The organism is Bacillus sp. CH_48 (assembly GCF_038008465.1).
Classification (GTDB): domain Bacteria; phylum Bacillota; class Bacilli; order Bacillales; family Bacillaceae_G; genus Bacillus_A; species Bacillus_A thuringiensis_S.
Map to the genome: position 1 here is coordinate 2,969,531 of NZ_JBBOZF010000001.1, position 57,671 is coordinate 3,027,201.

The following is a 57,671-nucleotide window of genomic DNA, read 5'->3' on the forward strand; positions in this document are numbered from 1 at the left end:
TTCAATGATCCTCAGAATGATGGATTCCAATTGGTAAATTCTTTTATTGGAATTGCTTCAGGAGGGCTAAATGGTCGGGGATTAGGAAATAGTGTGCAAAAATATGGATATTTACCAGAACCGCAAACAGATTTTATTATGGCTATTATATCTGAAGAGTTAGGTTTTATTGGTGTAGCTATTATTTTAATTTGCTTGCTACTTATTATTATTCGTTCATTCAGGATTGCTCAAAAATGTAAAGATCCGTTTGGAAGTTTAATTGCAATCGGAATTGCAAGTTTAATGGGAGTGCAAACTTTTGTTAATGTTGGTGGTATGTCTGGATTAATACCGCTTACGGGAGTACCTTTACCGTTTATTAGTTATGGCGGGAGTTCCTTAATAGCTAATCTACTTGCAATGGGAATACTACTCAATATTGCTAGTCACGTGAAACGACAAGAGAAACAACAGAATGGTCTAATGAAAGAAAGAGAACAAAATGGACCACATCTTGTAGTTGTAAAATAAAAAACACATCGTGCTTTAGAGCAGGATGTGTTTTTTATTTTCAAGTAGTTTTAAATATGATGTATTAATTTCTCTTTCAGTTAAAAGATGTATCACATTTGTTTAAATGTGATATACAATTAAGTTGTTAGAAAAGGAAGAGGTATGCTATACTATTTTTGTGAAACAAATTGCACAGAAAACTTATCATTTGTTAAAAAATAAGGTATGATGGATAAAAATAAAGTGAAGCTTTCTAAGTATAATATAATGTGGAAAGTGAAGAACTTCACGCTTTTTAAGGTGTGTATATATTTTATCTCTAGAGTGGTAGGAAAGTAGAGGGGGAAAATCATGACAAAGCTGCAACGTATTCAAAAAGTATTGGTAGCTAACCGTGGAGAGATTGCAATTCGTGTGTTTCGAGCTTGTTCGGAACTTGGATTAAAAACAGTTGCAATCTATTCTAAAGAGGATAGTGGTTCTTATCATCGCTATAAAGCCGATGAGTCCTATTTAGTTGGGGAAGGAAAAAAACCAATTGATGCTTATCTAGATATTGAAGGCATTATTGAGATTGCAAAAAGTAATCATGTAGATGCAATCCACCCTGGATATGGTTTCTTGTCAGAAAATATTCAATTCGCGAAACGTTGCGAAGAAGAAGGAATTATCTTTATCGGTCCGAAAAGTAAGCATTTAGATATGTTTGGAGATAAAGTGAAAGCAAGAACACAAGCGCAGCTAGCACAAATTCCAGTTATACCTGGTAGTGATGGTCCAGTAGATTCATTAGAAGAAGTCGAAAAATTTGCTGAAAAGTATGATTACCCGATTATTATTAAAGCGTCCCTTGGTGGTGGCGGTCGTGGTATGCGTATTGTGCGTACTAGTGAGGAATTAGGAGAATCATATAATCGAGCAAAATCAGAAGCGAAAGCAGCCTTTGGTAATGATGAAGTTTACGTCGAAAAATTCGTTGAAAAACCTAAACATATAGAAGTACAAATTTTAGCAGATGAAGAAGGCAATGTTGTTCATTTATACGAGCGTGACTGTTCTGTACAACGTCGTCATCAAAAAGTTGTAGAAATAGCACCGAGTGTATCACTTTCAGATGATCTGCGTCAGCGTATTTGTGATGCTGCTGTGAAGTTAACGAAAAATGTAAACTATTTAAATGCAGGAACAGTAGAATTCCTTGTAAAAGATGATGAGTTTTACTTTATTGAAGTAAATCCACGTGTTCAAGTAGAACATACGATTACAGAGATGATCACAGGAGTCGATATCGTTCAATCGCAAATTTTAATAGCTGATGGACATGCATTACATAGTAAAATAGTAGGTGTTCCGAAGCAAGAGGAAGTGGTTGTACACGGATTTGCAATCCAATCTCGTGTAACAACTGAAGACCCACTAAATAATTTTATGCCGGATACAGGAAAAATTATGGCGTATCGATCAGGCGGTGGTTTTGGTGTGCGTCTTGATACAGGAAATAGCTTCCAAGGTGCAGTTATTACACCATACTACGATTCTTTACTTGTAAAAGTTACAACTTGGGCACTTACTTTTGAGCAAGCTGCTGCAAAAATGGAACGTAACTTAAAAGAATTCCGTATTCGTGGTATTAAAACAAATATTCCATTCCTAGAGAATGTAGTAAAACATAAAAACTTCTTATCAGGAGAATATGATACTTCGTTTATTGATGTGTCACCTGAACTATTCTTGTTCCCGAAACGTAAAGACCGCGGAACGAAAATGTTAAATTATATTGGTTCAGTAACAGTAAATGGCTTCCCAGGAGTAGGGAAAAAAGAAAAGCCAATATTCCCAGATGCTCGTATTCCATGTTTAAAACATTCAGAGCCAATCCAAAATGGAACGAAACAAATTTTGGACGAGCGTGGAGCAGATAGATTAGTAAAATGGGTACAGGATCAAAACCGTGTACTTTTAACGGATACAACATTCCGTGATGCACATCAGTCATTACTTGCAACTCGTATTCGTACAAAAGATTTACATCAAATTGCAGAGCCAACAGCGAGAATGTTACCAAACCTATTCTCAGCTGAAATGTGGGGCGGTGCAACGTTTGATGTCGCGTATCGTTTCTTAAAAGAAGATCCATGGGAACGATTACTAGATCTTCGTGAAAAAATGCCGAACGTTTTATTTCAAATGTTACTACGTTCGTCAAACGCAGTTGGCTACAAAAACTATCCAGATAATTTAATTCAAAAATTTGTGGAGTGTTCTGCTCAAGCAGGCATTGATGTGTTCCGTATTTTTGATAGTTTAAACTGGGTAGAAGGTATGAGAGTTGCAATTGATGCTGTACGAGATACTGGTAAAATTGCAGAAGCAACAATGTGCTACACAGGAGATATTCATGATCCATTACGTAGTAAATATGATTTGAATTATTATAAAAACTTAGCAAAAGAGTTGGAAGCATCGGGAGCTCACATTTTAGGTATTAAAGATATGGCTGGCTTACTAAAACCAAACGCAGCATATGATTTAGTTTCAGCATTAAAAGAGACGGTATCGATTCCGATTCACCTGCATACGCACGATACGAGTGGAAATGGTATATTAACGTATACGAAGGCAATTGAAGCAGGTGTTGATATTGTCGATGTAGCAGTGAGTTCTATGGCTGGTCAAACGTCACAACCGAGTGCGAACACATTATTCTATGCACTAGGTGGAAATGAAAGACAACCAGATGTTAATATCGATTCTTTAGAAAAGCTATCTCATTATTGGGAAGATGTACGCAAATACTATGCACCGTTTGAAAGTGGTATGAATGCACCTCACACAGAGGTATATATGCATGAAATGCCAGGTGGACAGTATAGTAATCTTCAGCAACAAGCGAAGGCGGTTGGTTTAGGAGATCGCTTTGATGAAGTGAAAGTAATGTACCGTCGTGTGAATGACATGTTTGGAGATATTGTAAAAGTAACACCATCATCAAAAGTTGTTGGCGATATGGCGTTATTTATGGTTCAAAACCACCTGACAGAACAAGATGTTTTAGAGCGTGGACATGCTTTGGACTTCCCTGGATCTGTTGTTGAAATGTTCTCTGGTGATTTAGGTCAACCGTACGGTGGTTTCCCGAAAGAATTGCAAAAGATTATTTTAAAAGGGAAAGAGCCGTTAACAGTAAGACCAGGTGAACTACTAGAGCCAGTAGATTTCGACGCGTTAAAAGAAGAATTATTCCATAAACTTGGACGCGAAGTAACAATTTTTGATGTAGTTGCATATGCATTATATCCAAAAGTATTTATGGACTATGAAAAAGTTGCTGAGCTTTATGGAAATGTATCTGTACTTGATACACCGACATTCTTCTATGGTATGAGACTAGGTGAAGAAATTGATGTGGAAATTGAACAAGGTAAGACATTGATGGTTAAACTTGTATCAATTGGAGAACCACAGCCGGATGGAAATCGTGTCCTTTACTTGGAATTTAATGGGCAACCACGTGAAATTGTCGTGAAAGACGAGAGTGTGAAAGCAACAGTTGCACAACGTGTGAAAGGAAACCGTGAAAATCCAAATCACATTAGTGCAACAATGCCAGGAACGGTAATTAAAGTAGTTGTAAAAGAAGGCGATGAAGTGAAAAAAGGCGATTCTATGGCAATTACAGAAGCGATGAAAATGGAAACGACAGTTCAAGCGCCGTTCAATGGTAAAGTGAAAAAAGTATATGTTAACGATGGTGATGCAATTCAAACGGGTGATTTACTTATTGAATTAGATCACTAAAATAAAAAAAGAGCTGTGTAAATACAGCTCTTTTCTTTATTGCAAAAAATCCCTTGCCGAATTGGCAAGGGATTTTAGTTTTAAATTATTTTGTTTGTTTAGAAGTTGATCCGGCTTCTTTTGCATTCATTTTACTTCTTGTTCCTAACATAACTAAATAGCATAGTACGGCAAACAAGCAAGAAATGAATAGAGAATGTAACAATGCCATTGCTAAACTAGCGTTTGTAAATACAACTAAAATTCCTACTACAGCTTGAAGTGTAACAAGGATAAATGAAATGATCCATCCCCAATATACTACAGGTTGCTGTTTGTAATGACGAATAGCGAGAATCATCGCGTAAAGTATCCAAGCGAAAATTAACATTGCTGCAACTCTATGGCCCATTTGAACCCATTCATGTAGTTGAGTTGGCATAGGTCTGTTTTTGCTACATAAAGGAAAGTCTGGACAGGCTAAGCTAGCTCGTTCGTGACGTACTAAAGCACCTGTGTAGACGACGATATAACTGTAAATTGTTACACCATAAATATGAAATTTCATTTTTTTGTCCATAATAAGAGAACGTGCATCAAATTTTTGGTCAATTTCAAAGATAAGACACGTTAATAAAATGACAGAAGCAAATGAAATTAAGGAAATACCGAAATGGATAGCAAGTACAGCTGGCATTTGTCCCCAAACAACTGCTGCTGCTCCCATTAATGCTTGTGCAACTAAAAATACGAAGGATAAAATTGCTAACGTTTTTGTTTCACGCACATGTTTATAATATTTCCAGGACAAAATACAAAGGAGAGTGACAAGAATTCCAGCTGATCCTGATGTTAATCGGTGGCTAAGTTCAATAATAGTTTCCATTGATAAATTAGATGGAACAAATTCACCGTTACAAAGTGGCCATGATTTACCACAACCTTGACCAGAACCTGTTTTTGTAACTAAAGCGCCTCCTAATAAAACTATTAATAAATCAAGGCTTGTAATGACTGCTAACCATTTAATAAAGCGTTGCAATCTCTTTCACCATCTTTCTGCTATGAAGTTATTGCGAAATATTTTCATTCCATTATGTATAGAATAAAACGCGCTAGTTCCTATGATATATAAAAAATAATAAAATAGCAAAGAAATGGAGGGGAAAGGAAAGGGGGAGAAAATAGGTGTAAAAACAGGGTTCCTAAGGAAAAATTTAGGTGAAAAATAGGCTGTTTTGAAAAGAAATGGGGAGAATACGTGTTAAATAGGATAAAATAGTTTATTATAGAAGGTAACATCATGTTATGATAAGGACAAGTCAGAATGAAGTTTTTTATATTCGACACAAAAAGTTCATGTTTTCTTCACAAAATGTTCGGGAAATATGATTTAATATATTGGAGTATGGGCGTAGATTAGTAGTAGAATGGGTTAACAATGTTTCTACTGTAATAATATTGCTATATAGAAGCGAATTATTTCATTTGAAATAGGCGCAAAAAGAAAGATGAAAGTTTTAAGAGGGGGTTAGAGTGATGAACCATGCAACAAGTGAGCTGCATGATGAGTCCGCTGTTACAAGTGTACCGGAAACAACTCGGATACAAGATTTAAAAGCACTCGTTAAAATGGGGATTGTAAACTCAAATACACTTACTGTATTTACAGGATTTTGGTTGGCATTACACTTTAATGGATTAAGTGTAATGGACAATCTGGATAAGTTATTCTTTACAATCGTTGGTTCTGGATTAGTTATGGCAGGGGTATGTTGTTTAAACAACTACATTGATCGAGACATCGATCCATTAATGGAAAGAACAAAGACCCGTCCAACGGTTACTGGAAAGTATAAACCAGGATTTGCACTTACATTTGGACTAGTCATATTACTTCTTGGTTTTGTATTTTTATTATTAACAACACCAATGGCAGTCTTAATGGGATTTATTGGTGCTTTCACATATGTTGTTCTATATAGTTTATGGACAAAGAGAAAGTATACACTAAATACTGTTGTAGGTAGTATATCTGGTGCAGTTCCACCTTTAATTGGATGGGCAGCAATCGATCCATCTTTAGGTCATCCAATTGCTTGGATGTTATTTTTAATTATGTTTATTTGGCAAATCCCACATTTCCTTGCATTAGCGATGAAACGTGTTGATGAATATCGAAATGCAGGAATTCCAATGCTTCCTGTAGTTCATGGATTTGAAATTACGAAACGCCAAATTATGATTTGGACAGTATGTTTATTACCACTACCATTTTATATGAGTGGACTAGGGATAACATTTATGGTAATTGCAACACTGCTTAACATCGGATGGATCGCTTTAGGATTTTATGGCTTCCGTAAGAAAGATGACATAAAATGGTCCGTGCAAATGTTTGTTTATTCCCTAAATTATTTAACAATCTTATTTGTATCAATGATTGTAGTTACATTCTTCTAAGACAACGACATAATTGGATTTCTTTACGTTGAGATTTACTTTACTTAACTATAAAGTACAATCTAATTCACAAGGAAAGTGGGGGTTGTTTGTATGAAGAAACAGTGGCGACTGCTTTCGTTCGTTTCACTGCTGGCTTTACTGTTAGGGGGATGCGGTAAAGCCTTTCAATCTACTTTAATTCCGCAAGGAGAAGTAGCAAAAATGCAATATGATTTACTTCTACTGGCGAGTGCAATCATGGTAGGAGTAGTACTAGTAGTTACTATTATTTTCTTGTATGTAATTGTGCGTTTCCGACAAAAGAAAGGTCAGGAAGATTATATTCCAGAGCAAGTTGAAGGAAATCACAAGCTAGAAATTATATGGACAGTTATTCCGATTATTCTTTTACTAATCTTAGCTGTTCCAACGGTTACATATACATTCAAACTTGCTGATGTAAGTGCGATGGAGAAAAAGAATATTGATAAAGATACTATCGTTGTTGATGTAACAGCGAATCTTTATTGGTGGGAATTTTCTTACAAATCAGAAAAGATAGTAACTTCACAAGATTTAGTCATCCCCACAGGTAAGAAAGTGTATTTAAATTTGAAGGGTGCCGATATTAAACACTCATTTTGGGTTCCATCTTTAGCTGGGAAAATGGATACAAATACAGACAATGTGAACAAAATGTGGTTAAAGGCAGATAAATCGGGCACTTATAATGGTTTTTGTACAGAATTTTGCGGCCCATCACATTCTTTAATGCAATTTAAAGTGAAAGCTTTAGATGAAAGCGAGTACAAAAATTGGCTTGCTGATATGAAGAAGATTGATGGGAAGAAAGAAGTAGCTTCAACAAAGGCACAAGAGGGCCAAGAAATATTTAATAAAAGCTGTATTGGTTGTCACGCAGTTGGATCTAATGATAGTAGACCACCTTCCGCTCGTATCGCACCAAACTTAGCAAACTTTGTGGATCGCGATATGGTTGCCGGTATTGCCGAAAACAATGAAGAAAACTTAAAAAAATGGCTGAAAGATCCTGAAAATATGAAGCCAGGAAACAAAATGACTGGCAAATATGGCAACTTAACGGATGATCAAATTGATGCATTAAATGCATACTTACAAACGTTAAAAGTTGAAAAGTAAAGAGGGATTATTCGTGAAGGGGAGGTTGAAAACGTGAGTTCTGTAGCAAAAAAACAGGGGATGGGTGCTGTCATATGGGATTATTTAACGACAGTAGACCATAAAAAGATTGCCATTCTCTATTTAATTGCAGGTGGATTGTTTTTTGTAATAGGCGGAATAGAAGCTCTATTTATTCGCCTTCAATTAGCGATTCCTAACAACGCTTTTCTTGTTGGGGATGCTTATAATCAAGTATTGACGATGCACGGTACAACAATGATTTTCCTCGCAGCTATGCCACTCGTGTTTGCATTTATGAACGCCGCTGTACCACTTCAAATTGGTGCACGTGATGTAGCGTTCCCGTTTTTGAATTCACTCGGATTTTGGTTATTTTTCTTTGGTGGAGTATTTTTAAATTTAAGTTGGTTTTTAGGTGGAGCACCTGATGCAGGATGGACATCTTATGCATCTTTAGCTTTAGCTTCTAAAGGTCATGGTGTTGATTTCTATGTACTCGGTTTGCAAATCTCAGGTATTGGTACATTAATTGGAGGGATTAACTTCCTTGTCACCATTATTAATATGCGTGCGCCAGGAATGACGTATATGCGTATGCCGATGTTTACATGGACGACATTTGTAACATCTTCGCTTATATTATTCGCTTTTCCACCGTTAACTGTAGGATTAGGACTTTTAATGTTAGATCGTTTATTTGGAACAAGTTTCTTTAATCCAGCATTGGGTGGGAATACAATTATATGGGAGCATTTATTCTGGATTTTCGGTCATCCAGAAGTATACATTCTTATACTCCCAGCTTTCGGAATATTCTCAGAAATCTTCGCGACATTTTCGAAAAAACGATTGTTTGGTTATTCATCGATGGTGTTTGCGACTGTATTAATTGGATTTTTAGGATTTATGGTATGGGCCCATCATATGTTTACTGTTGGACTTGGTCCAGTTGCTAATGCTATTTTCTCAGTTGCAACAATGGCGATTGCGGTTCCGACTGGTATCAAAATATTCAACTGGCTCTTTACAATGTGGGGCGGAAGTATTCGTTTTACGACACCAATGATGTGGGCAGTAGCTTTCATTCCATCATTCGTAATGGGTGGAGTTACAGGGGTTATGCTAGCATCTGCACCAGCTGATTATCAATTTCATGATAACTATTTCGTAGTAGCACATTTTCATTATGTAATCGTTGGCGGTGTTGTATTTGGTTTACTTGCAGGAGCTCATTATTATTGGCCACTGATGTTTAATAAAGTATTAAATGAAACATTAGGAAAGATAACGTTTTGGCTATTCTTTATTGGTTTCCATTTAACGTTCTTTATTCAGCATTTCCTTGGCTTGATTGGTATGCCACGCCGTTACTACACATATCTTGAAGGGCAAGGGTTGGAAATGGGGAATATGATTAGTTCTATTGGAGCGGTGTTTATGGCTCTTGGGACTATTGTTCTTCTATTCAATGTAATTAAAACGACAGTATCAAAAGAAAAAGCTGGTCGTGATCCGTGGGATGCACGTACATTAGAATGGACAATGCCAGCACCGACACCAGAATATAACTTTAAACAATTACCATTTGTTCGCGGATTAGATCCGTTTTGGATTGAAAAACGTGAAGGTAATAAAGAGATGACAGCAGCGGAACCAGTTGGTGATATTCATATGCCAAATCCTTCGTTTTCACCATTTGTCATTTCTTTTGGATTGTTTATAGCGGCATTTGGTGCAATGTATATGCAGGGTGGAAAAGATAAGTTCTGGTTATTGGTAGCAATTATTGGTTTAATCATTACATTTGGCGCAATGTTCCTACGTTCAGTAATCGATGATCATGGATATCATATTCATAAAGAAGATTTAGATGATAAGGGGGGCAAGGCATAATGCATGTAGATGAAAAATTAACGAATGAAACATTTCCAGCAGAGCCTGAAAAAGCAACCCTTGAAGGGAAAAATAAGTTTGTCGGTTTTTGGTTATTTCTTGGAGGCGAAACAGTATTGTTCGCTTCCTTATTTGGCACATATTTAGCGTTAAAGAATTCTACAAATGGTGGACCAACATCTCAAGAGATGTTCCAAATGCCACTCGTTTTCATTATGACGATGCTTTTATTAACGAGTAGCTTAACGAGTGTATATGCGATGTATCACATGAAAAACTTTAACTTTAAGAAAATGCAACTTTGGTTACTAGTAACTGTATTGCTAGGTTTAGGGTTTTTAGGGTTTGAGATATATGAGTTTTATCATTATACACATGAATTTAAGCATACTATGAGAAGTAGTGCGTTTGGCTCTGCGTTTTATGCTCTTGTTGGTACACATGGACTCCACGTATTGTTTGGGTTGTGTTGGATTTTAACATTAATCTTTAGAAATGCGAAGAGAGGTCTAAATTTATACAATGCACCAAAGTTTTATGTTGCATCGATTTATTGGCACTTTATTGACGTAGTTTGGGTGTTTATTTTCACTGTAGTATATTTAATGGGAATGGTGGGATAAACAATGGCGATAAAGCAAACGAATAATCCTAAAGTTGATCTTGTTTATCGGAAGAGAAAAAGTGCGGAGGAAATGAAGCATCAAGTTATTACGTTTGCATTAATGATTTTTTTAACATTAGTTGCATTTGTAGCAGTGGCGTATCCAAAAACTTTTAGTCCGACTTTCTCTGTTCCATTTATTTTACTATTAGCAGTGGTACAAGTAATTTTTCAATTGTATTATTTTATGCATATGAGTCATAAAGGACATGAAGCAGCAAGTTTCTTTCTTTACTCTGGTCTGCTAATAGGGTTAATTACAATTTTAGCTTTTATGACAATTGTGTGGATTTGAAAAGTGAAATATAAGGGAGCTTGTGTTGTCACAGCTCCCTCTTCATATTATGGGATAACCTTACGAAGGTAGGTGTGAAAATGAGTAACTTGTGGATATTTGGTTTTCAGGCTTTATGGAGTCCAATTTTTTTATTATTTATGCTTTCGATTCTTATTGGGTACTTCTTAATTATTGGACCTTATAGAATGCGATTTGAAAATGCGACGAAGGTAAGTAAGAAGCAAATTTTTTATTTTACGACTGGTATTGTTCTTTTGTATTTTGTAAAGGGAGGGCCTATTGATTTAATTGGCCATATTATATTTAGTGCTCATATGTTTGAAATGGCAGTCATGTATATTGCAGTTCCACCGTTACTGTTGCTTGGTATACCAACTTGGTTATATCGTTACATTACTTCTTTTAAGTTCGTTCAAATTATATTAAAGGTATTTGCTAAACCACTTATTGCGTTGTTTGTATTTAACGGCCTGTTTTCTTTTTATCATTTACCAGTTGTTTTTGATACGGTAAAACAAAGTCAAATTGCTCATCCTATTTGTCTCGCTATATTGTTTTTTACAGCAATCATGATGTGGTGGCCGATGTTAAATCCATTACCAGAATATCAAACGTTAAGTGATATAAAGAAACTTGGTTACATGTTTGCTAATGGTATATTATTAACGCCAGCTTGTGCGTTAATAATTTTTGCGACAGCCCCGTTATTTGCAACGTATACGGATCCGGCTGCTTGGATGAAAGCGATGGAACTATGTGTACCAGCGGGCACTTTATCAGATTTAAATATAACGGGACCGGAATTTTTGCACTGGATGCCAGTAGTACAAGACCAGCAAACTGGTGGTATCATAATGAAAATTGTCCAGGAAATAGTGTACGGTACAATTATAGGCTATGTATTCTTTAGATGGGCACGTAGAGAACGTGAAAAGGATAAGGAGCAGTTGCAACAATTGCCGCCGTATTTACAAACTAAGTAAAAAAAGTGTATGGGATTCCATACGCTTTTTTTACTTAGTTTTAGTTTTTCACGAAAGATTGAATTTTCTAATTATTTATGTTAAGTTAGTGTAGGCGTGTACTAAAAGTGGATATAAAATTTACTACTAGCTTTCATGCGTAATAATTCCATATGTGGTGCAAGTTTTTTAGAGAGTTACAAAAATATATTGTTATCTTTAATAAACACGAACTATTTTAAGGGGGAATTTTAATGGGTAGTAGTGGAAGTATGGTAAAGCCGATTAGTGGTTTTTTGACAGCACTAATTCAATATCCAGTACCAGTAGTAGAGTCACGTGCGGACATTGATAAACAAATTCAACAAATCATAAAAACAATTCATTCGACCAAATCAGGTTATCCTGGATTAGAATTAATAGTATTTCCTGAATATAGTACACAAGGGCTCAATACAAAAAAATGGACCACAGAAGAATTTTTATGTACAGTGCCTGGGCCAGAAACCGACTTATTTGCTGAGGCATGTAAAGAATCTAAAGTATATGGTGTTTTTTCGATAATGGAAAAAAATCCTGGTGGTGGAGAGCCATATAATACAGCAGTTATTATTGATCCACAAGGTGAAATGATTTTGAAGTATCGTAAGCTAAATCCTTGGGTACCAGTCGAGCCTTGGAAAGCTGGAGATTTAGGCTTACCTGTTTGTGTTGGACCTGGAGGAAGTAAATTAGCTGTTTGTATTTGTCATGATGGCATGTTCCCTGAAGTAGCTCGTGAAGCGGCCTATAAAGGTGCAAATGTCTTGATTCGTATTTCTGGATATAGCACACAAGTTAGTGAACAATGGATGCTAACCAATCGTTCAAATGCATGGCAGAATTTAATGTATACATTGTCGGTAAACTTAGCGGGTTATGATGGTGTATTTTATTACTTTGGTGAAGGACAAGTATGTAATTTTGATGGGACTACTTTAGTACAGGGGCATCGAAATCCTTGGGAGATTGTTACTGCTGAAGTATATCCAGAACTAGCAGATCAGGCTAGATTAGGATGGGGATTAGAAAATAATATATATAATCTAGGTTCAAGAGGATATGTAGCAACTCCTGGTGGGGTGAAAGAAAACCCATATACGTTTATAAAAGATTTAGCTGAAGGTAAATATAAGGTTCCTTGGGAAGATGAGATTAAAGTAAAAGATGGATCTATTTATGGATATCCAGTAAAAAAAACGATTCATTCTTAGGGAAGGGAAATAAAACAAGCGCATCATATTGATGCGCTTGTTTTTGTTAATCAATAATTTGAAGTTCTTTTAACTCTTTTTCGACATTTTGTAGGAGTTGTTCACTTTTTTGAAGTACATTCGTTGGGAAAGTCTCATCATCGCCATATTCAACGCCGTGAGGATAATAATGTTTTCCTAATAAGGGGGGGAGTAGTTTTACTTCAGCGTGTCTACTGCCGATGTCACCTTCAACAGCAACTCCTTGCACTCGTAAATAATAAATATCCTTTAATATTTCAAATTTATAATCGTATGTAACCCGTTCATAATCCCACTGTCCAGCAAGTACGAAGTGGTTGTTTTCCATGATTTCAGTTAAAAGAGTTAATTCAACGACGGCTCCATTAAATTTCGTATTTGTAAATTGCATATAATACCTCCTTTTTTAATGTTACACCATTATTTTTATAATAGTATGAATAATAAGAAAGTGCAATTCATATTGAGAGAAAAGGGATAATCCAGACTTTTTTCACGAAAATATGATATAGTGAAAAGAGTACGGTACACACAAAAAGAAAGAAAAGGATTTGTGTATATCTCAATTTTATGTTTTGTTCAGGAGGTATATCGTTTGAAGAAATTATTGCGTATCGTAATGATTACATTTTTAATTTTAGCTGTTGATTTATACGGAAAATTACTCGTTTCACAATATATATTAACCCCATCTCAATCAAAGCAAGAAAATAAAATTGTGAAAAAGAAAAAGCAAATTAAGGAAGACTCCTCAGACACTGTTTTAAATATGATTGGTGAAGACTCTGAAAATTTATTGGCGAAGTGGGGAGAACCCTCTCGAATAGAGCCGTCTGCATACGGATATGAATGGTGGGTATACAATCAGGATTTAACTCAGTATGCTCAATTTGGAGTTTCTGAACGTAAAGTTGTAACGGCGTATGCTGCTGGTGAACAAGTTAAGGTTCCACCTTATTATATAAATGAAAAATATGAAGAAGTATATAAAAAAAGTCCGCCTTCGCATGAAATTGCGTTAAAAAGAGGGAAAAATAGTTATCAATTTGAACTATCTGATACCGAAGTCATGGAACAACCGTTAATACCTGTAGAAGATGGATGGGCGCAATTGTATTTTGATCAATTTACACATGAGCTTGTGGGTGTTCGTTATATGGATGATGAAACATTATTACGCCAAAGACCGTATCAGCTCGTTTATTCAGGTGAATTAATAGCAGAACAACCATTGACTCCAGAAAAAATAAAACAAGTAGAAAATGGGAATATGCAACAAATTTTTGATTTAACAAATATCATTCGAAGTCGTCATAAATTATCATTATTAACATGGGATCAGGAAACAGCAGATGTTGCTGTTGGTCACAGTAAAGATATGAAAGACAATAATTATTTTTCTCATGACTCACCTACATTAGGTACGCTAGGAGATCGATTGCAGCGCGGGAAAGTAGGATTTCAACTTGCTGGTGAGAACATAGCGGCGCAACATAGTGATGGAATTGCGGCAGTGCAAGGTTGGTTAAATAGTGAGGGGCATAGAAAGAATTTATTAAATGAACAATTTACAGGATTAGGTGTTGGTGTATACGATAAATTTTATACACAAAACTTTATTCGAAAATAAAGCGAAACTGTAAGCGGTGGGGTGTTACATCACCTAATTAGTTACTTCGTATTCACTGAATTGTAGGTGGGAATCTGACCGTATGCAAATAGCAGAAAAAAAGGTGCATGAATCGTCTGAAAATAGGCGAACCATGTGCCTTTTTTTTCTTACTATATAGTAGATATACATGGAGAGGTGAGGATTATGCCAACAACAAAAGGGCCGTTACATCCATCGGTTCAACAGTTTAAAGAATTTGTAAACCATCACCCTAAAATGGTTCATGAGGTTAGAAATGGTCACAAAACTTGGCAACAATTTTATGAAGAATGGTACTTACTTGGTGAAGAAGATCCAATATGGGCAACTTATAGACCGGATGGAGCGCCTGCGTTTTCTTCGGTAAAAGAAAATAAAAAAGAAAAAGATAATCGAACTGAAGAGGAAAAAACTGCTGATGTGATGGGGCAAATGCTTTCTTTTTTTAAAAAGTTGGACGTGGAACAAATGCAGAACCATTTAGCCAATGTGACGAGTGCTATTGGGAGCGTGCAACAAGTTATTCAGCAATTTCAAGGTAACCGTACGCAGCAAGAACAAAGTACTTCAGAAAATAACCCGTTTTTCTTTCAAAAGGATTAGGGGGGAAAGATGATGAGAGCAGAAATTATGGAGTTTATAAAGGCTGATGAGGATTTATCTCGCTATATTAGAGAGCAACCGTACTGGTATAGAAAATTAACACGAAATCCTGAAGAAAAAGAGGCTTTTGAGTTAGCGGCGATGCAACATTTCAAAAAAACAATACCAGATAAAGTGGAAAAATTTCAAAATCAATTGGCTGTTGCTTCGATCATGATTGATATGTTTCAGTATATGAAGCAACAAAATGCAACCTAATTGCAAGTGAAAAATATGTCCGTCATGCAGAACTTTTGTTACAATAGAGATTGATTATTTAAAAAGGAGTTGCAGCATGACGGAAATTTGTTTAGTACGACATGGACAAACTGATTGGAATTTTCAAGAAATTATTCAGGGGCGAGAAGATATTCCGCTTAATGAAGTTGGTAAGAAGCAAGCGAGTCAAAGTGCAGCTGCTTTACAAGAAGAAACGTGGGATATCATTATAAGTAGCCCGTTAATTAGAGCGCAAGAAACGGCTAATGAAATCGCAAAGGCGGCTGGATTACAATCGATTTTATTAGATGATCGATTTGTTGAACGGAATTTTGGAGAAGCTTCAGGGAAGCCAGTTGCGACTGTTAGAGAGTTGATTGCTGAGGGTAAAGTAGAAGGTATGGAGCAAGATGAAGAGATTGTAGCTCGTTGCTTTGCTGCTTTAGAAGATGTTGCAACAACTCATTTTGGCAAACGTATTATTATTGTTGCTCACTCACACGCGATAAAAGCAATTTTACATGCCATTGAACCAGATGAAATTACATTTAAGACACCATTAAAAAATGCGTGTATTAGTTATGTGAAACAAAATAGTGGGAAATGGGATGTTCTTAAATATAATATAGCGGAACATATTAATGTATAAGTGTGTACGGATATAGTGTGAAAATAGTTTCATTATATCTTTCTTTTGAGTAAGTCACTTCAATTAGTAGTTCTAATCTAAATGTGGTATGATGGATACTCGGAGGTGTCTCTCATGATTGTAGCGACGCTAGAAAGCGTATTAATATTAGATAAGGCAGAGCAGCTTGCAAAAGCGATTATCTGTTCAGATATAGCAGAAGATTATCGTAAGTATTATAGAGAATTATATGAAGATATAGAACTTCAGACGTTAATTCAGCAATTTACAGCGATGAAAGAACGGTATGAGGAAGTACAGCGTTTTGGAAAATACCATCCTGACTACACTACCGTATCAATGAAAATGAGAGAATTAAAGCGTTCTGTGGACTTACATGATAAGGTTGCAGCTTTTAAAAGAGCAGAAACTGCTTTGCAGAAGTTATTAGATGAAGTTAGTGTAGCAATCGGTTCGGAAGTGTCTTCTTCCATTAAAGTACCAACAGGAAATCCATTCTTTGATGCTGGTGGCTGTGGTGGAGGTTGTGGTACTGGCGGAGGTTGTGGTTGTAAAAAAACGGGGTGATGTACCCCGTTTTTTAGAAGTTGGAAGAAAACGTATACAGAGTTTGTCCTGTAATGTTATAAATTTCTGATTGGTTTTCATAGAATATAAAATATATGTTTTTAAAAGGAGAAGATGGAGAAGATTATGTTCGGGCAACGACAAAGTATGATTGTTTATTTACATTCATTGAAACATGCCAAGATTTTAAGGAAATATGGTAACATACATTACATATCAAAACGATTAAAATATGCTGTAGTATATTGTGACATGGAACAAATTGAGCATATGATGCATAAGTTGAACAAACTTCCTTTTGTGAAAAAGATAGAACAGTCGTATCGCCCGTATTTAAAAACGGAATTTGAAAATTCCCGTCCTGATCGAGCAAAAGAATACGATTATAGCTAATAGAAAAAATCCCCTGCTAAGTTTAGCGGGGGATTTTTTAATTGAAATAAAGTGTTATTTCATCGGAGGAATGAAATTGTTCATTCGTAAAATGCCAATTAAATGATTAAAAAATAGTTCTTTTTCTGGGAAAGTTGTAGATGGCTTTACAGTAAAAGTAGCCACTTTTTTTCCGAGTTGCTCTGCCGTTTCTTCAAATAAAATGACACGTTTACTTTTTTTATTTTCAAATACAGGAATGCCTTCACGACATATGTATAATGGTTGGAAATCACCAGTAGTAGTTGGTTTTAATATTACAACAAGCGAACACACTTTTTTATCGTTTTTTATCGTTTCAAATTGTAACATATGTGCTATACGTTCTTGATTTGTTTTGGCAATTTCAAGTAATTCATATAAATCAGAGTAGCCTTCTCCGAGTTCTATAAAGCGTTGAATCATATTTTTTCCTCCTCTTTCTTTTACTGTACCATTTCACTTTTTAAATGAAAAGCACACAAAGAAAAAAAAACCTGCATAGCAGGGCCCTTCTTATACTAGCATGTACTAGTAAGAAGGAAAAGGGAGAGGAGAAACCGGAGGAAGAACTTATGGGGAAACGTAAGTCTTCTCCGCGGTTGGCAACAACATCGAAGGTGATGTTGTTATAATTATTTATGTCCAATCTAAATGAAGATATACATAATGAAATTAAATTTTATGTTGGGCTTTTTATTTTTCTTTTTTTTATTTTGTGATAGGATAAAAAAGATAAAGTGGAACTAATATACATATTGGATTCATATTAGTGAATGATGAGATGAATACATAAAAATAATGAGCGGTTATTTGATGGTGAGTTTTCCGATATTTAGGTGAATGTAATTTGTTAACGGTTACCGAAGTGGGAATGGCTTTGTATAATCGCTCGATAGATTGAAATAAAGGTAGTGACAACAGATGAGAGTAGTTTCAGGAAAATGTAAAGGACACCCACTTAAAGCGGTTCCTGGTAATACAACACGTCCAACGACAGATAAAGTAAAAGAATCTATTTTTAATATGATAGGTCCTTATTTTGATGGTGGTATTGCCCTTGATTTATTTGGTGGTAGTGGTGGTCTTGGAATTGAGGCTTTGAGCAGAGGGATCGATAAAGCGATTTTTGTTGATAGGGATAGTAAAGCGATAAAAGTAATTCATCAAAATTTAGAAAGTTGTAGAATACAGGAACAAGCTGAAGTATATCGAAATGATGCGGAACGTGCAGTAAAGGCGCTAATAAAACGTGAAATGTCATTCGATCTTATATTAATAGATCCTCCATATAAAGAGCAAAAAATTGTATCTTTAATTAGTGTAATGGATCAACATGGATTGCTGCATAGTGATGGATTAATTATGGCAGAGCATGGTAATGATGTGGTTTTACCTAATTCAATAGGCAGGCTTGTGAAAGTACGAGCTGAGAATTATGGGATTACTGCAATATCGATTTATAAGTATGAAGGTGAGGGGACAGAATGACAAGTATAGCTATTTCTTCAGGAAGTTTTGATCCAATTACCCTTGGGCATCTGGATATTATTAAAAGGGGAGCAAAAGTATTTGATGAGGTGTACGTAGTCGTTTTAAACAATTCATCAAAAAAACCATTCTTTTCAGTTGAAGAGCGATTAGAACTAATTCGAGAAGCGACAAAGGATATCCCGAATGTAAAAGTAGATTCGCATAGTGGGCTGTTAGTAGAGTATGCAAAAATGCGTAATGCAAATGCAATATTACGTGGTTTACGAGCAGTTTCTGATTTTGAATATGAGATGCAAATTACTTCTATGAATCGAAAATTAGATGAAAATATTGAAACATTTTTTATTATGACAAACAACCAATATTCATTTTTAAGCTCGAGTATTGTGAAAGAAGTTGCGAGGTATGGAGGAAGTGTAGTAGATCTTGTACCTCCTATTGTGGAGCGTGCTTTAAAAGAAAAGTTTCAAACCCCGTTAAAGTGAACGGGGTTTTTCTTTATACGTGCGCAAAAATAATAAAATAATATATAAGTATAGACAAAATAATGTAAAAATTGGTCCGTAATGTATAAAAGATGTCCAAATTTCATGTAGTATAGAAGGATGCTTGGATAAAAATACAGGAATATCTTTTGGTATAGGTGAGAAAGAACTCACTTTCTCATAAAATGGTGTCCAAAATACAAATGTAAAAATAGGGGCAAGAATACTTTGAATAATTCGTGCGAAAAAATAGGGTTTAAATCGGATATCTGTTTCAGCTAATATGCTAGCAACTTGTGCCTGAATAGAAAGACCGCTAAATGCTAAAATGAAGCTTGTTACCATAGCTTGTTGTAAGAGCGGTGTTTCATTTATTTGACTAATCATTTGGCTTCCGAGTGTCATTTCGAAAATACCTGATAATATAGGTATACTAAAATCCGTACTTAGTTGGAAGAATGATAAAATATGTTGCATAATAAAAGAAAGAGCTGCTGTAATGTGGAATACAGTAATCATTTTATTTAACACAGAGAATAAAATAATAAATCCGCCAATCATAAGTAATGTTTGAATAGAAGAAACGATAGCATCCCCAAGTAATTTACCGATTGGCCTTTTTTCTTGTAAGCGCGTCTCGTGAAGAATTAAAAAAGGGTTTTGAAAGCGGCGTTTTTTTGTAGTGTGTGTATTATTTTTGTAAGCGATATTATGTCCGTAAAAACGCATAATTAATCCGACGGCAAAGTTACTGAAATAATGGGCAGCCGCTAATATAATTCCTAATTTCGGATTATTAAAAAAACCGATAGACACAGCACCGAAAATAAAAAGTGGATTAGAAGAATTTGTGAAAGAAACGAGGCGCTCCGCTTCAATCTGAGTTAAAAGATTGCTTTTTCGTAGTCTAGCGCTTAATTTGGCGCCTGCAGGGAAACCAGAAGCCATTCCCATGGCCCAAACAAATCCACCTATCCCTGGAACGCGAAAAAGTGGGCGCATGAGTGGTTCTAATATAACGCCAATAAATTTTACAACACCGATACTAATTAGAAGTTCTGCAATGATGAAAAACGGTAGTAGTGAAGGGAATACAACTTCCCACCATATATTTAACCCGCGAATAGAAGCTTGCAAAGCGGCTTGGGGGTGGAGTACAAGAGAAAAGGTTAAAAATAGCGTTGATATGGTAAGGAAAGCGGTTTTCCATTTTTCATACATGTAAGTAAATCCCCCTTTGTCCCAAAAAACGTTCATTTCAGTATACGTGGATACGTAGTGAATTTAGACCATAAGTATGAAAAAGGAATGAAAAAAATTAAAGGGTGAGAAAAATGAAAGAACCAAAGATTGGTTTAGCGCTTGGGTCTGGAGGAGCGAAAGGGTTTGCTCATATTGGTGTAATAAAGGTTTTAAGGGAAGCGGGTATCCCTATTCATATGATTGCAGGAAGTAGTATGGGGGCGCTAATAGGTACGTTTTATGCGGCAAGTAGTAACGTTGAAAGATTGTATAAATTGGCATCTGTTTTTAAGCGGAAGTATTATTTAGATTTCACGGTACCAAAAATGGGATTTATTGCTGGAAAACGTGTCAAAGATATGATTAAAATGTTTACATATAATAAAAATTTAGAAGAGTTAGATATCCCGACGGCTGTTGTGGCTACTGACATACTGAAGGGGGAAAAAGTGGTTTTTACAAGTGGGCCAGTTGCAGATGCGGTGAGGGCTAGCATATCTGTTCCTGGAGTGTTTGTACCAGAAAAAATAGATGGACGATTATTAGTGGATGGTGGAGTTATTGATCGCATCCCAGTATCGGTTGTGAAAGAGTTAGGGGCCGATATTGTTATCGCTGTTGATGTATCTCCAATTAAGGTGAATGGAGATGTTACGTCCATTTATGACGTAATCATGCAAAGTATTGAAATTATGCAGCATGAGCTTGTAATGAATCGGCAAATTGCATCGGATTTAATGATGCGACCAGCTGTAGAGCAATTTAGTTCACGTGCTTTTACGAACATTGAAGACATTATTCGAGTTGGAGAAGTAGAAGCGGAAAAACATGTTTCAAATATTTATTTATTAATTGAGCAGTGGAAGGAGAAACATAATGTTTAAGCGTTTTCGGTTTATATATGCAATCTTAATAGGGGTTATATTGGCGATGTTACTTGTTTACGTACGTTTACCGTATTATGTAACAAAACCAGGAATGGCTGCCAAATTAGAGCCTTACGTTCAAGTTGAGGGTGGAACGAAAGAATCTGGTGATTTTATGCTTGTTACGGTTTCAATGGGGCCAGCAAATGTGGTGAATTTAATAGCGGCACAGTTTAATAAATATACACATATTTCGAAAGCGGAAGAAATATTGCAAAAAGGTGAGAGTGATGAAGAATATCAATTTCGCCAAAATTATGCGATGAAAGATTCACAAAATGCCGCAATTTATAATGCATATAAACGTGCAAATCGCTCTGTTTTTTTTGAAAATAAAGGTGTATTAGTTGCTGGTGTGGCAAAAGGAATGCCGTCAGAAGGGAAGCTTAAGCTTGGTGATGTTATTATAGCTGTTGACGGAAAAACATTTGAAAAGACGGAGCAATTTATTGAATATATGACTGGGAAAAAAGAAAGCGATGCTGTAAGTATTGAGTACATGAGAAATGGAAAACAATTGAAAGAAAATTTAAATGTAAAGACGATTCCTAATGGAAATGGACGTGTCGGTATAGGTGTTTCTATCGTTACGGAAAGAGAATTAGTGGTCGATCCGAAAGTGAAAATTAATTCTCATGAAATTGGTGGACCATCCGCAGGTTTAATGTTTACATTAGAAATATATAATCAACTTGTGGAAGAAGACTTAACAAAAGGACATGAGATAGCTGGAACAGGTACAATTAATGAAAAAGGAGAAGTGGGCCCAATTGGTGGTATAAATCAAAAAGTGGTGGCTGCTAGCGATGCCGGGGCTGAAGTGTTCTTTGCGCCAAATGAAAAAGGTGCGGAGAAATCGAACTATAAAGATGCACTTGAGACTGCAAAGGATATTAAAACAAAAATGAAAATTATACCAGTGGATACGCTGGATGATGCGTTAACATATTTAGAAAAGATGGATAAGGGAAAAACCTCTCTGAAATAGAGAGGTTTTTTATAGGAATTTTGTAGTTGTTTCATCATAGCGAATAGGATGGTGTGTTATATCCTGTTTTAATAGTTGCGTGCGTAACGGTTCTTGCATGATGGAGAAATATACAGAGTTTGCTTTTTTCTCTATATCTAAAGCGGCATGGTCAAATGTTTTTGTATGAGTAAGGATTGGAAGTTCGATTTTTTTCTTGTTTTTTGAAAGATAAGTTTGACCTTTTTGTGACATGCCTAACAGGCGGATATATGGTGCGTGTTGTTCTATATTTGCGCTACGTATTTCCTCTTTTGTTGTGTTTGTTAAAATGTGTGTACAAGCTCTTTGTAATCTAGTCCATGTATAACGTTTTGTTTTTAATGCTTCCATGAATGAATAGAAGGAGGAACTGTTTTGTATTTTTGATAAAATACGATGCTCTAAACCTTCTTCTATTTCATATATATGTCGTAAGTCCCCTGGAGACATCGTCATGAGTTTATATTTAAAAAATGAAAAGTATTGTTCCCAATTATGTAATATCCCGTAGTTTTGTTTGTAATTTGCTAAAAGCGAAGTGGTTGCCTGTGGGAGAAAAGGTTCAATTGTTGTAAATGATCCTTCTTCGCTAAAGAGTTGTTTTCGGATGCTTGTCGCGCTTGCAATATATTGGTCATTAAATGTTTCATCATGATAATGAGAGGCAAATCTTTGTATAGTTTGAGCTTGTATAGAACTATTCTGTGACAGAATTGCTTTCATATATTGGAAGCCTAAAATATTATTTGGTTGTGACATATCAATGTTGTTTTCGGATGTTAAAATGTGTGAGAAAGCATCTGATGTTGCTTTTGCATAACTATTACCAGCGTCCATGAATTGTTTTACAAGGCAGTTAAAAGTCTCTTCTTCGTTTTTTTGTACGGAGATGGTATTATAAAAGTTTTTGATTTGTCCATCCTCACTACCGAAACAAATTTCAGAAACACGTAGGGCATTTAAAATGGAAATAGCACCATTTGCGAAGGTTTCAGCCTTTTGTGTTGCAAAGACGTATGGAAGCTCTACAACAAGGTCTACGCCGTTTGTTAAGGCCGTTTTAGTGCGATACCATTTGGAAATGAGTGCGGGCTCACCACGCTGTAAAAAAGGACCACTCATAACGGCAATTATTATATCGGATTGTGTTAACTTTTTTGTCTGTTGCACATGATAAAGATGACCGTTATGAAAAGGGTTATATTCAACAACAATACCACCAGCTTTTATGGTAATCTCTCCTTTCGATGTAGCATCTTTTTGAAAAACGTGATACTCTATATATTATTTACTATGATGACTTCATTATAGTGTAAAGAAAAAACATTGACAAATATAAAATGGCTAGCTATAATTTTGTTTGTTGCCTTGAGGTGATATGATATGAAATGGTCCATCCATCAATTGAATAAATTGAGAAATAAAGGATTGACATTGGATGAGATGGTAGATGTAAGTGAGCTAAAAGAGGTCGAGAAAGATATTCGTGAAATTAATCCTGTGCATGTAATGGGAAGAGTTGATTTTGGCTCCGGTAAGTTTACGTTTCATCTACATATAACTGGAAGCATGGTTTTACCATGTTCTCGCTCTTTAGTAGATGTGACATTACCATTTGACATTAAAACAACTGAGGTGTTCCAAACTTCACAAGAAGAATTTGAAACTGAAGCTGAAATTCATTCTTTAGAAGGAGAAGTACTTGACTTACTGCCCGTAATCAAGGAAAATATACTTTTGGAGATTCCAATGCAAATTTTCAGTGATGATGTTTCTGGTGGAGCACCGACGCAAGGTCAAGACTGGCAAGTGATTTCGGAAGAAGACAAAGAAAAGACTGTTGATCCAAGATTGGCAGGACTTGCAAAGTTTTTTGACAAATAATCGGAAGACTGGTTCAGGCCTTCATATGAAAATAACTATTTCTTTTAAGGAGGTGGGAAGAATGGCTGTACCTTTTAGAAGAACTTCTAAAACAGTAAAAAGAAAGCGTCGTACGCATTTCAAATTATCAGTACCTGGTATGGTAGAGTGCCCAAGCTGTGGTGAAGCGAAATTAGCTCACCGTGTATGTAAAGCATGCGGTACTTACAAAGGTAAAGAAGTAATCAGCAAGTAATTGCGGGAAAATAAACGCAGAAGATATCTTCTGCGTTTATTTTTTTTGTCTTAATCTTTAGTTGTTGTATTCTATCTTTTCTAGTAACTGCATATGCTTAATAAAAAATGCATAGGGAGGACTAGAGAGATGGCGACAACAAGACAAGATGCTTGGACTGATGATGAAGATTTGCTTCTGGCAGAAGTAGTACTCCGGCATATTCGAGAAGGTGGAACACAACTTTCTGCCTTTAAGGAAGTGGGAAAAAATTTATCACGTACACCAGCAGCATGTGGATTTAGATGGAATTCTTACGTAAGAAAGCAATATAAAGAACGTATTGAGGAAGCAAAGCAACTTCGTAAAGTAGAAAATTATGAAGTGAAAGAGACGAAGGTGTTAGAACCTACGTCAATTACGTTGAATGATGTTATTGACTTCTTGCAAAATTATAAAGATGAAAACTCTTTAACGGTGTTGCAACAACAAGTTGAATCATTACAAACAGAAAGAGAGCGTCTTCTGGAGCGATTATCAGTATATGAGGAAGAGTATAGAACATTACTTGATTATATCGATCAAAAAAGAAGTGTAATGGTAGTGGAAAGAAACAACGCTCGCTCGAATGAAAAGTTAGAGAAGCTTAAGAAATAAAAAACAGCTGTTATACAGCTGTTTTTTTTATTTATTTATTAAGCCGATTCTTCGTTTGTAACCGCATTCAAATTTGTTTCTGGATGCCAAATATAAAAATCTCCATCAGTTACTGATACGGGGTTGAAACTTAATTTATCCCAAAAACCAGATGAATGAATACGCGCTATCGTTTTAATAGGAAATTGCATTTGTTTCGCATGATTTACAAGCATTTGCCCGAATCCTTGTTTTTGAAAAGTTGGTAATACTTCAAGTTTATAAAGTTCTAGGTAAGGACCTGTAATTTCGAATGGTTCTCCGCCGTTTCTTTTCATATATAGACTCATACGTGCAATTAGTGATCCGCCATAATAAATACCGTAAAATGGAGATTCACTGTCGTTTTCAATAATGTTTGCTTGCAATTCTTCCAGCATAGATAGTTCTTGGGCTCCGCACCCTTTAAATTTTTTAAATTCATCTAACGTTTTATAATTGATGAGCAAGCGCTCAACTTTTGGGAATCCCATTACATCACATCCTTTTCTTATCTCGTTGAATGCAGAAAAGTAAAAATATTTACAATAATAGTATAACTCATTTTTTTATTTTTATGAAGAAGATAGTATATTTCTTTTATTATTTTTTTGAGGATTTGCTAAACTAAGAGTATAAGTGTATTAATAGGCAGTATATACGTAGTGAAAAATGAGAGTGTATTTGTTTGGCAGAGGACAACGAAATTATAGGGCGTGCTCATGTACTTTAAAAAGATATAAAAAAAGGGGGGGCGGCAAGGGCGCTTAATGTGAATCCCTTGTGTGAAAATGAAAATTGGAATTGTCGGACCAGGTGCTATTGGTCTATTGTATACATTTTATTTACAAAAAAGTAACCAAAATGTTACGTTGTTTACAAGAACAGCTAAGCAGGCTGAAGAGTTAAATGAAACAGGTGTAACTTGTATTAGAGATAGAACATGTGAAACAGTATATCCATCTGTTTTACCGATAGAAAGTATGGTAGCGCAAAATTTAGATTATATATTTATTGCTGTGAAGCAATATCATATAGATGACATACTACCGTTTGTGGAAGGGGCAGCATCATTAATCTTTTTGCAAAACGGAATGTCACATCTTCAAAAGATGCTGAACATAGGGTGTGAAAATATAGCTGTTGGTATTGTAGAACATGGTGCGAAAAAAGAGGGAGGGCATATCGTTCATCATACTGGAGTTGGGGTAACGAAATTTGGAGTGGTTTGTGGTCAATCTATACATTTCGAAAGTGTATTCCATTCTTTTCCCGTGTCTTATTTTCCAGTTCAAATAGAAACGGATTGGAAAGAGATTATGCATAAAAAATTAGTGGTAAATGTATGTATCAATCCGTTGACGGCGTTATTGGGAGTTAAGAATGGTGAATTAACCAAGAATCGTTTTTTTTATCAAATGATGGAGCAAGTGTTTCAGGAGGTCGCCTTTCTTATTAGAGGAGAAAAAGAGATGGTATGGCAAATGGTACGCAATGTGTGTGAAGGAACGTCTCGTAATACATCCTCTATGCTAGCCGATGTAAGAGCGAATAGACAGACGGAAATTAATGCGATTGTTGGATATGTATTAGAAGAGGCTAAGAAACAGCAACGACCAGTTCCGACACTTCAATTTTTGTTCGATGCAATAAAAGGGTTAGAAACAAGAGTATAAGTGTTATTCTTTGCTTTTACGTGAAACATTGACTACAATGTGGATTGGTGAGAGAACTGGATACGAAAGGAAGAATTATATGGAGATAAAAGAAATCTCTGTTCCGCAACAAGGTGTTGTAGCGGACTATATGAACGGTAAAAAAGAGATACAGTCATGTTTTGATTATATGTTAACAGAAGATGCTTTTAAACAGCGTTTACATGATTTGCGTGAAAGGGAGTTTTTCCGCCAAGATGTAGTAGCGCATTTATTAGAATATAATACAAAATTACAAGCGGGAGAATCTACACTTCAAAATGTAAAAGCGCTTGGAGATGAAAATACATATGTTGTAATAGCTGGACAACAAGCGGGGTTATTAACTGGACCGCTTTATACAATTCATAAAGTTATTTCAATTTTAAAGCTTGCAAAGGAAAAAGAAGAAAGTTTAGGGGTGAAAGTTGTCCCTGTCTTCTGGATTGCGGGTGAAGACCATGATATGGATGAGATTAACCATACTTTTTTAGCGAAAAATAAAAAGATGAAAAAAACTATTTTTTATGATCGTAATCCGAAAAAGGCGAGTGCTTCTGAGTCTGAACTTTCTGTTGAAGATTGTAGAAATTGGATTGAAGAGATTTTTAAAACATATCCAGAAACAAATTTTACAAAGGATGTATTAAAATTTGTTGATGATGCTTTGGAAAAATCGAATACGTATGTAGATTTCTTTGCTCATCTTATTACGAAAATCTTTGCTAATTCTGGTTTAATCCTTGTTGATTCACATCATCCTGAATTAAGAAAGTTAGAAATTCCATTTTTTAAGCGAATTATAAGTAAGTATAAAGAGGTACAAGAGGGCCTTCGTAATCAGCAGGAAGTAATTAAAGAACTAGGATACAAACCGATTATTGAAACGAAGTCTCATGCAGTGCATATATTTATGGAAATAGATAATGAACGAGTATTGCTTGAAGAGCATCAAGGTAAGTTTGTTGGAAAGGATGGGGCGCATTCATTTTCATACGAAGAGTTGATTGAAGAGATGGAGAGAAATCCGGCACGTTTTAGTAATAATGTTGTAACACGTCCTCTTATGCAAGAGTATGTATTTCCTACGCTCGCATTTATTGGAGGTCCAGGGGAATTAGCTTATTGGAGTGAATTACAACAAGTATTCCATACTGTCGGTTTTCAAATGCCACCTGTCGTTCCTCGTCTTACAATTACTTATGTGGAGAGATGTATAGCGACAGATTTATTCGATCTGCAATTGAGAGAAAGTGATCCGTTTTTAAATGATGTCGATAAACTGCGTGAAAACTGGTTGTCTAATCAAATAGAGGAACCGATTGATAATCATTTTGAAAAGGCGAAAAAAGAAATTGCCGATATTCATACATCTTTACAGCAATTTGTAAAGAAAATAGAGCCGGGGTTAAGTGCGTTTGCAGGGAAAAACGAATTGAAAATTAATGAACAAATTGAACTGCTGGAAAGAATGTTGAAAAGAAATGTTGAGAAAAAGTATGAGGTTCAGCTAAATAAATTTCGCCGTATACAATTCGCACTTCGTCCATTAGGTGCGCCGCAAGAACGTGTGTGGAATGTATGTTATTATTTAAATCAGTTTGGTTTGGATTTCGTTGATCGTGTAATGGAAAACCCTTTTTCTTGGGACGGAAAACATCATGTTATAAAACTATAAAATCTTGCTCCTTGGAGCAGGATTTTATTTTTATTCCGTTGAATTTACTGTGAAGTGATTTTTTTCTGAATTATCAATCAAAAAAATAGATGTGATAATTGTGTTGGATACTTAAATATATGACAAAATAGCACAAAATGTAAACGTATTATTCGCTTTTTCGACAGTTTTTTATTTAAATTCCCGCAAAAGATGATAAAATTTAGTATATAATAAAAGAAAATAGCGATTTGTATAGTATGTTGCCTTTATTGGTAAGTTAAATGAGTCGTTCTTTCGTATTATTTCATTCTCTAAGCGTGAAAGATGTGTTTAGAGGAAGGGATACATTCAACATAATTAATTGGAAAAAGAGTAGGTGCAACAATGTTTAAACACGTAACAGTGCTTTTAAAGGAAACAGTAGACGGCTTAGATATAAAGCCAGATGGTACATATGTAGATTGTACACTGGGGGGAGGAGGACATAGTTCTTATTTATTATCCCAATTAACTGAAGGTGGAAAATTAATAGCGTTTGATCAAGATGAGATAGCGATTCAAAACGCGAAAGAAAAGTTCTCTTCATACGGTGAACAGTTTATAACAGTAAAGAGTAACTTCCGCTATTTAGCTGAAAAACTGCAGGAAATAGGTATAACAGAAGTAGACGGTATTTTATTTGATTTAGGTGTTTCATCCCCACAATTAGATACACCAGAGCGAGGCTTTAGTTATCATCATGATGCACCGTTAGATATGCGGATGGATCAAGATGCCCCATTAACAGCATATGATGTTGTAAATAGTTGGTCATATGAACAACTTGTAAGGATTTTCTTCCAATACGGTGAAGAGAAATTTTCAAAACAAATTGCAAGAAAAATTGAAGCTTATCGTGAGAATAAAGCTATTGAAACGACAGGAGAATTAGTAGAGCTAATTAAAGAAGGTATTCCGGCTCCTGCTCGTAGAACTGGTGGGCATCCTGCTAAGCGAGTGTTTCAGGCAATTCGTATAGCTGTAAATGATGAATTAAAAGTATTTGAAGAAGCATTGGAATCTGCTATTGAGATGGTTAAGCCAGGTGGAAGAGTTAGTGTTATAACATTCCATTCATTAGAAGATCGTATTTGTAAAACAACGTTTAAGCGAAATAGTACAACGCCACAATTGCCGCCAGGATTACCGATTATTCCTGATGAATTTAAGCCAAAATTAAAGCTTATTACAAGAAAACCGATTTTACCTTCTGATATAGAGCTAGAAGAAAATAATCGTGCGCGTTCTGCGAAGTTGAGAATCGCTGAAAAACGATAAAAGGGAGAGAGAGGTATGACTAATTTAGCTGTAAAGTACAAACAACAAGCGCAAGAAGAGGTGCAAATTCAAACGCCCCCACAGCAGATGGTTAAGCCGAAAGTTAAAGCGAAAATTACAAGAATCGAAAAACTGTTGTATGTAGCGTTTATTGGCTTTTTATTGTATGCCTGTGTCGCGTTTATTGGAAATAAAGCAGGCCTTTATCAAGTTAATGTAGAAGCAGCGACGATAGAAGAAAAAATTGTACAGCAGCAAAAAGAAAATCAAGAATTACAAGCTGAAGTAGAGAAGTTAAGTCGCTATGAACGAATCGCTGAAGTTGCAAAAAAACACGGGCTAGAAATTAATGCGAATAATGTGAAAGGCCTCAAATAAGGCAATAGGTGTGAAGGAACGATGAAGAAGAATATGACTAAATTTCATACCAATAAGGGAGCAGGTTATTTTATGATATTTTTCCTCCTGCTCTTTTTGCTGTTATTAGCCCGATTTTTTTACATACAATCAACAGGAACAGTTCATAATCAAGATTTAGATGCACTTGCTAAACAAAAGCATAGTAAAACAGGAGTTCTTGAAGCGAACAGAGGAACCATTTATGATCAAAACGGTCATGTGTTAGCGCAAGACGCAAACTCTTATAAAATAGTAGCCGCCCTAAAAGGTGCTAACTCTGTTGAGAATAAAGAAGATACTGCAAAGAAAATTGCAGGAGTACTTGGAAAAGGCGAAGAGGATATTTTAGCTTCTTTAAATAAGGAAGGTAGAAGTCAAGTCGAATTTGGAACGTTAGGTAAGGATTTGACGAAAGAAAAGAAGGAACAAATAGAAGCGTTGAAGTTGCCGGGAATATCTTTTATTACAGAAAATGCAAGGGTGTATCCAAACGGTGATTTCGCATCTTACGTTATAGGTCATGCAAAACCAAATGAGAATGGAACCTCGGTAGGTCAATTTGGCATAGAGAAAAGCTTGGATAAATATTTAAGTGCTTCTAACGGAGAAGTAGCATATACAGGTGACCGTAAAGGTGTGTCTCTTGATGGTGGAAAAGTTAATGTAAAGGCACCTAAAAATGGAGATAACGCGTATTTAACAATTGATCACCGTGTCCAAAGTTATTTAGAAGACGCGATGAAAGCAGCAAGTAAGCAATATGAACCAGAAAGTTTAATAGGGATTGTTGCAGATCCGAAAACTGGAAAAATATTAGCGACGTCTACTAAACCTAGTTATGACCCTAATGATCGTCAAATTAAATATTTCTTCAATGACGCAATTGCCAATGCATTTGAACCTGGATCAACAATGAAAATTTTCACGTTAGCGGCAGCTATTAATGAAGGTGTGTACAAAGGGCAAGATTATTATCAGTCCGGGACATATCAAGTCGGAAATAGGAAAATAAAAGATCATAACGGCGGTGCTGGTTGGGGCTCTATCACGTTTGATGAAGGGGTAGAACGTTCTTCAAACGTAGCGTTTGCAATTTTAGGAGATCAAAAACTTGGTCCAGAATGTTTCCGAAAATATATTCATAGTTTTGGATTAGATGAAAAAACGAACATTGATTTATCAGGTGAAGGATCGAATACAATTTTATTTGATCAGCAAATACAACAAGTGACAACAGCTTTTGGACAAGGTTCCACTGTAACACCAATTCAGCTTGTACAAGCTGCAACAGCTATTGCAAATGATGGGAAAATGATGAAACCTTATGCAATTGATAAAATTGTAGATCCGATAACAGGGAAAGTAAAATTAGAACATAAGCCAGAAGAAGTAGGAAAACCTGTTACAAAGGAAACAGCAGCGCAAGTAAGACAGTTATTAGAACGTGTTGTTACATCTCCGAAAGGTACAGGGACAGCTTATAAAATTGATGGATATTCAGTTGGTGGTAAAACAGGTACAGCGCAAATTCCGGATGGAAAAGGCGGCTATATGACAGGGAGACAGAATTATATATTCTCATTCTTAGGTATGGCACCAATGGACGACCCACAACTTGTTGTTTATGTAGCTGTAAAACAGCCGAAATTAAAAGATGATGAGAACGGTGCACAGCCTTTAGCTGATATTTTTAAATATGTAACAAAAAATAGTTTAGAGTATTTAAAGATTAAGCCAAATGAAGTGAAAGATCCGAAAAAACATCTGAAAGAGCAACAAACTACTGTTCCAGATGTAACTGGTAAAACGATGGCTGAAGCGGGGAAAGCAATTGATAAAGCAAAACTTCGTCCAATCGTATTAGGTGAAGGGAAAGTACAGCAACAAGTACCAAAAGCGACTGAACAAACATTGAAAGGCGACCGAGTCTTCTTGGTAGGAGATAAGCCTACAATGCCAAATATACAAGGATGGGCACTGCGTGATGTTATGAATTTAGCGAAGACATTACAGCTTAACTTGAAGCCTTCTGGTACAGGATACGTAACAGAACAAAGTGTGGCGGAAGGAACATTATTACAACCTGGTACAGAATTAGGTGTCACACTCGTACCGCCACTTGAACCACAACAAGAAGCAGAAAAGCCGTAATGGTAAAAGAGAAGAAGTTCTAATTAAATAAGTACAAGCATATATTGGAACAAGCTAGGCGTAAGGGAGGCTTGTTCCGATATGCGTGTATCAAATGTAACAGTTAGAAAACGACTTATTTTTATACTTATATCAGGTATACTTATCTTCACTATTATCGATATTCGTCTTGGATATGTGCAATTTTTTCTTGGGAATATGTTAACGGATCGTGCGAAAGATTCATGGAGTCGTAATATTACTTTTGAACCCGAACGTGGGAAAATTTTAGACCGAAATGGTGTGGAACTTGCCACGAATAAAAGTGCTCCAACTGTCTTTGTTGTACCGAGGCAAATTGAAAAACCAGCAGAGACTGCAGAGAAGTTAGCTGCAGTATTAGGTGTGGAAAAAGATGAGATTTATAAGAGGATTACAAAAAAAGAATCGATTGTAAGGTTAGATAAAGGCGGAAGGAAAATATCACATGACAAAGCGAAAGAGGTACGAGGCTTAAGTTTGAAGGGCGTGTATATCGCAGAGGATTCTATCCGGTACTACCCATTTGGGAATTTTTTATCACATGTATTAGGTTTTGCAGGTAGCGATAACCAAGGTCTTATGGGACTAGAAAAATATTATGATAAGGAGCTAAATGGGGACAAAGGTCATGTGCGTTTTTTTGCAGATGCGAAAGGACAAAGGATGCCTAATGTTGGTGATGATTTCAAAAAACCAGAAGCTGGTTTAAATTTAGGATTAACAATCGATGCGCGTATTACAAGGATTATGGAAAGAGAAATGAATATTGCGGAGTCAACTTATAATCCAGACGGTATGATTGCGATTGCAATGAATCCTAAAAATGGTGAAATTTTAGGTATGTCTAGTCGGCCGAGTTTTGATCCAGCGGATTTTCAAAGTGTCTCTCCAGAAGTGTATAACAGAAATCTACCTGTGTGGAGTACGTATGAGCCTGGTTCAACATTTAAGATCATTACATTAGCTGCAGCATTGAATGAAAATTTAGTAGACTTAGAGAAGGATACGTTTTATGATGATGGAGCAGCTGAAGTCGGTGGAGCTAGATTGAAATGCTGGAAAGCAGGAGGTCATGGCAGTCAAACGTTTTTAGAAGTCGTTCAAAACTCATGTAACCCGGGATTTATTGAACTTGGTGATCGCCTTGGTAAAGACCGATTATTTAAATACATTCGTAATTTTGGTTTTGGGCAGAAGACTGGAATTGACTTGCAAGGTGAAGGCAGTGGGATTTTATTTAATTTAGATAAAGTTGGTCCAGTAGAGCAAGCAACAACTTCATTCGGCCAAGGGGTTTCTGTTACACCAATTCAACAAGTAGCAGCTGTAGCGGCGGCTGTAAATGGTGGAACATTGTATCAGCCGTATATAGCTAAGGAGTTTATTGATCCAAAAAATAATCAAGTTGTTAGTAAAAAGACACCTGTTGAGAAAAGAAAAGTTATTTCCAAGGAAACTTCAGAAAAAGTTCGTTATGCATTAGAGAATGTTGTAGCGAAAGGTTCTGGTAAAGGAGCTTATATTGATGGATATCGTGTAGGTGGAAAAACGGGTACTGCTCAAAAGGTGAAAGATGGTAAATATTTAGAGAATAATTATATTGTATCTTTTATCGGATTTGCTCCAGCGGATGATCCAGAGATTGTTGTGTATGTTGCTGTGGATAATCCAAAAGGGGTTACACAGTTTGGTGGAGTGGTAGCAGCTCCAATTGTCGGGAATATCCTTCGAGATGCTCTTCCTGTTATGGGAGTGAAACCGAGAAAAGAACAAGTTGAGAAAGAATATAAATGGGGCGATACACCAACTGTGGAAGTTCCGAATTTAATTGGAATGAAAAAGAAAGACTTACAAACACAACTCGTCGATTTGCAGCTTGATATAAGTGGAGATGGAGAGAAAGTAATTAAGCAATCACCAGAAGCGGGAGCTAAAGTAAAAGAAGGCTCAAAAATTAGAATTTACTTCGGGAATTAAAGGTAACATAGTACGTTTTATGGTACAATTGGTGGAAGTGAGTTCTTTATAGAACAGTTACTTAATGTGAGACAATAAGTGTCTCATTCATAAATAGGCCAGTAGCACTTACCTCCTTATATAGGAGGTAATGTGTTGCTTACTGAAAAAAAGATAAATAAACAATGTAGAGAGGGTTTAGTGAAATGAAGTTGCATACACTTTTATCATGTTTGCATGATTTTCCAGTTGTTCCAAAAGAAAATCCAGAAATCACATCTATAGAAGCTGATTCACGTAAAGTGAAAGAAGGAAGCTTATTTGTATGTATGAAAGGATATACGGTTGATAGCCATGATTTTGCTAAGCAAGCAGCGGCACAAGGAGCGGCTGCTATTGTTGCGGAAAGACCAATTGATGTTGACGTTCCAGTTGTACTTGTGAAAAATACTTTTCGTTCGTTAGCGGTTTTAGCTGATTATTTTTATGGTCAACCGACACACAAGTTACATTTAATCGGAATTACAGGTACAAATGGAAAGACAACAACATCGCATATTATGGATGAGATTATGCGAGCACATGGTCATAAAACAGGGCTAATTGGGACGATTAATATGAAAATCGGTGATGAAACATTTGAGGTGAAAAATACAACACCAGATGCACTAACACTTCAACAGACGTTTTCAAAAATGGTTGAACAAGGTGTGGACAGCACGGTAATGGAAGTTTCGTCACATGCGTTAGATCTTGGTCGTGTACACGGATGTGATTACGATGTAGCGGTGTTTACGAATTTAACACAAGATCATTTAGATTATCATAAAACGATGGAAGAATATAAACATGCAAAAGGGTTACTATTTGCACAGCTTGGCAATAGTTATAATCATAATCGTGAAAAGTACGCTGTGCTGAATAGCGATGATAATGTAACAGAAGAGTATATGAGAAGTACTGCAGCAACAGTTGTAACATATGGTATTGATACAACAAGTGACATTATGGCAAAAAATATCGTTATGACGAGTGGTGGGACTACATTTACGCTTGTCACACCGTATGAAAGTGTAAATGTTACGATGAAATTAATAGGTAAATTCAATGTATATAACGTACTTGCAGCAACAGCAGCAGGACTTGTTTCGGGTGTGAAATTACAAACAATCATTGCTGTTATAAAAGAACTAGCTGGGGTTCCAGGACGTTTTGAAGTTGTTGATGGCGGACAAAATTATACAGTTATTGTTGATTACGCGCATACGCCGGATAGTTTAGAAAATGTATTAAAAACTGCAAAACAATTTGCAAAAGGTGATGTGTATTGTATCGTTGGTTGTGGCGGCGATAGGGATCGAACAAAGAGACCGATAATGGCAAGTGTTGCAACAAAATATGCAACTCATGCAATTTATACATCAGATAATCCAAGAAGTGAAGATCCAGCGGCTATTTTAGATGATATGGTACAGGGTGCAAGTGGGAATAATTATGAAGTGATTATTGATAGAAAAGAAGCGATACACCATGCGATCGCTAATGTGAAAGCAGATGATATCATTATTATTGCTGGTAAGGGTCATGAAACGTATCAAATTATTGGTAAAGAAGTTCATCATTTTGATGATCGTGAAGTTGCGAAAGAAGCAATTACAGGGCGTTTAAACAACGAAGAGTAACAACGTGAGAGGAGGACTACATGTGCTTGAGCAAGGTTTATTAGTAACGGCTGGGGTAGCATTCTTAATTTCTGTTGCCCTTTCGCCATTGTTTATTCCATTTTTAAGAAAATTAAAGTTCGGACAGAGTATTCGTGATGAGGGACCAAAGTCACATCAAAAAAAATCAGGGACACCGACAATGGGCGGTATTGTCATATATGTATCTATGATGGTCACTTCACTTATTATGGCGATTAAGTTTAATCATTTAGGTGCAGAGGTTTCGTTATTATTATTAGTGACATTTGGTTATGGATTGATTGGATTTTTAGATGACTACATAAAGGTAGTTAAGAAGAGAAATCTTGGTTTAACATCAAAACAAAAATTAGTAGGTCAGCTTGTTATTGCTATTGCGTTCTTTTTAATTGGAAAAGGGCAAGCATTTCACACATATATCATGATTCCAGGTACGGATGTTAAGTTTGAATTAGGTTGGGCGTATTTTGTACTTGTACTATTTATGCTAATCGGTGGCTCGAATGCGGTTAACTTAACTGATGGTTTAGATGGTTTATTATCAGGAACAGCGGCTATTGCATTTGGAGCATTTAGTATTATTGCAGTAGCACAAGAACAATTTGGAGTTGCGATATTCTGTATGGCAGTTGTCGGAGCAGTACTGGGATTTTTAGTATTCAACGCGAATCCAGCAAAAGTATTTATGGGGGATACAGGTTCCTTAGCTTTAGGTGGAGCTATCGCAGCTGTAGCAATTTTATTAAAACAAGAATTACTACTTGTAATTATTGGTGGAGTATTCGTAATGGAAACTTTATCTGTTATTATTCAAGTTATTTCGTTTAAAACAACAGGAAAACGTGTCTTTAAAATGAGTCCATTACACCACCATTATGAATTATGTGGTTGGTCAGAATGGCGCGTTGTTGTAACGTTTTGGTCTGTAGGATTTTTATTAGCTGTGTTAGGAATTTATATCGGGGTGTGGATGTAATTGAAAACTGTAACTGAATTTCAAAATAAAAATATTCTTGTATTAGGCATTGCAAAGAGTGGTTATGCAGCAGCTACTTTGTTGCAAAAATTAGGGGCGAATGTCATTGTAAATGACGGAAAGCCTTTAGCAGACAATGTACTTGCTGCAGAATTACAAGCAAAAGGAATGGACGTTGTATGCGGTGGCCATCCTTTAGAATTATTAGAGAGAAATATTTCTCTTGTCGTTAAAAATCCAGGAATCCCGTATTCTAATCCAATATTAGTTGCTGCGAAAGAAAAAGAAATTCCAATTGTTACGGAAGTTGAATTAGCATATCGTATTTCAAAAGCACCATTTGTTGGAATTACAGGGTCTAATGGTAAAACGACGACAACAATGCTGACATTTGAAATGTTAAAAGAAGGACAAAAGCATCCTGTTATTGCAGGGAATATAGGAACTGTAGCTTGTGAAGTAGCACAGGATGCAAAAGAAAATGAAGTTGTAGTTACAGAGCTTTCATCGTTCCAATTGATGGGAGTAGAATCGTTCCAACCTAAAATTGCAGCGTTCTTAAACTTATTTGAAGCCCACTTAGATTATCATGGGACGAAGAAGGAATATGGTTTAGCAAAAGCAAATGTTTTTAAAAACCAAACAGAAAACGATTATAGTGTAATAAATGCGGATGATGCAGATGTGATGGAGTTATCTGCGGATACTAAAGGTCAAAAAATCCTGTTTTCGACAACGAAAGAAATTGAAGATGGCGCGTGTATAAAAGATAACGCTCTTTATTTCAAAGGTGAAAAAGTTGTTGAAGTAAGTGATATCGTTTTACCTGGTCAACATAATCTAGAAAATATTTTAGCTGCGATGAGTATTGCGAAATTATTAGGTACTTCTAATGAAGCAATTACGGTCGTGTTAAAACGTTTTACTGGTGTAAAACATCGTTTAGAATATGTAACAACGATTAACAACCGTAAGTTTTATAATGATTCAAAAGCAACGAATATGTTAGCGACTGAGAAAGCACTATCTGCGTTTACACAACCGATTGTGTTACTAGCAGGTGGGCTTGATCGCGGAAATGAATTCGATGATTTAATTCCGTATTTCAAAAATGTAAAAGCGATTGTAACATTTGGACAAACAGCTCCCAAACTAGTAAGAGCGGCAGAAAAAGCGGGATTAGATATAATTGAAAGTGTCGATACTTTAGATGAAGCAGTGGTGAAAGCTTATGCTCATTCTAAAGAAGATGATGTTGTTCTTCTTTCTCCAGCGTGTGCAAGCTGGGATCAATTTAAAACATTTGAAGAAAGAGGAGACATTTTTATACAAGCTGTGCATAAACTTATATAAAGTAAATCAAAACATCAGTAGGCTAACACCTACTGATGTTTTGTTACATAGGGCAAAAGGTTCTGCCTAAAGAGGTGGTGTTTGTGGGTAATGAAGAAAACGCCTGATTTTATTCTCATCATCGTAACACTTTCATTGTTGACAATCGGAATGATTATGGTTTATAGTGCGAGTGCAGTTTGGGCCTCTTATAAAATGGGGGACTCATTCTTTTTTGCCAAAAGACAATTACTGTTTGCGGGTCTTGGTGTAGTAGCTATGTTTTTTATTATGAAAATTGATTATTGGGTGTGGCGTACGTATTCAAAAGTAATTTTGCTAGTTTGCTTCATTCTTCTTATTCTCGTTCTTATTCCTGGAGTAGGTCTTGTTCGAGGAGGAGCACGAAGTTGGATTGGGATCGGAGCATTTTCGATTCAACCGTCAGAATTTATGAAGTTTGCGATGATTATTTTCTTGGCAAAGTTTTTAGCGGAACGGCAAAAATTGATTACATCTTTTAAACGTGGTTTATTACCGGCTCTTAGTTTTGTGTTTCTTGCTTTTGGGATGATTATGTTACAGCCAGACCTTGGGACAGGAACGGTAATGGTTGGGACATGTATCATTATGATATTTATTTCGGGAGCGAGGGTCTTTCACTTTGCGATGTTTGGTTTGCTTGGTGTAGCAGGGTTTGTAGGGTTAATCGCATCAGCACCGTATCGAATGAAGCGCATTACATCATATTTAGACCCGTGGGCAGATCCGCTTGGAAGTGGATTTCAAATTATCCAATCATTACTCGCAATTGGACCCGGTGGATTATTTGGACTTGGGCTTGGACAAAGTAGACAAAAATTTCTTTATTTACCTGAACCACAAACTGACTTTATATTTGCAATCTTATCCGAGGAATTAGGTTTTATTGGTGGGTCATTTGTGTTATTATTATTTAGTCTATTATTATGGCGCGGGATTCGTATCGCATTAGGAGCGCCAGATTTATATGGTACGTTTTTAGCAGTAGGTATTGTGGCGATGATTGCGATTCAAGTAATGATTAATGTTGGTGTTGTAACAGGACTGATGCCTGTTACGGGTATTACCTTGCCGTTTTTAAGTTATGGTGGATCAAGTTTGACATTAATGTTAATGGCAGTAGGTGTATTATTAAATATAAGTCGCCATTCTCGCTACTAAACCCTGTTTATAAGACAGGGTTTTTCGTATGTGTGTAAAAATGCAATATGTATATAGAAATAAATATAATGGAAATAAGAAAAGAGAAGCGGAGGAGTTAGTAGTGCGTGTATTAGTGAGTGGTGGGGGTACTGGTGGTCATATTTATCCAGCTCTTGCTTTAATTAGAGAAATAAAAAAGTTAAATCCAGAAGCAAGATTTTTATATATTGGTACGGAAAATGGACTAGAGAGTACAATCGTTCCAAAAGCAGGTATACCATTTCAATCTATTGTTATAAGTGGATTTAAACGAAAAATATCATTAGATAATGTGAAAACAGTAATGCGTTTTCTAAAAGGTGTACAGGATAGTAAACGATATATTCGTCGTTTTAATCCGGATATCGTAATTGGAACGGGTGGATATGTATGTGGACCAGTTGTATACGCTGCAGCCAAATTAGGTATTCCGACTATTGTACATGAACAAAATAGTGTACCAGGTGTAACGAACAAATTTTTAAGTCGTTATGTTGATAAAGTTGCTGTTTGTTTTGAAGCAGCTACAGAGCATTTTCCAGAGTCAAAAGTGGTAATGACAGGTAATCCGCGAGCATCAGAGGTAATGGATCAAAATGGAATGAAAGGGAAACGTTCAGTTGGGCTTTCTCTTCCTAAAAAGTCTGTACTTATATTTGGTGGAAGTCGTGGGGCTAGACCGATTAACGATGCCTTCGTTGAAGCAATTGAACAGTTTGGGAACAAAAGCTACGAAATACTATATGTAACAGGTGAAGTACATTATGACAAAGTGATGGAAGCCGTGAAGCAAAAAGGGAACCCGAACAATGTTATTATTAAGCCGTTCATTCATAATATGCCAGAGGTACTAACTGGTGTAGACCTTGTTGTTTCAAGGGCTGGGGCAACAACACTTGCAGAATTAACAGCGTTAGGAAAACCAAGTGTGTTAATACCGAGTCCGTACGTAACAAATAATCATCAGGAAAAGAATGCACGTTCAGTTGTTGATAAAGGAGCGGCAAAAATGTTACTTGAAAAAGATTTAACAGCTGAAACACTTATTCGTGATATTGATGAGATTTTATTGGATGCACAAACATTACAAAATATGAAGCTAGCTGCTAAGAAACTAGGTATTCCAGATGCAGCAAATAAGCTGTATGAAGTAATGAATAAGCTTGTAAAAAAATAAAGTGAGGCTTTAATCAGTGGGGAGTGATTCTCTCTCGTTGATTATTACCTTTCACTAATCGGATGTTTACTGGCATCCCGATACCGCCTAACTTCTTTGTTACCGCCGAATTTTGATTTAGGAGCTGTACTGCCCGTAAATAGAGGGATAACGTTAGGTGAACGCCCTGCATATTATTGTCATAAGGAGACTTAATATGGGGGAGATTGTCTATGGAACAATTAGTAAATGAGCTTATAGAAGCAGACGTTGGTCGTGTTTTAGTTAACGAGTCGTTAGCGCGTTATACAACTATGAAAATAGGTGGACCAGCGGATATTTTAATTGTGCCTAAGCATGTAGCCGGTATTGAAAAAACATTACAGTTAGTAAAGCAATACAAAACGAAGTGGACTGTAATTGGGCGCGGTTCAAACCTTCTTGTATCTGATCAAGGCATAGAAGGTGTTGTTATTCGTTTAGGAGAAGGATTAGATCACTTAGAGGTCGAAAAACATAAGGTAAGAGTTGGTAGTGGATATTCTCTTATTAAATTGTCAACTTTACTTAGTCGTCAAGGGTTAGCTGGATTGGAGTTTGCAAGCGGTATTCCAGGAAGTGTCGGTGGTGCAGTATATATGAATGCAGGTGCACATAAATCGGATATATCGAGTGTATTATCGAAGGCTCTCATTCTGTTTGAAGACGGTACAATTGACTGGTTAACGAATAAAGAACTGGAGTTTTCTTATCGGGCATCTGTATTGCAAACGAAACGGCCTGGTATTGTTTTAGAGGCGGAGTTTCAATTACAGGCGGGAAAACGTGAAGAAATTGTACGTAGCATGCAAAATAATAAAGATTACCGCCGTGAAACGCAACCATGGAATCACCCGTGTGCAGGAAGTATATTTCGGAATCCAATCCCACATTTTGCAGGCGATTTAGTAGAAAAAGCAGGGCTTCGTGGTTATAGGATTGGTGGAGCTCAAATTTCTCAAATGCATGGCAATTTTATTGTTAATACCGGGGGAGCTTCAGCGCAAGATGTATTGTCCTTAATTGAATTAATAAAACATACAATTAAGGATAAATTTGATGTAGATATGCACACAGAAGTAGAAATCATTGGAAGATAACGGTTATTCGTTCCGCTCATTATCATTTATGTTATAATAAGAAGATAAGAACGGCATGAGGAACATGCCGTTCTTTATGTTACATAGGGGGATCGTACATGAATAATAGTAAAGTGATTAAACTACAAGATCGTGTACCAAAATTGAAAAATCAAAAGAAAAAAAACAAAAAAAATGTTAATCATCGATTGATTTTATACATATCAATTTTATTTTTATTAGTGCTCTTTTTAATTTATTTTCGGTCTCCGCTTAGTAATATAAAAAAGATTAGTGTGTTTGGAAATCATTATATGACGGATGAGCAAGTAATGAAGGATTCAGGCGTGACATATGATACAAGTTATTTCCGAGTGACAGCACATAAAGCTGAAGAAAACTTAACGAAGCGAAAAGAAATTAAAGCAGTAAAGGTAAAAAAACGTTTTCCAAACAAGATTGATGTTCATATTGAAGAATATTTAACGATTGGTTATATAAATAAAGAGGGAAAATTACAACCGTTATTAGAGAATGGAAAAACACTTGATGTACTACCTAATGGAAAACTTCCTGTTGCAGCACCGATTTTCGAACCTTTTAAAGAAGAGAAAATGAAGGAGTTAATCGCTGAACTAGAAAAATTAACACCAGCTATTTTAAAATCTATTTCGGAGATTCGCTATTCTCCAACGAATGCGAATGAAGATCATCTTACTTTATATATGAATGAAGGTTATGAAGTGAGCACTACGATTCAAAATTTCGCAAAACGTATGGAAGCCTATCCGCTTATTTTAAAAACAATTGAACCAGGTAAGAAGGTATTAATTGATTTAGAAGTAGGTGCATATACGAAAGAATTAGGTGCGGGAGAAAAAAAAGAATAGAATGGTAGTTTTCGTTGCTTATAGCAGAAAAAACAAAACAAACGTTCTATTATATGCATACGAATTTAGAAGAATGGTTCATTTGATGAAAAATATGTAAAAATTCTTAGATTCATACTAGTATTGGTACAAGTTTCACTTTTCTATGAGTACATCTTAGTGTAGACTTATACTTGGCGGTAAACTTTACACTCGAAATAGAATTATTTCAAGATAAGCAGTTATTCATAGTTTACTGCGATATTCTTAATTGAATGCTAAATAAAAATAAGAAAAATATAGGGTTAAAAAAGGGAAACGTATAAAGACGTTGAATATTTTTCTTATAAATAGTAAAGTTGCGATTGTTGTTCCATATATTGAGTTGTATGGTATAAATAAAGAAGGAGGTGCCAAAGAATGAACAGCAATGAAATATATGTTAGTCTTGACATCGGTACATCCAATGTTAAAGTCATCATTGGTGAAATGGTTAATGACAGCTTAAACATTATTGGTGTTGGAAATGTAAAATCAAATGGTTTAAAGAAGGGATCGATAGTTGATATAGACGAGACTGTTCGATCAATTAAAAAAGCAATTGAACAAGCTGAGCGTATGGTGGGAATCCACATTGAGCAAGTTGTAGTAGGTGTCAATGCAAACCAGGTACAGCTACTTCCTTGTCACGGAGTAGTCGCTGTTTCAAATGAAGATCGTGAAATCGGGAATGAAGATGTCTTACGCGTTCTAGATGCAGCACAAGTTGTGTCAATTGCTCCAGAACGTGAGTTTATTGATGTGGTACCTCGACAGTTCATCGTAGACGGTCTTGACGAGATTAACGATCCACGCGGGATGATCGGTGTAAGATTAGAAATGGAAGGCACACTTATTACAGGCTCGAGAACTTTACTACATAACCTACTTCGTTGTGTAGAAAAAGCAGGTCTTGAAATTGTTGATATTTGTCTTCAACCTTTAGCGGCTGCAACAGTTGCTATATCTTCAGATGAAAAAAATAGAGGAGTAGCCCTTGTTGATATGGGGGGAGGATCTACAACTTTATCTATTTTTAAAGACGGAGAGTTACAAGCGACGAGCGTATTACCATTAGGTGGAGACCATATAACGAAGGATATTGCAATTGGGTTGAAAACTTCAACAGAAAATGCAGATCAAATTAAGTTGAAATATGGACATGCTTTTTATGATACAGCATCTGAAGAAGAGATGTTTACGGTTCCTATTATGGGAAGTGATCAAACAGAACAATATTCTCAGTTGGAATTATCGGATATAATAGAGGCTCGTGTAGAGGAAATTTTAATGTTTGTTCAAGATGAAGTGCGTAAGTTAGGAGTAAAGCAAGTGGCTTCTGGTTATGTACTAACTGGCGGAATTGCTTCTATGCCAGGTGTTCTTGATCTTGCATATGATATTTTACATGAAAATGTTCGTGTAGCAACTCCTGATTATATTGGTGTGCGTGAGCCCCAATATACAAGCGGAGTTGGATTAATTAAACATTCTTATCAAAAAGCTAAATTACGTGGGAAAAATGTGCAGGAAAAGCAAGAGCATTTTGAAACAGTACCAGCACCAGCACCAACGCCGGTACAACAGCAACCTGCGAAACAAAAAACTCGTAATCAAAACAATAATAATCAAAATGATGACCGTATGATGTCAAAAGTAAAACGTGTATTCCGTTATTTATGGGATTAAAATTGGACACGAAAAATGAGGTTCTAGGGGGATTTCGACATGTTAGAGTTTGATACTACTCAAGATCAATTAGCGAATATAAAAGTTATCGGTGTCGGCGGTGGCGGAAACAATGCTGTAAACCGTATGATTGAACACGGTGTACAAGGTGTAGACTTTATCGCTGTGAACACTGATGCACAAGCATTAAATCTATCAAAAGCTGAAACAAAAATGCAAATTGGTGGAAAATTAACGCGTGGACTTGGTGCAGGCGCAAACCCTGAAGTAGGGAAAAAAGCTGCAGAAGAAAGTAAAGAACAGATCCAAGAAGCACTTCGTGGTGCGGATATGGTCTTCGTAACTGCTGGTATGGGCGGTGGAACTGGAACTGGTGCAGCTCCAGTTGTTGCTCAAGTTGCAAAAGAATTAGGTGCTTTAACAGTTGGTGTTGTAACACGTCCATTTACTTTTGAAGGACGTAAACGTGCAACGCAAGCAGCATCTGGTATTGCAGCATTTAAAGAAAATGTAGATACTCTTATTGTAATTCCAAACGATCGCTTATTAGAGATCGTTGATAAAAATACGCCAATGTTAGAAGCATTCCGTGAAGCTGATAACGTATTACGTCAAGGTGTTCAAGGTATTTCGGATTTAATTGCAACGCCAGGTTTAATTAATTTAGACTTTGCAGACGTAAAGACAATTATGTCTAATAGAGGTTCTGCTTTAATGGGTATTGGTTCTGGTAACGGGGAAAATCGTGCTGCAGAAGCTGCGAAAAAAGCGATTTCTAGTCCATTACTAGAAACATCTATTGATGGAGCTCAAGGTGTTATCATGAATATTACGGGTGGCGCTAACTTAAGTTTATATGAAGTACAAGAAGCGGCAGATATCGTAGCCTCAGCTTCAGATCCAGAAGTAAATATGATCTTCGGTTCTGTTATTAACGAAGGATTAAAAGATGATATCGTTGTAACTGTAATTGCAACTGGTTTTGATGATAGCATTGCAACTCAACCACCAAAACCAATTATTCGTCCGAATGCGAACCACACGCAACAACAGCAACAACCAGTAGCTCAACCTTCAAAACAACGTGAAGTAAAACGTGAAATGAAGCGTGAAGAGCCAGTTGTACATGAACGTCATTCAGATTCAGATGATATCGATATTCCAGCATTTTTACGTAACCGTCGTAGACGATAAAAAAAGGAGCTTTCATGCTCCTTTTTTGTTTTTTAAATGGAAAAGACCTGCTAAGCAGGTCTTTTTTTATTTCGTATATTTCAATATATTTTGTTGGTGAAAATAAGAGTATATCATTCTATGAATTTGTACTTTTATTCTTTACCGACAGATTATGTCTAGAAATCACAAAATAACAAAAAAACACCTCCGCAAATTGACACACTTTCCTATTGGATATGCATTATACTAGTCTCAACTTGAAAAAAGAGGTGAATTGTTTGGTTGTTTACGCCGACGTTGTTTGGTTGTTAAACGCCTGCATTGATTTTCTTTTGCTTTTATTAACAGCTACCGTGTTAAAAAAGAAAATCAAAAGATGGAGGCTTGTGTTAGGGGCATTTATAGGTTCAACTATTGTTATTTTTGCCTTTACTCCTTTTGCTTCTATGATGACACATCCAATTATGAAACTACTGTACTCGTTACTTATTGTGTATACAGCATTTGGGTTTACAACATTTAGAAATTATGCACAGACTGTTTTTACTTTTTACTTTGTAACCTTTATGGTTGGCGGAGGATTAATTGGAACTCATTTCTTTTTGCAAACGAATGAAATGGTAAATGGATTGGTTCAATCTCAGTCAATTTCTTACGGCGATCCAATTAGTTGGTTATTTGTTATTTTTGGTTTTCCGGTAATTTATTATTTTTCTAAAAAGCGTATTGAAAGCGTAGAGGTCACGAAAATACACTATGACCAAATTGTGAAAGTAAAAATTCAATTGGCCGAAGAAGAACTAGAACTGGCAGGTCTTATTGACAGTGGGAACCAACTTTACGATCCATTAACAAAAACACCCGTTATGATTATGCATGTTTCATCATTAGAACATTGCTTACCATCTTGGTTAACAGAACAAATTTATTCCAAAACAGAAATTCCTCAAATACCAGAAAATGATTCTGGTTGGGCGACAAAATTACGTTTAATTCCTTTCCGTGCAGTAGGAGTAGAAAGTCAATTTTTGTGGGCAATTAAGCCTGACAGTGTGCAAGTTGATCATGAAGGTAGTTCTATTGTTGTAAACAAAGTATTAATTGGATTAAATACACAACAACTGTCTACAAATGGGGAGTATCAATGTATTGTGCATCCAAAAATGTTGATTTCACAAAAAATGGTGATCGCTTAATAATGAGAGGCGGGATAATATGATGAAATTAAAATTTTATTTAGTATACCTTTGGTATAAAGTATTGCTGAAATTAGGAATTAAGACCGATGAAATTTATTATATTGGTGGAAGTGAAGCGTTGCCACCACCGTTAACGAAAGAAGAAGAGGAAGTTCTTTTGAATAAATTGCCAAAGGGAGATCAGGCAGCAAGGTCATTACTTATTGAACGTAACTTAAGGCTCGTTGTATATATAGCAAGAAAGTTTGAAAATACAGGGATAAATATTGAAGATTTGATTAGTATAGGAACAATCGGCCTTATTAAAGCGGTAAATACATTTAATCCAGAAAAGAAAATAAAATTAGCAACATATGCATCGCGTTGTATAGAAAATGAAATTTTAATGCATTTACGTCGAAATAACAAAAATCGTTCAGAAGTTTCTTTTGATGAACCGCTAAACATTGATTGGGATGGGAATGAACTGTTGTTGTCTGACGTGTTAGGTACAGATGATGATATTATTACAAAAGATTTAGAAGCTACTGTAGATCGTCACCTTTTAATGAAAGCATTACACCAATTAAATGATCGTGAAAAACAAATTATGGAACTTCGGTTTGGTCTTGCTGGAGGAGAGGAAAAGACGCAAAAAGATGTGGCGGATATGCTTGGGATTTCACAGTCATACATTTCGCGTTTAGAAAAAAGAATTATAAAAAGATTACGAAAAGAATTTAATAAAATGGTGTGAAGAATAAGACCAGCCGTTATGTAGGCTGGTCTTATTCTATTTAGTTGTATTAGGAAAGATAATTTAAATAAAAAATCGTGAAAAAACCATATGCATAAAATCCCCTTCAAAGGAAATACTTTACACTGTACAGCAACTCCCGATAGGAGGGAACACTTTGACGAGAAACAAAGTAGAAATTTGCGGTGTTGATACAGCTAAACTTCCAGTATTAAAAAATGAAGAGATGCGTAAATTATTTCGTGAAATGCAAAGTGGAGAGATAAGCGCAAGAGAAAAATTAGTGAATGGAAACTTACGTCTTGTACTGAGCGTCATCCAAAGATTTAATAACAGAGGAGAATATGTTGACGATTTATTTCAAGTTGGTTGCATTGGACTTATGAAATCAATTGATAATTTTGATTTAGGCCAAAATGTAAAATTTTCAACGTATGCTGTGCCGATGATTATTGGGGAAATACGCAGATATTTGCGTGATAATAATCCAATTCGCGTATCGCGCTCATTGCGAGATATTGCGTATAAAGCTTTGCAAGTAAGAGAAAAGTTGATTGCAGAAAATTCAAAAGAACCAACAGCAATGGATATTGCAAAAGTGCTAGAAGTAACTCATGAAGAGATAGTATTTGCTTTAGATGCGATTCAAGACCCGGTTTCATTATTTGAACCGATTTATAATGATGGAGGAGATCCTATCTTTGTTATGGATCAGTTAAGTGATGAAAAACAAAAGGACGAGCAGTGGGTTGAAGAATTAGCATTAAAAGAAGGAATGAAGCGTTTAAATGATCGAGAGAAAATGATTATTAGAAAACGTTTCTTCCAAGGAAAGACACAGATGGAAGTTGCAGAAGAAATTGGGATTTCCCAAGCGCAAGTATCACGTTTAGAGAAGTCAGCCATTAAACAAATGAATAAAACGATTCAAGGATAAGGTCTCACCAATTATGGTGAGACCTTTTTATATGTAATATGGTTTGTGCTCATAGTAGGGGATTAGTGTTCATATAATGAAACTAGCATGGTGTTTCGTATAGGTGGCTTCCTGTAAATATGAGAAACAGTTTCCAATTCGTCATATAAGGGAGAGGATAAAAATGGTGATACGAATTTCAGAGTTAAAGATGAAGGATGTTATAAATATTTCAGATGGAAAAAGGATTGGGAATATTGGAGATATTGAAATTGATATGAACACAGGGAAAATTTGTTCTGTTATTATTTCCAAACAGACACGTATGCTAGGTATTTTTGGAAAAGATGTTGAGATTGTAATTCCTTGGAAGGAAATTGTGAAAATTGGGGAAGATGTCATACTTGTAAGAGTAAATCCTGTTAATTCTGTAACAGAATCAATACAAACACCGACAATTTCATAAAGAATATTACAAATTCCTCTTTTTTTTCTGTTAGGATTATGAAAAAATAAAAGTATGGTAAAATAGACAGGAAGTACCATGCTTTTTTCTGTTATTTTAATTAAAAGGAGCCGCTTTATTATGAGAGAACCATTTAAATATGTGGACGGTATACTGTATTTACAAGCGTGGAAAGAACTTGGAAACATTACTGCTGGATTTACGACAAAAGATGGTGGGATAAGTACGGGCTCCTTTCATGCGATGAATTTAGGATTACATGTGAATGATATCGTGGAGAACGTTCATGAAAACAGACGCATTTTAGCAAATAAGTTACAAAAACCATTAGAAAACTGGATTTGCTCTGAACAAGTTCATGCTCATCATGTTGAAAAAGTAGGGCAACAGGAAAAAGGAAGTGGCGTCTATTCATATGAGGACGGCATTTCAAAAACAGATGGCATTTATACGAGTAATGAAGATGTTCTGTTAACGTCTTGTTACGCGGATTGTGTTCCGCTCTATTTTTATGCACCATCACATGGTATGATAGGACTTGCGCATGCTGGATGGAAAGGCACTGTACAAGAGATTGCAAAGGAAATGATTCAAAAGTGGAATGCAGAAGGTATTTCAAGTGATGAAATTCATGTTGCAATTGGGCCGTCGATCGGATCTTGTTGTTATGTTGTGGATGATCGTGTATTAACAGCAGCACAGGAAGTAGTTAGCGGTGCTGTTCCTCATCAAAAAATTTCTGACGGGCAGTACGCAATTAATTTAAAAGAAATTAATCGTATATTATGTGTACAAGCAGGCATAAAAGAAGAGCATATTGTAATGTCATCTCTTTGTACAAGCTGTGAAGAGCAACTATTTTTCTCTCATCGTCGTGATCAAGGTAAGACAGGAAGAATGTTGAGTTTCATAGGTTTTAAGGAGGAAGGAAGCAAGTGACAGTACAAGAAAATTTAGTGATTGTAAACGAAGCTATTAAAGAATCTTGCGCTCGAGCTGGACGTTCGTTGCAAGATATTAAACTTGTTGCAGTGACAAAAACTGTAGGGATTGAAAAAACAAACGAAGTAATTGAAGCTGGAATTATCGATTTAGGTGAAAATAGAAATGAAGGTTTCTTACAGAAATACGAGCATTTCGGTTCAAAAGTTAATTGGCACTTTATTGGCTCATTACAAACGAGAAAAGTAAAAGAAATCATTAATGAAATTGATTATTTACATTCGTTAGATCGTCTTTCCCTGGCGAAAGAAATTCAGAAACGTGCTGATAAGAAAGTGAAATGCTTTATTCAAGTGAAAACCTCATCTGAAGAATCGAAGCAAGGATTGGCAATAGAAGAGGTTGTTTCTTTTATTCAAAGTTTGCAAGAATTCGATAAAATTGAAGTGGTCGGACTAATGACGATGGCTCCATTTACAGAAGAAGAGGAAGAAATCAGACGCTGTTTTAAGGAATTACGTATGCTACAAACAGAGGTGCAGGAGCTAGAGTTATTACATGCGCCATGTAAAGAATTATCAATGGGAATGTCCAACGATTACACGATTGCAATTGAAGAAGGGGCTACATATATTCGTTTGGGAACGATTTTAGTAGGAAAAGCGTAAAAGGAAGGAGAATCTTATTATGAGTTGGTCAAAAGTAAAATACTTCTTTTTTGATACACCGGAAGAAAAAGAAGCAGCTCAATATGGTTATGAAAAGGAGCAAACAGACATGAAAAAGCAGCAAGATCCACCAGAACAACAAGATGTTACGTTTCCGAAAGCGCAACCGAAGCAAAATGTTGTGAGTATTGAAACAGCAAAACAATCTTCAAAAGTTGTTTTATTAGAACCACGCACATATTCGGAAGCGCAAGGGATTGCGGACCACCTAAAAGGTAGACGAGCTGTTGTAATTAATTTGCAGAGAATGTCTACTGATCAAGCGGTACGTATCGTTGACTTTTTAAGTGGTACTGTATACGCTATAGGCGGGGACATTCAAAAAATAGGACCGAAAACATTTATGTGTACACCTGAAAATGTTGATATTGTTGGTGCAATTTCAGAGTTATTCGGTGAAGAAGAAGAAACAAATATAAAGAGGTGGTAATACGCCATGACAACAGTTTTAATGGTGTTAAGTTCTGCTATCGAGATTTACTCGTGGGCACTGATTATTTACATTCTCCTATCATGGTTTCCTGGTGCAAAGGAATCATCTTTTGGAGAGTTCTTGGCGCGAATTTGTGAACCGTATTTAGAACCATTCCGCAGATTTATTCCGCCGCTGGGTATGATTGATATTTCTCCACTCGTTGCGATTTTTGCGTTAAAACTTGCTAAAAGTGGTTTGTTCAGCTTGTTCGGCTATTTCTTATAGTAAGAGGTTAAATACATGAGCATTTACGAACATTTTAGGCCTGATGAAGAGGTCTTTGTAGATAAAGTGCTAGAGTGGAAGCGAACGGCGGAGTACCATCAAGTGAAATTAACAGATTTCCTTGATCCAAGACAGCAACAAATTGTTTCTATGGTAATTGGACAAGGAGATGTTGCTGTGCAATTTGGTGGTGCAACGCCTAATGCAGAGCGTAAAAGAGCACTCATTTATCCAGACTATCTAGAATTAAATGAAGAAGAATTTCAAGTAGAAGTATTAGAAATTGACTATCCTTCCAAGTTTTATACGCTAGAACATAGGCAAATATTAGGTACATTTATGTCTCTTGGTTTAACGAGAGAAAAATGTGGTGATATTTTGCTGCAAGAAAATCGTGCCCAAATTGTAGTTGCGAAAGAAATCGTATCGTACATTGAGATGAACTTACAAGCAATAGGAAAAGTAAAAGTCTCCTTATCAGCAGTACAAGGAGAACAAATTCTACAGATACATGAAACGTGGGAGGAGAAATCTGGAACGGTTTCTTCACTTCGTTTAGATGTTATGTTAGCTGAAATGTTACATTTATCTAGACAGAAAGTACAACCTTTCATTAAAAATGGTTTAGTAAAAGTTAATTGGAAAATAGTGGAACAAACTTCTTATGAATGTTATCCAGGAGACGTTTTCTCTGTTAGAGGATATGGTCGAAGTAAATTATTTTCTGTAGAAGGTAGAACAAAACGCGACAAATGGAGAATTTTGTATGGTATACTAAAATGATTGGTTTTTTAGAAGGAAATCCTCCTATTTTGTCGAAGAAAAGATATAATTGAAAGAGGAAATTTAGATAACTACTTGGAGGTGGCGTTGTGCCGTTAACACCATTAGATATTCATAACAAAGAATTTGGTCGCGGATTCCGTGGCTATGATGAAGATCAAGTAAATGAGTTTCTTGATCAAATTATCAAAGATTATGAATTGGTCATTCGTGAGAAAAAAGCTTTAGAAGAAAAAGTTGCGCAGTTAGAAGGGAAGTTAGATCATTTCTCTAATATTGAAGATACGTTAAACAAATCTATCGTTGTTGCGCAAGAAGCAGCGGAAGAAGTAAAACGTAATGCGCAAAAAGAAGCGAAATTAATTGTGCGTGAAGCTGAAAAGAATGCTGATCGTATTATTAACGAAGCATTAGTAAAATCAAGAAAAGTTGCTTTTGATATTGAAGAGTTAAAGAAACAAGCGAAAGTATTCCGAACTCGTTTCCGTATGTTATTAGAAACACAGCTTGAAATGTTAAACAACGATGATTGGGATAAACTAATTGAGTTAGAAGACGAAGTAGATGAACTGTTGAAAAAAGAAGAAACAGTGTAAGCTTGACGTTTTTCTCATTATTACATATAATTTTAAACAACATATTTATTAAGAAAAACGAAGATAGGGATAAGTACCTTTTCAAACCTTATATAGCGAACTGAGGACGGTGTAAGCTCAGGATAAGGAGATAGTGGGAATATCACCCTGGAGTTCCGCGCTGAACAAATAGAGTAAGCGTAGGCGTGTATTCGCGTTAAGAATATAAGAGGATTCTATACATATGTATATGATCTACTAGGGTGGTACCGCGGGAGACTTTCTCGTCCCTTTTTGGGATGAGAAAGTCTCTTTTTTATTCCGTTTTTTAAGTATTTCTTATATACATGTAAGGAGGAATTGAGCATGGAGTACAAAAATACATTACTGATGCCGAAAACAGAGTTCCCAATGCGTGGGAACTTACCAAAACGTGAGCCTGCAATGCAAGAAAAATGGGCTGAAATGAATATTTACGAAAAAGTACAAGAACATACAAAAGGTCGTCCTTTATTTGTATTGCATGATGGACCTCCATATGCGAATGGTGACATTCATATGGGACATGCATTAAATAAAGTATTAAAAGACTTTATTGTTCGTTATAAATCAATGACTGGTTTTAGTGCGCCATATGTTCCAGGATGGGATACGCACGGTTTACCAATTGAACAAGCTTTAACAAATAAAGGTGTAAAGCGTAAAGAAATGACAGTTGCTGAGTTCCGTAAGTTATGTGCAGAGTATGCATATGAACAAGTAGAACGTCAACGTGAACAATTTAAGCGTCTAGGTGTACGTGCAGATTGGGATAATCCATATATTACTTTAGAGCCCGCTTATGAAGCACAACAAATTAAAGTGTTTGGTGACATGGCGAAAAAAGGTTATATCTATAAAGGTCAAAAACCAGTTTACTGGTCTCCAACGAGTGAATCTGCTTTAGCAGAAGCTGAAATTGAATATCAAGATAAAAAATCAGCATCTATTTACGTAGCATTCCCTGTAAAAGATGGAAAGAACGTATTAGAAGGTGATGAAAAGTACATCATTTGGACAACAACACCTTGGACATTACCTGCAAACTTAGGTATTTCTGTTCACCCAGAGCTTGAATATAGCATTGTAAAAGTAAATGATGAGAAATATATCATTGCTTCTGAGCTGTTTGAGACAGTTGCAAAAACGTTAGAGTGGGAAAATGCTGAAGTTGTGAAAACAGTAAAAGGTAGCGAACTGGAGTACACAGTTGCAAAACATCCATTCTACGATCGTGATTCATTAGTAATGCTAGGAGATCACGTAACAACAGATGCAGGTACAGGTTGTGTTCATACAGCACCAGGACACGGGGAAGATGACTTCGTTGTTGGTAAAAAGTATGGATTAGAAGTACTTTGCCCAGTTGATGATAAAGGTGTATTAACAAATGAAGCACCTGGATTTGAAGGCTTATTCTATGATAAAGCTAACAAGCCAATTACAGAAAAATTAGAAGAAGTAGGCGCGTTACTGAAACTAACATTCATTACGCATTCATACCCACATGATTGGAGAACGAAAAAACCAATTATTTTCCGTGCGACAGCACAGTGGTTTGCATCTATTGAAGCATTCCGTAAAGAATTAATAGAAGCTGTAGCGGAAACAAAATGGGTACCAGCATGGGGAGAAACTCGTCTTCATAATATGGTTCGTGACCGTGGTGACTGGTGTATTTCTCGTCAGCGTGCATGGGGTGTGCCAATTCCGGTATTCTATGCTGAGAATGGCGATCCAATTATTACAGATGAAACAATTAACCATGTAGCAGATTTATTCCGTGAACACGGTTCTAACGTATGGTTTGAGCGTGAAGCGAAAGATCTATTACCAGAAGGATTTACACATCCAGGTAGCCCAAATGGCGAATTCCGTAAAGAAACAGACATCATGGATGTATGGTTCGATTCAGGTTCTTCTCACCAAGCTGTATTAGAAGAGCGCGAAGATTTACAGCGTCCAGCTGATTTATATTTAGAAGGATCTGACCAGTATCGTGGTTGGTTTAACTCTTCATTATCAACAGCAGTTGCTGTAACAGGTAAAGCTCCATATAAAGGCGTACTAAGCCACGGTTTCGTACTAGATGGTGAAGGACGTAAAATGAGTAAGTCGATTGGAAACATCGTCGTACCGAAGAAAATCACGGATCAATTAGGCGGAGACATCTTACGCTTATGGGTATCTTCTGTTGACTATCAATCTGACGTACGTATTTCAGATGATATTTTAAAACAAGTAGCAGAAGTGTATCGTAAAATCCGTAACACATTCCGTTTCTTATTAGGAAACTTAGACGACTTTAAGCCAAGTGAAAATGCAGTAGCTGTAGCTGAGCTTCGTGAAGTAGATCGTTACATGTTAGTGAAATTAAATGACTTAATTACAAAAGTTAAAGAAGCATATGAGACATACGATTTCGCTGCTGTGTATCATGCAATTCATAACTTCTGTACAATTGATTTAAGTTCATTCTACTTAGATTTTGCAAAAGATATTTTATACATTGAAGGTGCAAACCAAGAAGATCGTCGTGCAATTCAAACTGTATTATATGATGTTCTTGTTGCGTTAACGAAACTTGTAACACCAATCTTACCGCATACAGCTGATGAAGTATGGCCATACATTCCAGGCGTAACAGAAGAAAGTGTACAATTAACTGATATGCCAGAAGCTGTACAATTAGATGACGCGGAAGCATTAAAAACAAAATGGGATGCATTTATGACATTACGTGATGACGTGTTAAAAGCACTAGAAGTAGCTCGTAATGAAAAAGTAATCGGTAAGTCATTAAATGCAAGCATTACGCTATATCCAACTGCAGAAATGAAAGCTATGTTAGAGTCTATTAGCGAAGACTTAAAGCAATTATTCATCGTTTCTGAGTATAAACTTGGTGGTATGATGGAAGAAGCGCCAGCAGATGCACCGAAGTATGAACATACAGCGGTTGTTGTTGCTCAAGCAACTGGTGAAACATGTGAACGTTGTTGGGTAGTTTCAGAAACAATTGGTAAAGATGCTGAACATGAAACATTATGTGAGCGTTGTGCAACAGTTGTGAAAGAAAACTATGTAAAATAATAAAAAACTGACTGCTATTTATGCAGTCAGTTTTTTATTTTGATGATATATCAAAATAACTTTCAGGCTCTTTCCTGTGAAGGAAAAATGTGTGTGAGGTAAGCAAATAAATTTCGGACACACTAACTGTACATTACAGCTAGGAGGAATGTACACGTGAATGAAATCTACATGGAAATAAAAGAAGAATTGCAATTGATGAGAAAAGAGTTGCAAGAGAGACTAGCTAAAGAAGTAATGCACAAATATGATGTCGAGTTCAGCCAAGAGCTTGGATATGAAATTAAGGAAGAGATAAAGAAAAAATTGCTATTACATGATATAAAAGAGGATTTAAAGGATGTAGAACGTGCATTATTTAAAATGGAAATAGACATGTACGGTATTTGTGAAGAGACCGGGAGATTAATTTCGACAAAGCAAATGAAAACAATGCCGACTGCCCGAACAATTCATGAATTTTTCTATGAAAAGGTAAATGTATGAATACGCACAACGATATTATATTACCTTTTTTTAATTTATTTTATTCTTCTATAAAGGTTCATTGTGAAAAGGTAGCAGCTATGCTAAAATTTTGAGGTACACTGTCTTTGTGGGGGAAATGAAAATGATATATTATGTAATAGCGTTATTTGTCATTGCTATCGATCAAATATCGAAGTGGTTAATTGTAAAGAACATGGAATTGGGTACGAGTATTCCAATTATCGACAATGTATTATACATAACATCACATCGAAATAGAGGCGCTGCCTGGGGTATTTTAGAAAATAAAATGTGGTTCTTCTACATTATTACAGTTGTTTTTGTAGTGTTTATCGTATTTTATATGAAAAAGTATGCGAAAACAGACAAGCTTCTAGGTATTTCGTTAGGCCTAATTTTAGGCGGGGCAATTGGTAACTTTATTGATCGTGTATTTAGACAAGAAGTAGTGGATTTCATTCACGTGTATATTTTCTCGTACAACTATCCAGTATTCAATATAGCTGATTCAGCGTTATGTATTGGTGTTGTATTAATTATTATTCAAACATTATTAGAAGGCAAGAAAGCGAAGGAGTAATTGAATGAGTGAAGTAGTACAAGTAACAGTTGTAGAAGAGCAAAAAAATGAGCGAATTGATAAATTCGTTGCAGGAATAAATAACGAATGGTCACGTTCACAAGTACAGCAATGGATTAAAGATGATGTTGTGACAGTAAACGGGAAAGCAGTAAAAGTGAATTATAAAGTAAAAGAAGAAGATGAAATTACAGTAACGATTCCTGATCCAGAAGCGTTAGATATTCAACCAGAAGATATGAATTTAGAAATTTATTATGAAGATGCAGATGTGCTTGTTGTAAATAAACCACGTGGTATGGTTGTACATCCAGCGCCAGGACATACAAGTGGTACGCTTGTAAACGGCCTTATGCACCATTGTACAGATTTATCAGGTATCAACGGTGTAATGCGTCCAGGTATTGTGCATCGTATTGATAAAGATACATCTGGATTATTAATGGTTGCTAAGAATGATATGGCGCATGAATCACTTGTAAATCAACTTGTAGCAAAAACAGTAACAAGACGTTACAAAGCAATTGTGCACGGTGTTATCCCGCATGATAAGGGGACTATCGATGCACCAATTGGTCGTGATAAGAAAGAGCGTCAAAGTATGACAGTTGATGAAAATGGTAAAAACGCTGTTACTCACTTCCAAGTGTTAGAACGCTTTAAAGACTTTACACTTGTAGAATGTCGCTTAGAAACGGGACGTACGCACCAAATTCGTGTTCATATGAAATATATTGGCTATCCACTTGCAGGAGATCCGAAGTATGGTCCCAAGAAAACGTTAGATATGAATGGACAAGCACTTCATGCAGGTATTTTAGGCTTTGATCATCCTCGTACTGGTGAATATATTCAGTTTGAGGCACCGATTCCAGAAGTATTTGAAGAAGCATTAAATATTTTAC

General features: G+C 36.0%; 57 protein-coding genes and 1 other annotated feature (2 of these 58 running past the window's edge). Of the genes, 51 read left to right on the forward strand and 6 right to left on the reverse strand.

The annotated features are described in order from the left end of the window. Window positions 1-513: the 3' portion of an FtsW/RodA/SpoVE family cell cycle protein gene (locus tag N2V92_RS15135; protein WP_016077290.1), read on the forward strand. The gene continues 666 nt to the left of window position 1, outside the view; only the last 513 of its 1,179 coding nucleotides appear in the window; the start codon falls outside the window, past its left edge; it ends in the stop codon at window positions 511-513. 333 nt (window positions 514-846) lie between these two features. Continuing rightward, complete coding sequence (pyc, locus tag N2V92_RS15140) at window positions 847-4,293, forward strand: pyruvate carboxylase (protein WP_016077291.1); 3,447 nt, start codon at window positions 847-849, stop codon at window positions 4,291-4,293. An 85-nt stretch (window positions 4,294-4,378) separates the two neighbouring features. Here pyc and ctaA read toward each other — a convergent pair whose 3' ends face one another. Further along, complete coding sequence (ctaA, locus tag N2V92_RS15145; RefSeq protein WP_001188739.1) at window positions 4,379-5,314, reverse strand: heme A synthase; 936 nt, start codon at window positions 5,312-5,314, stop codon at window positions 4,379-4,381. Between the two features lie 497 nt (window positions 5,315-5,811). On the opposite strand from ctaA, the gene ctaB reads away from it, so the two are divergent. The 7 genes from ctaB (at window position 5,812) to N2V92_RS15180 (ending at window position 12,951) form a co-directional block, all read left to right on the forward strand. Beyond that, window positions 5,812-6,735 (forward strand): protoheme IX farnesyltransferase, encoded by a 924-nt coding sequence (gene ctaB / locus N2V92_RS15150; RefSeq protein ID WP_001015053.1) that lies wholly within the window; start codon window positions 5,812-5,814, stop codon window positions 6,733-6,735. 93 nt (window positions 6,736-6,828) lie between these two features. Next, on the forward strand, window positions 6,829-7,878 hold the full coding sequence (gene coxB, locus N2V92_RS15155) for a cytochrome c oxidase subunit II (protein ID WP_042595575.1): 1,050 nt from the start codon (window positions 6,829-6,831) through the stop codon (window positions 7,876-7,878). 60 nt (window positions 7,879-7,938) lie between these two features. After that, window positions 7,939-9,774 carry a cytochrome c oxidase subunit I gene (ctaD, locus tag N2V92_RS15160; RefSeq protein WP_153577875.1) on the forward strand — a complete coding sequence of 612 codons (1,836 nt, stop codon included), beginning with the start codon at window positions 7,939-7,941 and terminating at the stop codon, window positions 9,772-9,774. Then, window positions 9,774-10,397 carry a cytochrome c oxidase subunit III gene (gene ctaE / locus N2V92_RS15165; RefSeq protein ID WP_000557861.1) on the forward strand — a complete coding sequence of 208 codons (624 nt, stop codon included), beginning with the start codon at window positions 9,774-9,776 and terminating at the stop codon, window positions 10,395-10,397. Before ctaD ends, ctaE begins: the two co-directional genes overlap by 1 nt. 3 nt (window positions 10,398-10,400) lie before the next feature. Then, window positions 10,401-10,733: a cytochrome c oxidase subunit IVB gene (gene ctaF / locus N2V92_RS15170; protein ID WP_000985703.1), complete on the forward strand. Its 333-nt coding sequence runs from the start codon at window positions 10,401-10,403 to the stop codon at window positions 10,731-10,733. Between the two features lie 80 nt (window positions 10,734-10,813). Next, on the forward strand, window positions 10,814-11,719 hold the full coding sequence (gene ctaG, locus N2V92_RS15175; RefSeq protein WP_000069031.1) for a cytochrome c oxidase assembly factor CtaG: 906 nt from the start codon (window positions 10,814-10,816) through the stop codon (window positions 11,717-11,719). 233 nt (window positions 11,720-11,952) lie between these two features. Further along, the gene (locus N2V92_RS15180; RefSeq protein WP_000535809.1) at window positions 11,953-12,951 is read left to right on the forward strand and encodes a formamidase; all 999 of its coding nucleotides are present in this window, start codon (window positions 11,953-11,955) and stop codon (window positions 12,949-12,951) included. Between the two features lie 46 nt (window positions 12,952-12,997). Here the strand turns inward: N2V92_RS15180 and N2V92_RS15185 are convergent, their stop codons facing one another. Next, window positions 12,998-13,363, reverse strand: coding sequence for a YugN family protein (locus tag N2V92_RS15185; protein ID WP_001160945.1), 366 nt, complete (start codon window positions 13,361-13,363; stop codon window positions 12,998-13,000). A gap of 204 nt (window positions 13,364-13,567) precedes the next feature. Here N2V92_RS15185 and N2V92_RS15190 point away from each other — a divergent pair, with 204 nt between their 5' ends. The 6 genes from N2V92_RS15190 (at window position 13,568) to N2V92_RS15215 (ending at window position 17,093) form a co-directional block, all read left to right on the forward strand. Further along, window positions 13,568-14,602 carry a CAP domain-containing protein gene (locus N2V92_RS15190; RefSeq protein ID WP_000735371.1) on the forward strand — a complete coding sequence of 345 codons (1,035 nt, stop codon included), beginning with the start codon at window positions 13,568-13,570 and terminating at the stop codon, window positions 14,600-14,602. Window positions 14,603-14,788: 186 nt separating this feature from the next. Next, window positions 14,789-15,226 carry a YlbD family protein gene (locus tag N2V92_RS15195; protein WP_001143333.1) on the forward strand — a complete coding sequence of 146 codons (438 nt, stop codon included), beginning with the start codon at window positions 14,789-14,791 and terminating at the stop codon, window positions 15,224-15,226. 12 nt (window positions 15,227-15,238) lie between these two features. Next, window positions 15,239-15,484: a YlbE-like family protein gene (locus N2V92_RS15200; protein WP_001200990.1), complete on the forward strand. Its 246-nt coding sequence runs from the start codon at window positions 15,239-15,241 to the stop codon at window positions 15,482-15,484. Window positions 15,485-15,560: 76 nt separating this feature from the next. Beyond that, window positions 15,561-16,133, forward strand: coding sequence for a histidine phosphatase family protein (locus N2V92_RS15205; RefSeq protein ID WP_000134944.1), 573 nt, complete (start codon window positions 15,561-15,563; stop codon window positions 16,131-16,133). A gap of 114 nt (window positions 16,134-16,247) precedes the next feature. Next, on the forward strand, window positions 16,248-16,700 hold the full coding sequence (locus N2V92_RS15210; protein WP_016077292.1) for a YlbF family regulator: 453 nt from the start codon (window positions 16,248-16,250) through the stop codon (window positions 16,698-16,700). Window positions 16,701-16,826: 126 nt separating this feature from the next. Beyond that, window positions 16,827-17,093 carry a YlbG family protein gene (locus N2V92_RS15215; protein ID WP_002082261.1) on the forward strand — a complete coding sequence of 89 codons (267 nt, stop codon included), beginning with the start codon at window positions 16,827-16,829 and terminating at the stop codon, window positions 17,091-17,093. Window positions 17,094-17,147: 54 nt separating this feature from the next. On the opposite strand, the gene N2V92_RS15220 is transcribed toward N2V92_RS15215, so the two are convergent. Further along, complete coding sequence (locus tag N2V92_RS15220) at window positions 17,148-17,537, reverse strand: DUF7147 family protein (RefSeq protein ID WP_000616017.1); 390 nt, start codon at window positions 17,535-17,537, stop codon at window positions 17,148-17,150. A gap of 498 nt (window positions 17,538-18,035) precedes the next feature. Between N2V92_RS15220 and rsmD the strand changes: the two genes are divergently transcribed. Both rsmD and coaD read left to right on the forward strand, forming a co-directional pair. Beyond that, window positions 18,036-18,602 carry a 16S rRNA (guanine(966)-N(2))-methyltransferase RsmD gene (rsmD, locus tag N2V92_RS15225; protein WP_001266977.1) on the forward strand — a complete coding sequence of 189 codons (567 nt, stop codon included), beginning with the start codon at window positions 18,036-18,038 and terminating at the stop codon, window positions 18,600-18,602. Next, window positions 18,599-19,090: a pantetheine-phosphate adenylyltransferase gene (coaD, locus tag N2V92_RS15230; protein WP_000200601.1), complete on the forward strand. Its 492-nt coding sequence runs from the start codon at window positions 18,599-18,601 to the stop codon at window positions 19,088-19,090. The genes rsmD and coaD overlap by 4 nt, the downstream gene beginning before the upstream one ends. Here coaD and ylbJ read toward each other — a convergent pair. Continuing rightward, complete coding sequence (gene ylbJ, locus N2V92_RS15235; protein ID WP_000273086.1) at window positions 19,082-20,311, reverse strand: sporulation integral membrane protein YlbJ; 1,230 nt, start codon at window positions 20,309-20,311, stop codon at window positions 19,082-19,084. The two genes, coaD and ylbJ, sit on opposite strands and share 9 nt — an antisense overlap. Before the next feature lie 113 nt (window positions 20,312-20,424). On the opposite strand from ylbJ, the gene N2V92_RS15240 reads away from it, so the two are divergent. Both N2V92_RS15240 and N2V92_RS15245 read left to right on the forward strand, forming a co-directional pair. Then, a complete protein-coding gene (locus tag N2V92_RS15240) occupies window positions 20,425-21,216 on the forward strand; it encodes a patatin-like phospholipase family protein (RefSeq protein WP_000662590.1) in 792 nt (263 codons plus the stop codon). Further along, window positions 21,209-22,246: a SepM family pheromone-processing serine protease gene (locus N2V92_RS15245; RefSeq protein ID WP_000476293.1), complete on the forward strand. Its 1,038-nt coding sequence runs from the start codon at window positions 21,209-21,211 to the stop codon at window positions 22,244-22,246. Before N2V92_RS15240 ends, N2V92_RS15245 begins: the two co-directional genes overlap by 8 nt. 9 nt (window positions 22,247-22,255) lie before the next feature. Here N2V92_RS15245 and N2V92_RS15250 read toward each other — a convergent pair whose 3' ends face one another. After that, window positions 22,256-23,437 (reverse strand): nucleotidyltransferase, encoded by a 1,182-nt coding sequence (locus N2V92_RS15250; RefSeq protein ID WP_016077293.1) that lies wholly within the window; start codon window positions 23,435-23,437, stop codon window positions 22,256-22,258. Between the two features lie 213 nt (window positions 23,438-23,650). Between N2V92_RS15250 and N2V92_RS15255 the strand changes: the two genes are divergently transcribed. The 3 genes from N2V92_RS15255 (at window position 23,651) to N2V92_RS15265 (ending at window position 25,022) form a co-directional block, all read left to right on the forward strand. Next, window positions 23,651-24,151 carry a YceD family protein gene (locus N2V92_RS15255; RefSeq protein WP_000872137.1) on the forward strand — a complete coding sequence of 167 codons (501 nt, stop codon included), beginning with the start codon at window positions 23,651-23,653 and terminating at the stop codon, window positions 24,149-24,151. A 61-nt stretch (window positions 24,152-24,212) separates the two neighbouring features. Continuing rightward, on the forward strand, window positions 24,213-24,386 hold the full coding sequence (rpmF, locus tag N2V92_RS15260; RefSeq protein WP_001984764.1) for a 50S ribosomal protein L32: 174 nt from the start codon (window positions 24,213-24,215) through the stop codon (window positions 24,384-24,386). 129 nt (window positions 24,387-24,515) lie between these two features. Continuing rightward, window positions 24,516-25,022 carry an RsfA family transcriptional regulator gene (locus N2V92_RS15265; RefSeq protein ID WP_000246470.1) on the forward strand — a complete coding sequence of 169 codons (507 nt, stop codon included), beginning with the start codon at window positions 24,516-24,518 and terminating at the stop codon, window positions 25,020-25,022. A 38-nt stretch (window positions 25,023-25,060) separates the two neighbouring features. On the opposite strand, the gene N2V92_RS15270 is transcribed toward N2V92_RS15265, so the two are convergent. Next, window positions 25,061-25,534 (reverse strand): N-acetyltransferase, encoded by a 474-nt coding sequence (locus N2V92_RS15270; protein ID WP_000506698.1) that lies wholly within the window; start codon window positions 25,532-25,534, stop codon window positions 25,061-25,063. Between the two features lie 297 nt (window positions 25,535-25,831). On the opposite strand from N2V92_RS15270, the gene panE reads away from it, so the two are divergent. The 29 genes from panE to N2V92_RS15415 all read left to right on the forward strand — a co-directional run. Continuing rightward, entirely contained in the window at window positions 25,832-26,716 is an 885-nt protein-coding gene (gene panE / locus N2V92_RS15275; RefSeq protein ID WP_002082267.1) for a 2-dehydropantoate 2-reductase, read from the forward strand. A gap of 79 nt (window positions 26,717-26,795) precedes the next feature. After that, window positions 26,796-28,412 (forward strand): bacillithiol biosynthesis cysteine-adding enzyme BshC, encoded by a 1,617-nt coding sequence (gene bshC / locus N2V92_RS15280; RefSeq protein WP_000403044.1) that lies wholly within the window; start codon window positions 26,796-26,798, stop codon window positions 28,410-28,412. 366 nt (window positions 28,413-28,778) lie between these two features. Further along, a complete protein-coding gene (rsmH, locus tag N2V92_RS15285; protein WP_000472508.1) occupies window positions 28,779-29,711 on the forward strand; it encodes a 16S rRNA (cytosine(1402)-N(4))-methyltransferase RsmH in 933 nt (310 codons plus the stop codon). A 15-nt stretch (window positions 29,712-29,726) separates the two neighbouring features. Beyond that, the gene (gene ftsL, locus N2V92_RS15290) at window positions 29,727-30,089 is read left to right on the forward strand and encodes a cell division protein FtsL (protein ID WP_000182806.1); all 363 of its coding nucleotides are present in this window, start codon (window positions 29,727-29,729) and stop codon (window positions 30,087-30,089) included. 21 nt (window positions 30,090-30,110) lie between these two features. Next, window positions 30,111-32,261, forward strand: a complete 2,151-nt coding sequence (locus N2V92_RS15295; RefSeq protein ID WP_080117628.1) for a penicillin-binding protein — start codon at window positions 30,111-30,113, stop codon at window positions 32,259-32,261. Between the two features lie 81 nt (window positions 32,262-32,342). Continuing rightward, on the forward strand, window positions 32,343-34,259 hold the full coding sequence (locus tag N2V92_RS15300) for a stage V sporulation protein D (protein WP_001266235.1): 1,917 nt from the start codon (window positions 32,343-32,345) through the stop codon (window positions 34,257-34,259). A 185-nt stretch (window positions 34,260-34,444) separates the two neighbouring features. Next, complete coding sequence (gene murE, locus N2V92_RS15305; RefSeq protein WP_000766291.1) at window positions 34,445-35,920, forward strand: UDP-N-acetylmuramoyl-L-alanyl-D-glutamate--2,6-diaminopimelate ligase; 1,476 nt, start codon at window positions 34,445-34,447, stop codon at window positions 35,918-35,920. A 22-nt stretch (window positions 35,921-35,942) separates the two neighbouring features. After that, window positions 35,943-36,917: a phospho-N-acetylmuramoyl-pentapeptide-transferase gene (gene mraY, locus N2V92_RS15310; protein ID WP_000893058.1), complete on the forward strand. Its 975-nt coding sequence runs from the start codon at window positions 35,943-35,945 to the stop codon at window positions 36,915-36,917. Then, complete coding sequence (murD, locus tag N2V92_RS15315) at window positions 36,918-38,270, forward strand: UDP-N-acetylmuramoyl-L-alanine--D-glutamate ligase (RefSeq protein WP_000860096.1); 1,353 nt, start codon at window positions 36,918-36,920, stop codon at window positions 38,268-38,270. Between the two features lie 90 nt (window positions 38,271-38,360). Further along, window positions 38,361-39,452: a stage V sporulation protein E gene (gene spoVE, locus N2V92_RS15320; RefSeq protein ID WP_000753521.1), complete on the forward strand. Its 1,092-nt coding sequence runs from the start codon at window positions 38,361-38,363 to the stop codon at window positions 39,450-39,452. Window positions 39,453-39,555: 103 nt separating this feature from the next. Further along, window positions 39,556-40,650 (forward strand): undecaprenyldiphospho-muramoylpentapeptide beta-N-acetylglucosaminyltransferase, encoded by a 1,095-nt coding sequence (gene murG / locus N2V92_RS15325; RefSeq protein WP_014894899.1) that lies wholly within the window; start codon window positions 39,556-39,558, stop codon window positions 40,648-40,650. Window positions 40,651-40,862: 212 nt separating this feature from the next. Continuing rightward, window positions 40,863-41,768, forward strand: a complete 906-nt coding sequence (gene murB, locus N2V92_RS15330) for a UDP-N-acetylmuramate dehydrogenase (RefSeq protein ID WP_000437030.1) — start codon at window positions 40,863-40,865, stop codon at window positions 41,766-41,768. Window positions 41,769-41,866: 98 nt separating this feature from the next. Next, a complete protein-coding gene (gene divIB / locus N2V92_RS15335) occupies window positions 41,867-42,637 on the forward strand; it encodes a cell division protein DivIB (protein ID WP_042595573.1) in 771 nt (256 codons plus the stop codon). A gap of 399 nt (window positions 42,638-43,036) precedes the next feature. Next, window positions 43,037-44,344, forward strand: coding sequence for a cell division protein FtsA (gene ftsA, locus N2V92_RS15340; RefSeq protein ID WP_001087559.1), 1,308 nt, complete (start codon window positions 43,037-43,039; stop codon window positions 44,342-44,344). A gap of 39 nt (window positions 44,345-44,383) precedes the next feature. Beyond that, complete coding sequence (gene ftsZ / locus N2V92_RS15345; RefSeq protein WP_000888984.1) at window positions 44,384-45,538, forward strand: cell division protein FtsZ; 1,155 nt, start codon at window positions 44,384-44,386, stop codon at window positions 45,536-45,538. A 260-nt stretch (window positions 45,539-45,798) separates the two neighbouring features. Continuing rightward, the gene (gene spoIIGA / locus N2V92_RS15350) at window positions 45,799-46,716 is read left to right on the forward strand and encodes a sigma-E processing peptidase SpoIIGA (RefSeq protein ID WP_000261975.1); all 918 of its coding nucleotides are present in this window, start codon (window positions 45,799-45,801) and stop codon (window positions 46,714-46,716) included. Between the two features lie 19 nt (window positions 46,717-46,735). Further along, a complete protein-coding gene (gene sigE, locus N2V92_RS15355; protein ID WP_000976948.1) occupies window positions 46,736-47,455 on the forward strand; it encodes an RNA polymerase sporulation sigma factor SigE in 720 nt (239 codons plus the stop codon). A 157-nt stretch (window positions 47,456-47,612) separates the two neighbouring features. Continuing rightward, complete coding sequence (sigG, locus tag N2V92_RS15360; protein ID WP_000197755.1) at window positions 47,613-48,392, forward strand: RNA polymerase sporulation sigma factor SigG; 780 nt, start codon at window positions 47,613-47,615, stop codon at window positions 48,390-48,392. A gap of 163 nt (window positions 48,393-48,555) precedes the next feature. Next, window positions 48,556-48,837, forward strand: coding sequence for a YlmC/YmxH family sporulation protein (locus N2V92_RS15365; RefSeq protein ID WP_016077295.1), 282 nt, complete (start codon window positions 48,556-48,558; stop codon window positions 48,835-48,837). Between the two features lie 120 nt (window positions 48,838-48,957). Then, complete coding sequence (pgeF, locus tag N2V92_RS15370; RefSeq protein ID WP_001209008.1) at window positions 48,958-49,776, forward strand: peptidoglycan editing factor PgeF; 819 nt, start codon at window positions 48,958-48,960, stop codon at window positions 49,774-49,776. Beyond that, the gene (locus N2V92_RS15375) at window positions 49,773-50,447 is read left to right on the forward strand and encodes a YggS family pyridoxal phosphate-dependent enzyme (protein WP_000218005.1); all 675 of its coding nucleotides are present in this window, start codon (window positions 49,773-49,775) and stop codon (window positions 50,445-50,447) included. The genes pgeF and N2V92_RS15375 overlap by 4 nt, the downstream gene beginning before the upstream one ends. Window positions 50,448-50,466: 19 nt before the next feature. Further along, window positions 50,467-50,937: a cell division protein SepF gene (locus tag N2V92_RS15380; protein WP_000119129.1), complete on the forward strand. Its 471-nt coding sequence runs from the start codon at window positions 50,467-50,469 to the stop codon at window positions 50,935-50,937. Window positions 50,938-50,943: 6 nt separating this feature from the next. Further along, complete coding sequence (locus N2V92_RS15385) at window positions 50,944-51,207, forward strand: YggT family protein (RefSeq protein WP_000214323.1); 264 nt, start codon at window positions 50,944-50,946, stop codon at window positions 51,205-51,207. A 15-nt stretch (window positions 51,208-51,222) separates the two neighbouring features. Continuing rightward, on the forward strand, window positions 51,223-51,990 hold the full coding sequence (locus tag N2V92_RS15390) for a YlmH family RNA-binding protein (protein ID WP_016077296.1): 768 nt from the start codon (window positions 51,223-51,225) through the stop codon (window positions 51,988-51,990). Between the two features lie 89 nt (window positions 51,991-52,079). After that, window positions 52,080-52,586 carry a septum site-determining protein DivIVA gene (gene divIVA, locus N2V92_RS15395; protein WP_001131611.1) on the forward strand — a complete coding sequence of 169 codons (507 nt, stop codon included), beginning with the start codon at window positions 52,080-52,082 and terminating at the stop codon, window positions 52,584-52,586. 51 nt (window positions 52,587-52,637) lie between these two features. After that, window positions 52,638-52,860 (forward strand) — a binding site (T-box leader). A gap of 71 nt (window positions 52,861-52,931) precedes the next feature. Continuing rightward, window positions 52,932-55,697, forward strand: a complete 2,766-nt coding sequence (gene ileS2 / locus N2V92_RS15400; protein WP_042595571.1) for an isoleucine--tRNA ligase — start codon at window positions 52,932-52,934, stop codon at window positions 55,695-55,697. A 156-nt stretch (window positions 55,698-55,853) separates the two neighbouring features. Then, window positions 55,854-56,183, forward strand: a complete 330-nt coding sequence (locus tag N2V92_RS15405) for a molecular chaperone DnaK (protein WP_001002956.1) — start codon at window positions 55,854-55,856, stop codon at window positions 56,181-56,183. Window positions 56,184-56,307: 124 nt separating this feature from the next. Then, window positions 56,308-56,766, forward strand: a complete 459-nt coding sequence (gene lspA / locus N2V92_RS15410; RefSeq protein ID WP_000642180.1) for a lipoprotein signal peptidase LspA — start codon at window positions 56,308-56,310, stop codon at window positions 56,764-56,766. 4 nt (window positions 56,767-56,770) lie between these two features. Next, window positions 56,771-57,671: the 5' portion of an RluA family pseudouridine synthase gene (locus N2V92_RS15415; protein ID WP_000005854.1), read on the forward strand. Its footprint extends 8 nt past the window's final position; only the first 901 of its 909 coding nucleotides appear in the window; its start codon is at window positions 56,771-56,773; the stop codon falls past the right edge of the window.

Excerpts from the sequence above, each read along its gene's own strand:
- ctaG (WP_000069031.1), top strand. The coding sequence starts at position 10,814 with ATGAGTAACTTGTGGATATTTGGTTTTCAGGCTTTATGGAGTCCAATT.
- N2V92_RS15380 (WP_000119129.1), top strand. The coding sequence starts at position 50,467 with ATGAGTTGGTCAAAAGTAAAATACTTCTTTTTTGATACACCGGAAGAA.
- N2V92_RS15385 (WP_000214323.1), top strand. The coding sequence starts at position 50,944 with ATGACAACAGTTTTAATGGTGTTAAGTTCTGCTATCGAGATTTACTCG.
- ileS2 (WP_042595571.1), top strand. The coding sequence starts at position 52,932 with ATGGAGTACAAAAATACATTACTGATGCCGAAAACAGAGTTCCCAATG.
- N2V92_RS15220 (WP_000616017.1), bottom strand. The coding sequence starts at position 17,537 with ATGATTCAACGCTTTATAGAACTCGGAGAAGGCTACTCTGATTTATAT.
- ftsL (WP_000182806.1), top strand. The coding sequence starts at position 29,727 with ATGACTAATTTAGCTGTAAAGTACAAACAACAAGCGCAAGAAGAGGTG.
- ftsA (WP_001087559.1), top strand. The coding sequence starts at position 43,037 with ATGAACAGCAATGAAATATATGTTAGTCTTGACATCGGTACATCCAAT.
- N2V92_RS15245 (WP_000476293.1), top strand. The coding sequence starts at position 21,209 with ATGTTTAAGCGTTTTCGGTTTATATATGCAATCTTAATAGGGGTTATA.
- N2V92_RS15200 (WP_001200990.1), top strand. The coding sequence starts at position 15,239 with ATGAGAGCAGAAATTATGGAGTTTATAAAGGCTGATGAGGATTTATCT.
- N2V92_RS15365 (WP_016077295.1), top strand. The coding sequence starts at position 48,556 with ATGGTGATACGAATTTCAGAGTTAAAGATGAAGGATGTTATAAATATT.
- ftsZ (WP_000888984.1), top strand. The coding sequence starts at position 44,384 with ATGTTAGAGTTTGATACTACTCAAGATCAATTAGCGAATATAAAAGTT.
- ylbJ (WP_000273086.1), bottom strand. The coding sequence starts at position 20,311 with ATGTATGAAAAATGGAAAACCGCTTTCCTTACCATATCAACGCTATTT.
- pyc (WP_016077291.1), top strand. The coding sequence starts at position 847 with ATGACAAAGCTGCAACGTATTCAAAAAGTATTGGTAGCTAACCGTGGA.
- bshC (WP_000403044.1), top strand. The coding sequence starts at position 26,796 with ATGGAGATAAAAGAAATCTCTGTTCCGCAACAAGGTGTTGTAGCGGAC.
- spoVE (WP_000753521.1), top strand. The coding sequence starts at position 38,361 with ATGAAGAAAACGCCTGATTTTATTCTCATCATCGTAACACTTTCATTG.
- N2V92_RS15265 (WP_000246470.1), top strand. The coding sequence starts at position 24,516 with ATGGCGACAACAAGACAAGATGCTTGGACTGATGATGAAGATTTGCTT.
- N2V92_RS15215 (WP_002082261.1), top strand. The coding sequence starts at position 16,827 with ATGTTCGGGCAACGACAAAGTATGATTGTTTATTTACATTCATTGAAA.
- murB (WP_000437030.1), top strand. The coding sequence starts at position 40,863 with ATGGAACAATTAGTAAATGAGCTTATAGAAGCAGACGTTGGTCGTGTT.
- N2V92_RS15270 (WP_000506698.1), bottom strand. The coding sequence starts at position 25,534 with ATGGGATTCCCAAAAGTTGAGCGCTTGCTCATCAATTATAAAACGTTA.
- N2V92_RS15255 (WP_000872137.1), top strand. The coding sequence starts at position 23,651 with ATGAAATGGTCCATCCATCAATTGAATAAATTGAGAAATAAAGGATTG.
- coaD (WP_000200601.1), top strand. The coding sequence starts at position 18,599 with ATGACAAGTATAGCTATTTCTTCAGGAAGTTTTGATCCAATTACCCTT.
- lspA (WP_000642180.1), top strand. The coding sequence starts at position 56,308 with ATGATATATTATGTAATAGCGTTATTTGTCATTGCTATCGATCAAATA.
- ctaE (WP_000557861.1), top strand. The coding sequence starts at position 9,774 with ATGCATGTAGATGAAAAATTAACGAATGAAACATTTCCAGCAGAGCCT.
- ctaB (WP_001015053.1), top strand. The coding sequence starts at position 5,812 with ATGAACCATGCAACAAGTGAGCTGCATGATGAGTCCGCTGTTACAAGT.
- panE (WP_002082267.1), top strand. The coding sequence starts at position 25,832 with ATGAAAATTGGAATTGTCGGACCAGGTGCTATTGGTCTATTGTATACA.
- N2V92_RS15180 (WP_000535809.1), top strand. The coding sequence starts at position 11,953 with ATGGGTAGTAGTGGAAGTATGGTAAAGCCGATTAGTGGTTTTTTGACA.
- coxB (WP_042595575.1), top strand. The coding sequence starts at position 6,829 with ATGAAGAAACAGTGGCGACTGCTTTCGTTCGTTTCACTGCTGGCTTTA.
- pgeF (WP_001209008.1), top strand. The coding sequence starts at position 48,958 with ATGAGAGAACCATTTAAATATGTGGACGGTATACTGTATTTACAAGCG.
- murE (WP_000766291.1), top strand. The coding sequence starts at position 34,445 with ATGAAGTTGCATACACTTTTATCATGTTTGCATGATTTTCCAGTTGTT.
- rsmD (WP_001266977.1), top strand. The coding sequence starts at position 18,036 with ATGAGAGTAGTTTCAGGAAAATGTAAAGGACACCCACTTAAAGCGGTT.
- N2V92_RS15300 (WP_001266235.1), top strand. The coding sequence starts at position 32,343 with ATGCGTGTATCAAATGTAACAGTTAGAAAACGACTTATTTTTATACTT.
- ctaD (WP_153577875.1), top strand. The coding sequence starts at position 7,939 with ATGGGTGCTGTCATATGGGATTATTTAACGACAGTAGACCATAAAAAG.
- rpmF (WP_001984764.1), top strand. The coding sequence starts at position 24,213 with ATGGCTGTACCTTTTAGAAGAACTTCTAAAACAGTAAAAAGAAAGCGT.
- N2V92_RS15240 (WP_000662590.1), top strand. The coding sequence starts at position 20,425 with ATGAAAGAACCAAAGATTGGTTTAGCGCTTGGGTCTGGAGGAGCGAAA.
- sigE (WP_000976948.1), top strand. The coding sequence starts at position 46,736 with ATGATGAAATTAAAATTTTATTTAGTATACCTTTGGTATAAAGTATTG.
- N2V92_RS15390 (WP_016077296.1), top strand. The coding sequence starts at position 51,223 with ATGAGCATTTACGAACATTTTAGGCCTGATGAAGAGGTCTTTGTAGAT.
- N2V92_RS15185 (WP_001160945.1), bottom strand. The coding sequence starts at position 13,363 with ATGCAATTTACAAATACGAAATTTAATGGAGCCGTCGTTGAATTAACT.
- N2V92_RS15210 (WP_016077292.1), top strand. The coding sequence starts at position 16,248 with ATGATTGTAGCGACGCTAGAAAGCGTATTAATATTAGATAAGGCAGAG.
- rsmH (WP_000472508.1), top strand. The coding sequence starts at position 28,779 with ATGTTTAAACACGTAACAGTGCTTTTAAAGGAAACAGTAGACGGCTTA.
- N2V92_RS15205 (WP_000134944.1), top strand. The coding sequence starts at position 15,561 with ATGACGGAAATTTGTTTAGTACGACATGGACAAACTGATTGGAATTTT.
- N2V92_RS15195 (WP_001143333.1), top strand. The coding sequence starts at position 14,789 with ATGCCAACAACAAAAGGGCCGTTACATCCATCGGTTCAACAGTTTAAA.
- ctaF (WP_000985703.1), top strand. The coding sequence starts at position 10,401 with ATGGCGATAAAGCAAACGAATAATCCTAAAGTTGATCTTGTTTATCGG.
- N2V92_RS15295 (WP_080117628.1), top strand. The coding sequence starts at position 30,111 with ATGAAGAAGAATATGACTAAATTTCATACCAATAAGGGAGCAGGTTAT.
- divIB (WP_042595573.1), top strand. The coding sequence starts at position 41,867 with ATGAATAATAGTAAAGTGATTAAACTACAAGATCGTGTACCAAAATTG.